The organism is Pseudomonas sp. (assembly GCF_028293835.1).
GTDB lineage: Bacteria > Pseudomonadota > Gammaproteobacteria > Pseudomonadales > Pseudomonadaceae > Aquipseudomonas.
This window is the reverse complement of record NZ_JAQGNX010000146.1, coordinates 1-50618: the sequence shown is the minus strand read 5'-3', so window position 1 is coordinate 50618 and position 50618 is coordinate 1. Positions and strand designations below refer to the sequence as shown.

General features: G+C 56.7%; 48 protein-coding genes. 23 read left to right on the top strand and 25 right to left on the bottom strand.

Features of this window, described 5'->3' with window-relative positions; translation table 11 throughout:
* Nucleotides 1–177: 177 nt before the first annotated feature.
* On the bottom strand, nt 178–1377 hold the full coding sequence (gene tyrS / locus JWR17_RS20265; protein ID WP_299834159.1) for a tyrosine--tRNA ligase: 1200 nt from the start codon (nt 1375–1377) through the stop codon (nt 178–180).
* A 211-nt stretch (nt 1378–1588) separates the two neighbouring features.
* Between tyrS and JWR17_RS20260 the strand changes: the two genes are divergently transcribed.
* On the top strand, nt 1589–3019 hold the full coding sequence (locus JWR17_RS20260; protein WP_299834157.1) for a peptidoglycan DD-metalloendopeptidase family protein: 1431 nt from the start codon (nt 1589–1591) through the stop codon (nt 3017–3019).
* Between the two features lie 3 nt (nt 3020–3022).
* On the top strand, nt 3023–4126 hold the full coding sequence (locus JWR17_RS20255; RefSeq protein WP_299834155.1) for an anhydro-N-acetylmuramic acid kinase: 1104 nt from the start codon (nt 3023–3025) through the stop codon (nt 4124–4126).
* Between the two features lie 74 nt (nt 4127–4200).
* On the opposite strand, the gene erpA is transcribed toward JWR17_RS20255, so the two are convergent.
* Entirely contained in the window at nt 4201–4551 is a 351-nt protein-coding gene (gene erpA / locus JWR17_RS20250; RefSeq protein ID WP_297844729.1) for an iron-sulfur cluster insertion protein ErpA, read from the bottom strand.
* Between the two features lie 167 nt (nt 4552–4718).
* Nucleotides 4719–5753, bottom strand: a complete 1035-nt coding sequence (gene argC / locus JWR17_RS20245) for an N-acetyl-gamma-glutamyl-phosphate reductase (protein WP_299834153.1) — start codon at nt 5751–5753, stop codon at nt 4719–4721.
* Nucleotides 5754–5891: 138 nt separating this feature from the next.
* Between argC and hemJ the strand changes: the two genes are divergently transcribed.
* From hemJ to coq7, 5 genes are all read left to right on the top strand, one after another.
* A complete protein-coding gene (gene hemJ / locus JWR17_RS20240; protein WP_299834151.1) occupies nt 5892–6320 on the top strand; it encodes a protoporphyrinogen oxidase HemJ in 429 nt (142 codons plus the stop codon).
* 38 nt (nt 6321–6358) lie between these two features.
* Nucleotides 6359–7258, top strand: a complete 900-nt coding sequence (locus tag JWR17_RS20235) for a DUF805 domain-containing protein (RefSeq protein ID WP_299834150.1) — start codon at nt 6359–6361, stop codon at nt 7256–7258.
* 64 nt (nt 7259–7322) lie between these two features.
* The gene (locus JWR17_RS20230) at nt 7323–8111 is read left to right on the top strand and encodes an SDR family oxidoreductase (RefSeq protein WP_299834148.1); all 789 of its coding nucleotides are present in this window, start codon (nt 7323–7325) and stop codon (nt 8109–8111) included.
* Between the two features lie 64 nt (nt 8112–8175).
* Nucleotides 8176–8514, top strand: coding sequence for a histidine triad nucleotide-binding protein (locus JWR17_RS20225; RefSeq protein ID WP_299834147.1), 339 nt, complete (start codon nt 8176–8178; stop codon nt 8512–8514).
* A 124-nt stretch (nt 8515–8638) separates the two neighbouring features.
* Nucleotides 8639–9286: a 2-polyprenyl-3-methyl-6-methoxy-1,4-benzoquinone monooxygenase gene (coq7, locus tag JWR17_RS20220; RefSeq protein ID WP_299834145.1), complete on the top strand. Its 648-nt coding sequence runs from the start codon at nt 8639–8641 to the stop codon at nt 9284–9286.
* A gap of 70 nt (nt 9287–9356) precedes the next feature.
* Here the strand turns inward: coq7 and speD are convergent, their stop codons facing one another.
* Together speD and JWR17_RS20210 are read right to left on the bottom strand one after the other, a co-directional pair.
* On the bottom strand, nt 9357–10154 hold the full coding sequence (gene speD / locus JWR17_RS20215) for an adenosylmethionine decarboxylase (protein WP_299834143.1): 798 nt from the start codon (nt 10152–10154) through the stop codon (nt 9357–9359).
* A 240-nt stretch (nt 10155–10394) separates the two neighbouring features.
* Nucleotides 10395–10817, bottom strand: a complete 423-nt coding sequence (locus JWR17_RS20210; RefSeq protein WP_299834142.1) for an OsmC family protein — start codon at nt 10815–10817, stop codon at nt 10395–10397.
* Nucleotides 10818–11025: 208 nt separating this feature from the next.
* On the opposite strand from JWR17_RS20210, the gene crp reads away from it, so the two are divergent.
* Complete coding sequence (gene crp, locus JWR17_RS20205) at nt 11026–11670, top strand: cAMP-activated global transcriptional regulator CRP (RefSeq protein ID WP_299834140.1); 645 nt, start codon at nt 11026–11028, stop codon at nt 11668–11670.
* A gap of 17 nt (nt 11671–11687) precedes the next feature.
* On the opposite strand, the gene JWR17_RS20200 is transcribed toward crp, so the two are convergent.
* From JWR17_RS20200 to JWR17_RS20185, 4 genes are all read right to left on the bottom strand, one after another.
* On the bottom strand, nt 11688–12383 hold the full coding sequence (locus JWR17_RS20200) for a lipoate--protein ligase family protein (protein WP_299834138.1): 696 nt from the start codon (nt 12381–12383) through the stop codon (nt 11688–11690).
* Between the two features lie 92 nt (nt 12384–12475).
* Nucleotides 12476–13300 (bottom strand): indole-3-glycerol phosphate synthase TrpC, encoded by an 825-nt coding sequence (trpC, locus tag JWR17_RS20195; protein ID WP_299834136.1) that lies wholly within the window; start codon nt 13298–13300, stop codon nt 12476–12478.
* A complete protein-coding gene (gene trpD / locus JWR17_RS20190; RefSeq protein ID WP_299834167.1) occupies nt 13297–14346 on the bottom strand; it encodes an anthranilate phosphoribosyltransferase in 1050 nt (349 codons plus the stop codon). The genes trpC and trpD overlap by 4 nt, the downstream gene beginning before the upstream one ends.
* Nucleotides 14347–14378: 32 nt before the next feature.
* On the bottom strand, nt 14379–14978 hold the full coding sequence (locus tag JWR17_RS20185; protein WP_299834135.1) for an aminodeoxychorismate/anthranilate synthase component II: 600 nt from the start codon (nt 14976–14978) through the stop codon (nt 14379–14381).
* A 410-nt stretch (nt 14979–15388) separates the two neighbouring features.
* On the opposite strand from JWR17_RS20185, the gene estP reads away from it, so the two are divergent.
* The gene (gene estP, locus JWR17_RS20180; protein WP_299834133.1) at nt 15389–17329 is read left to right on the top strand and encodes an esterase EstP; all 1941 of its coding nucleotides are present in this window, start codon (nt 15389–15391) and stop codon (nt 17327–17329) included.
* Nucleotides 17330–17499: 170 nt separating this feature from the next.
* Here the strand turns inward: estP and trpE are convergent, their stop codons facing one another.
* The 10 genes from trpE to JWR17_RS20130 all read right to left on the bottom strand — a co-directional run bounded on the left by trpE (nt 17500) and on the right by JWR17_RS20130 (nt 29612).
* Nucleotides 17500–18975: an anthranilate synthase component I gene (gene trpE, locus JWR17_RS20175; protein WP_299834131.1), complete on the bottom strand. Its 1476-nt coding sequence runs from the start codon at nt 18973–18975 to the stop codon at nt 17500–17502.
* Nucleotides 18976–19043: 68 nt separating this feature from the next.
* Nucleotides 19044–19862, bottom strand: a complete 819-nt coding sequence (locus tag JWR17_RS20170; protein WP_299834129.1) for a phosphoglycolate phosphatase — start codon at nt 19860–19862, stop codon at nt 19044–19046.
* Nucleotides 19859–20533 (bottom strand): ribulose-phosphate 3-epimerase, encoded by a 675-nt coding sequence (gene rpe / locus JWR17_RS20165; RefSeq protein ID WP_299834128.1) that lies wholly within the window; start codon nt 20531–20533, stop codon nt 19859–19861. The genes JWR17_RS20170 and rpe overlap by 4 nt, the downstream gene beginning before the upstream one ends.
* Nucleotides 20534–20653: 120 nt before the next feature.
* Complete coding sequence (locus JWR17_RS20160; RefSeq protein ID WP_299834126.1) at nt 20654–21802, bottom strand: iron-containing alcohol dehydrogenase; 1149 nt, start codon at nt 21800–21802, stop codon at nt 20654–20656.
* A 121-nt stretch (nt 21803–21923) separates the two neighbouring features.
* Complete coding sequence (locus JWR17_RS20155) at nt 21924–22748, bottom strand: ABC transporter permease (protein WP_299834124.1); 825 nt, start codon at nt 22746–22748, stop codon at nt 21924–21926.
* Nucleotides 22749–22759: 11 nt separating this feature from the next.
* A complete protein-coding gene (locus tag JWR17_RS20150; RefSeq protein WP_299834122.1) occupies nt 22760–24007 on the bottom strand; it encodes an ABC transporter permease in 1248 nt (415 codons plus the stop codon).
* 99 nt (nt 24008–24106) lie between these two features.
* Nucleotides 24107–25144, bottom strand: a complete 1038-nt coding sequence (locus tag JWR17_RS20145) for an ABC transporter substrate-binding protein (protein WP_299834121.1) — start codon at nt 25142–25144, stop codon at nt 24107–24109.
* Between the two features lie 64 nt (nt 25145–25208).
* On the bottom strand, nt 25209–26333 hold the full coding sequence (locus tag JWR17_RS20140; RefSeq protein ID WP_299834119.1) for an ABC transporter ATP-binding protein: 1125 nt from the start codon (nt 26331–26333) through the stop codon (nt 25209–25211).
* 256 nt (nt 26334–26589) lie between these two features.
* Nucleotides 26590–27219, bottom strand: a complete 630-nt coding sequence (locus JWR17_RS20135; protein WP_299834117.1) for a response regulator transcription factor — start codon at nt 27217–27219, stop codon at nt 26590–26592.
* A gap of 32 nt (nt 27220–27251) precedes the next feature.
* A complete protein-coding gene (locus JWR17_RS20130) occupies nt 27252–29612 on the bottom strand; it encodes a PAS domain S-box protein (protein WP_299834165.1) in 2361 nt (786 codons plus the stop codon).
* Between the two features lie 185 nt (nt 29613–29797).
* Here JWR17_RS20130 and JWR17_RS20125 point away from each other — a divergent pair, with 185 nt between their 5' ends.
* A complete protein-coding gene (locus tag JWR17_RS20125) occupies nt 29798–30775 on the top strand; it encodes an alpha/beta hydrolase family protein (protein ID WP_299834115.1) in 978 nt (325 codons plus the stop codon).
* Nucleotides 30776–30841: 66 nt separating this feature from the next.
* Here the strand turns inward: JWR17_RS20125 and JWR17_RS20120 are convergent, their stop codons facing one another.
* Genes JWR17_RS20120 through JWR17_RS20110 form a run of 3 tightly spaced genes read right to left on the bottom strand, consistent with a single transcriptional unit; the run spans nt 30842 to nt 33320 of the window.
* Complete coding sequence (locus tag JWR17_RS20120; RefSeq protein WP_299834113.1) at nt 30842–31609, bottom strand: TerB family tellurite resistance protein; 768 nt, start codon at nt 31607–31609, stop codon at nt 30842–30844.
* Nucleotides 31610–32278 (bottom strand): N-acetylmuramate alpha-1-phosphate uridylyltransferase MurU, encoded by a 669-nt coding sequence (murU, locus tag JWR17_RS20115; RefSeq protein WP_299834111.1) that lies wholly within the window; start codon nt 32276–32278, stop codon nt 31610–31612. It lies immediately after the preceding gene.
* Nucleotides 32279–32315: 37 nt separating this feature from the next.
* Nucleotides 32316–33320, bottom strand: a complete 1005-nt coding sequence (locus JWR17_RS20110) for a phosphotransferase (RefSeq protein ID WP_299834110.1) — start codon at nt 33318–33320, stop codon at nt 32316–32318.
* Nucleotides 33321–33449: 129 nt separating this feature from the next.
* Between JWR17_RS20110 and JWR17_RS20105 the strand changes: the two genes are divergently transcribed.
* The 11 genes from JWR17_RS20105 (at nt 33450) to JWR17_RS20055 (ending at nt 47663) form a co-directional block, all read left to right on the top strand.
* A complete protein-coding gene (locus JWR17_RS20105) occupies nt 33450–36248 on the top strand; it encodes an LPS-assembly protein LptD (RefSeq protein ID WP_299834108.1) in 2799 nt (932 codons plus the stop codon).
* Nucleotides 36249–36264: 16 nt separating this feature from the next.
* Nucleotides 36265–37578: a peptidylprolyl isomerase gene (locus JWR17_RS20100; protein ID WP_299834163.1), complete on the top strand. Its 1314-nt coding sequence runs from the start codon at nt 36265–36267 to the stop codon at nt 37576–37578.
* Nucleotides 37575–38564, top strand: a complete 990-nt coding sequence (gene pdxA / locus JWR17_RS20095; protein WP_299834106.1) for a 4-hydroxythreonine-4-phosphate dehydrogenase PdxA — start codon at nt 37575–37577, stop codon at nt 38562–38564. The genes JWR17_RS20100 and pdxA overlap by 4 nt, the downstream gene beginning before the upstream one ends.
* Nucleotides 38561–39367: a 16S rRNA (adenine(1518)-N(6)/adenine(1519)-N(6))-dimethyltransferase RsmA gene (gene rsmA, locus JWR17_RS20090; protein ID WP_299834104.1), complete on the top strand. Its 807-nt coding sequence runs from the start codon at nt 38561–38563 to the stop codon at nt 39365–39367. Before pdxA ends, rsmA begins: the two co-directional genes overlap by 4 nt.
* Nucleotides 39368–39527: 160 nt before the next feature.
* Nucleotides 39528–39908, top strand: a complete 381-nt coding sequence (gene apaG / locus JWR17_RS20085; RefSeq protein WP_299834102.1) for a Co2+/Mg2+ efflux protein ApaG — start codon at nt 39528–39530, stop codon at nt 39906–39908.
* Nucleotides 39908–40789 carry a symmetrical bis(5'-nucleosyl)-tetraphosphatase gene (locus tag JWR17_RS20080; protein ID WP_299834100.1) on the top strand — a complete coding sequence of 294 codons (882 nt, stop codon included), beginning with the start codon at nt 39908–39910 and terminating at the stop codon, nt 40787–40789. Before apaG ends, JWR17_RS20080 begins: the two co-directional genes overlap by 1 nt.
* A 35-nt stretch (nt 40790–40824) precedes the next feature.
* Entirely contained in the window at nt 40825–41154 is a 330-nt protein-coding gene (glpE, locus tag JWR17_RS20075) for a thiosulfate sulfurtransferase GlpE (RefSeq protein ID WP_299834098.1), read from the top strand.
* Between the two features lie 279 nt (nt 41155–41433).
* Nucleotides 41434–43356 carry a PrkA family serine protein kinase gene (locus JWR17_RS20070; RefSeq protein ID WP_297840089.1) on the top strand — a complete coding sequence of 641 codons (1923 nt, stop codon included), beginning with the start codon at nt 41434–41436 and terminating at the stop codon, nt 43354–43356.
* Between the two features lie 137 nt (nt 43357–43493).
* Nucleotides 43494–44765 carry a YeaH/YhbH family protein gene (locus JWR17_RS20065; RefSeq protein WP_299834096.1) on the top strand — a complete coding sequence of 424 codons (1272 nt, stop codon included), beginning with the start codon at nt 43494–43496 and terminating at the stop codon, nt 44763–44765.
* Nucleotides 44762–46324, top strand: a complete 1563-nt coding sequence (locus tag JWR17_RS20060; RefSeq protein WP_299834094.1) for a SpoVR family protein — start codon at nt 44762–44764, stop codon at nt 46322–46324. Before JWR17_RS20065 ends, JWR17_RS20060 begins: the two co-directional genes overlap by 4 nt.
* A gap of 106 nt (nt 46325–46430) precedes the next feature.
* Nucleotides 46431–47663 carry a multifunctional CCA addition/repair protein gene (locus tag JWR17_RS20055; RefSeq protein ID WP_299834092.1) on the top strand — a complete coding sequence of 411 codons (1233 nt, stop codon included), beginning with the start codon at nt 46431–46433 and terminating at the stop codon, nt 47661–47663.
* 78 nt (nt 47664–47741) lie between these two features.
* Here JWR17_RS20055 and folK read toward each other — a convergent pair whose 3' ends face one another.
* Nucleotides 47742–48248, bottom strand: a complete 507-nt coding sequence (gene folK / locus JWR17_RS20050) for a 2-amino-4-hydroxy-6-hydroxymethyldihydropteridine diphosphokinase (RefSeq protein WP_299834090.1) — start codon at nt 48246–48248, stop codon at nt 47742–47744.
* Nucleotides 48239–48592, bottom strand: a complete 354-nt coding sequence (folB, locus tag JWR17_RS20045; RefSeq protein WP_299834088.1) for a dihydroneopterin aldolase — start codon at nt 48590–48592, stop codon at nt 48239–48241. Before folB ends, folK begins: the two co-directional genes overlap by 10 nt.
* Nucleotides 48593–48657: 65 nt before the next feature.
* Here folB and plsY point away from each other — a divergent pair, with 65 nt between their 5' ends.
* Nucleotides 48658–49248: a glycerol-3-phosphate 1-O-acyltransferase PlsY gene (gene plsY, locus JWR17_RS20040; protein WP_299834085.1), complete on the top strand. Its 591-nt coding sequence runs from the start codon at nt 48658–48660 to the stop codon at nt 49246–49248.
* 33 nt (nt 49249–49281) lie between these two features.
* Here plsY and tsaD read toward each other — a convergent pair whose 3' ends face one another.
* Nucleotides 49282–50307 carry a tRNA (adenosine(37)-N6)-threonylcarbamoyltransferase complex transferase subunit TsaD gene (tsaD, locus tag JWR17_RS20035; RefSeq protein ID WP_299834083.1) on the bottom strand — a complete coding sequence of 342 codons (1026 nt, stop codon included), beginning with the start codon at nt 50305–50307 and terminating at the stop codon, nt 49282–49284.
* A gap of 198 nt (nt 50308–50505) precedes the next feature.
* On the opposite strand from tsaD, the gene rpsU reads away from it, so the two are divergent.
* Nucleotides 50506–50618, top strand: a 113-nt coding sequence (gene rpsU / locus JWR17_RS20030; RefSeq protein ID WP_299834161.1) for a 30S ribosomal protein S21, incomplete at its 3' end; no start/stop codon positions are given.

The window sequence follows — 50618 nt, the reverse complement described above, 5'->3', positions numbered from 1 at the left end:
CGTTTCAACTCGCTGTCAACTGCCTTTTTTCACCGCTTTCGATCACCTCGATCAAAGCCTCTTCCTCGCTAACAAACCGGCTAACTCATTGATTACCAAGGAGTTTCCGTTTCATCTGCTCCGGAAGAGGTGCGAATTATAGGCCCGGAAAAAGTTACGTCAAGGGTTAATCGATACTTATTCCAAATTAAGCGTGATTCGCCCGAAAGCTTTCTTCCCGGCCTGGCAAACATGGGTGGCGCCAAGCTTGAAGACAAACCCGCGATCCACGACCTCACCATCTATACGCACACCGCCTGAAGCCAGAAGGTCGCGGGCAACTGCGGAGTTCTTGACCAGCCCTGCCTTATTAAGGACAGCAGCAATGGGCATGTCTTCGGGTCCAGCAATACTGATCGCTGGCAGATCGTCGGGAAGCTCGCCGTCCTTCATGCGGTTACCCGCTGAACGATGGGCCGATGCAGCCGCCTCCTCACCATGGAAACGCGCCACGATTTCTTCAGCCAGTTTGATTTTGATATCACGCGGATTGGAACCCCCCGCGACATCAACCTTAAAGGCATTGATCTCATCCATGGACAGAAAGCTTAAAAGCTCGAAGTAACGCCACATCAACGCGTCAGGAATCGACACCAGCTTGCTGTACATGATGCCCGGCGCTTCTTGTATCCCTACATAGTTGCCCAGGGATTTGGACATTTTCTTCACGCCATCCAACCCTTCCAACAATGGCATGGTCAGAATGCACTGGGCTTCTTGCCCATACGCACGCTGCAGCTCTCGCCCCATCAGCAGATTGAATTTCTGATCAGTACCGCCCAGCTCGACATCAGCGCGCAGGGCTACAGAGTCATACCCCTGGACCAGCGGATACATGAACTCATGGATAGCGATCGGCTGATTGGTCGAATAGCGCTTATGGAAGTCGTCTCGCTCAAGCATCCGCGCCACGGTGTATTGCGACGACAACCGGATGAAATCAGCAGAACTCATCTGATCCATCCAGGTGGAGTTAAACGCCACCTCGGTTTTGACCGGATCAAGAATTTTAAAAACCTGGGTTTTATAGGTTTCGGCGTTGGACAACACCTGCTCGCGGGTCAACGGAGGGCGCGTGGCACTTTTGCCGCTCGGATCGCCGATCATTCCGGTGAAGTCGCCAATCAGGAAGATGACCTGATGGCCCAGCTCCTGAAATTGACGCAGCTTATTAATGAGCACGGTATGGCCCAAATGCAGATCAGGGGCAGTCGGGTCGAACCCGGCCTTGATTCGCAGTGGCTGCCCACGCTTAAGCTTTTCTACCAGTTCGGACTCGACCAGGAGTTCATCCGCACCGCGCTTGATTAGCGCCAGCTGCTCTTCAACCGATTTCATGTCCGCCCCGTTTTAGCTCATTTCAAATGGGCACCAACCATACAAGATCAGTGTTCAAATACAAGTTTTGCCCAGCCCCCGCTGACGAATAAGGATCTCATCCATTCGCAGGGTTGCTTCGAGCATGATTTGGTTATATTTTATACAGTTATTTCATCTTCATCATGTCATTCATCTTTTCCAATTCATCTCTTCAAAGTCAAAACTACCTATGATCAACACACCGCCTAAAGCGCCCCCGCTTTATCCGAAGAGCCACCTTTTAGCTGCCAGCGGCATCGCCGCACTGCTAAGCCTGGCGCTTCTGGTCTTTCCGTCGAGCGACGTGGAAGCCAAAAAAACCACACTGAACCGCGATCTCGAAACATCTGCTGACCAACTGACTGAACAACAAGACGCTCAAGATCCGCTTCAAGCCACACCTGAAACGACCACTTCACCGTTCGCCCAGATAGAAAACAACACCGACGCCCCTCAGGACACCGCCACCGCAGAACCAGAAACGGCGGAACCTGCCGCTCCAAACGTCGCAAAAAATCCGGATCACAAAGAAGTCGTGGTCTCCAAGGGTGATACGTTATCGACCTTGTTCGAGAAAGTCGGCCTCCCTGCTGGCGCTGTCCATGACGTTCTCGCCAGCGACCAGCAAGCCAGGCAATTCAGCCAGCTGAAGCACGGGCAAGTGCTGCAGTTCGAACTCTCCCCGGACGGACAGCTCAAGCAATTGCACAGCAAGGTCAGCGACCTTGAAACCATAAGCCTGTCCAAGACCGACAAAGGCTACGCATTCAGCCGCGAAATCACCAAGCCAAACGTACGGACTGCGTATGCCCACGGCGTTATCAACAGTTCTCTGTCTCAGTCCGCCCAACGCGCGGGCTTGTCCCATAGCATGACCATGGACATGGCCAGCGTCTTTGGCTACGACATCGACTTCGCCCAGGATATTCGCCAAGGTGATGAGTTCGATGTGATCTACGAACAGAAAGTCATAAATGGCAAGACGGTGGGCACCGGCAATATCGTTTCGGCCCGGTTTACCAACCGCGGCAAAAGCTACTCGGCGATTCGCTATACCAATAAACAAGGCAATACCAATTACTACACCGCCGAAGGCAACAGCATGCGTAAGGCGTTTATCCGCACTCCCGTGGATTTTGCCCGCATCAGCTCGCTGTTCTCCATGGGCCGCAAGCATCCAATTTTGAACAAGATCCGCGCTCACCAAGGCGTTGATTACGCAGCACCGCGCGGGACGCCAATCAAGGCGACCGGCGATGGCAAAGTATTGCTGGCCGGACGCAAGGGCGGTTACGGCAACACGGTAATTTTGCAACACGGTGAGACTTACCGAACGCTCTACGGTCACATGCAAGGATTCGCTAAAGGTATCCAGACGGGCAGTACCGTCAAGCAAGGCCAGATTATTGGCTATATTGGTACTACCGGCCTGTCTACCGGCCCGCACTTGCACTATGAATTCCAGGTCAACGGCGTTCACGTCGACCCTCTGGGTCAGAAGCTGCCGATGGCCGACCCGATTGCCAAAGCTGAAAAACAACGTTTCCTGCAGCAAAGTCAGCCATTGATGGCGCGCATGGACCAGGAAAAGGCCACCATGCTGGCCTCCAGCAAGAGATAAAAAATGGCTCTCTATATAGGTGTGATGTCAGGAACCAGTCTCGATGGACTGGATATCGCTCTCGTCGAGCAAGGTGACAAGCCAACCTTGTTGGCCACCCATTACATTCCTATGCCCGATGACTTGCGCGCGGAGCTTTTAGGCCTGTGTGCCAGCGGCCCCGACGAGCTTGCCCGAGCGGCAGTTGCCGAGCAAAAATGGGTACGCCTGGCGGCCCAGGGCGTATTGGCGCTGCTTGAACAGGAACAACGCTCTCCCGGCGAGATACGCGCTATCGGCAGCCATGGCCAAACCATCCGGCATGAACCCGCGCGTGGTTTCACCATTCAGATTGGTAACCCCGCTTTACTTGCCGAGCTTACTGAGATCACGGTCGTCAGTGACTTCCGTCGCCGAGACGTTGCCGCTGGCGGCCAAGGCGCGCCGTTGGTTCCCGCGTTCCACGAAGCTTTGTTCGATAAGCCGCTCGGCACACCGCAAGATCACCGGGCCGTACTCAACATCGGCGGTTTCAGCAACCTGAGCCTGATCGAACCCGACAGGCCGGTGGCGGGCTTTGATTGTGGTCCAGGCAACGTTCTGATTGATGCGTGGATACAAACTCAGCTAGGCCAAAATTATGATAAGGATGGCGCCTGGGCCGCCAGCGGGCAGGTCGAACCCGCGCTGCTGCACTCCTTGCTCAGCGATCCGTTTTTTCTGACCCAGGGCCCAAAAAGTACCGGCCGCGAGGTTTTCAACCTGAGCTGGCTGCAACACCACCTGTTTCAATTGCCAAGCTTTGCGCCAGAAAACATCCAGGCCACGCTGACAGAACTGACCGCGTTGACGATTACCCAATCGTTGCAGATCGCCCAGAACGTTACGGATGAATTGCTGATCTGCGGCGGCGGTGCGCACAACATCACGTTGATGGCCAGACTTGCTGCTTTATTACCAAACACAAAAGTCTGCAGCACAGCGCTGTACGGTGTCGATCCGGACTGGGTAGAAGCCATGGCTTTCGCCTGGTTAGCGCATTGCTGCCTGGAAGGCGTACCCGCTAACCGACCAACGGTAACGGGCGCTAGAGGCTTGCGCGTACTGGGCGCTATCTACCCAGCCTGACGCACACAGCAAAACGCCGCACGTCAGTGCGGCGTTTCTTGAATACCCTGCATTCAACATCACGATCCGAAAAATCAGACCGAGAATGATGAACCGCAACCACAGGTTGTGGAGGCATTCGGGTTTTTGATCACAAAGCGGGATCCTTCCAAGCCTTCCTGATAATCGACTTCTGCGCCTGCCAAATACTGGAAGCTCATTGGATCGACCACCAGGCTGACACCGTCACGTTCAATAATGGTGTCGTCATCAGCGATGTCTTCATCGAAGGTGAAGCCATACTGGAACCCTGAACAGCCACCACCGGTTACGAATACGCGCAGTTTCAGGCGATCATTGCCCTCTTCATCGACCAGAGTCTTCACCTTGTGCGCAGCACCGTGGGTGAATTCCATCGCCGTTGGAGTAAAGGTTTCGACGCTCATGCTAATTATCTCCCGGCACTAGGCCGCAACAATGCGTAATGACGCGCATTATCCGCTTGCCCTAGTAAATTGGTCAACTATTGTAAAGGCAGCCGCAAGCTTCAAGCGACAAGCCGCAATACAAACCGGATCTCTTGCAGCTTGCAGCTCGTGGCTTGAAGCTGCGTTTAGGGCAACATCGCCGCATGGGAAAGACCCAGCCGTTCGTCCAGGCCGAACATGATGTTCATGTTCTGCACGGCCTGGCCGGAAGCACCCTTCACCAAATTGTCGATTACTGACAATACCACCACCAAATCGCCGCCTTGTGGACGGTGCACCGCAATGCGGCAGACGTTGGCGCCCCGCACACTGCGGGTTTCTGGATGGCTACCGGCTGGCATCACATCAACAAACGGCTCGTCGGCATAACGTTTTTCGAACAGCGCCTGCAGGTCAACCGACTTGTCCACTACGGTGGCGTAAAGCGTCGAGTGAATACCTCGAATCATCGGGGTCAGGTGTGGCACAAAGGTCAAACCGACTTCACCACCGGCCGCGCGCCGCAACCCCTGGGTAATTTCAGGCAGATGACGGTGCCCTTTGACCGCGTAGGCTTTGAAGCTTTCGCTGGCCTCGGCATACAACGACCCGACGCTGAGCCCGCGACCGGCACCGCTTACCCCGGACTTACAGTCGGCGATCAATCGCGAGTTATCCGCCAGGCCCGCCTCAAGCAATGGCAGGAAGCCCAACTGCGTCGCGGTTGGGTAACAACCCGGCACGGCGATCAAGCGTGCGGTTTTAATGCGCTCGCGATTGACCTCTGGCAGCCCGTACACCGCCTCGTCCAGCAACTCAGGAGCGCCGTGCGGTTGGCCATACCACTTGGCCCACTCGTCAGCGTCCTGCAAACGGAAGTCGGCAGACAGGTCGATGACTTTGGTGCCTGCGTTGAGCAGCTCGCCGGCCAGCGCGTGAGCCACCCCGTGCGGCGTCGAGAAGAACACCACGTCGCAGGCGCCCAGGGTTGCAACATCCGGAACACTAAAGGTCAGGCCGTCGTAATGGCCTCGCAGGTTCGGGTACAGATCGGCTACTGGCAACCCCGCCTCAGAGCGAGAAGTGATAACCACCACCTCAGCTTGTGGATGCTGTGCCAACAGACGCAGCAGCTCGACCCCGGTGTAACCCGTGCCGCCGACGATTCCGACCTTGACCATAAATCTGCCCCTTCAACGAACCTACTGGAAAGCCGTCGATGATATGGGCGTTATGTCCATGCGACAACCGCGAACGTGACGTATGGCCGCACATACCACTACTATTTGTGCCACCGTGAACCCTGGAATAACTAAATTATGCTTTATCTATGGCTAAAAGCCTTTCACATCGTTTCGATCGTTTGCTGGTTTGCCGGACTGTTTTATCTGCCGAGACTGTTCGTTTATCACTCGCTGAGCGAAGACGCGGTCAGCCGTGAGCGCTTCAGCGTCATGGAACGCAAGCTGTACCGAGGTATCATGGGGCCGGCAATGGTCGCGACATTGGTGTTCGGGATCTGGTTGATCAGCCTTAATCCAAGTGGCTATTTCAGCCAGCACTGGATGCATGCAAAGCTGGTACTGGTCATTCTGTTAATCGGCTATCACCACGTGTGTGGCGCTCAGGTTAAACGCTTTGCCCGGGGCGAGAATGGCCGCAGCCACGTGTATTACCGCTGGTTCAACGAAATCCCGGTGCTGGTCTTGCTGGCTATTGTGATTCTGGTGGTGGTCAAGCCGTTCTAACAAATAACCGAATGCATCTCCAGACAAGGAAGCCAAGCATGGCCGAAACCCACTTCAAGATCGTCTTCGAAGGGCATTTGCGCAACGGTGTCGACATCGAAACCGCCAAGCTGAACCTGGCAGGGCTGTTCAAAAGTGATGCGTCCGCTGTAGAGAAGTTGTTCGACGGTCGCCCGGTCGTGCTCAAGCGTGGATTATCCCACGAGCAGGCTCTGCACTATCTGGATGCACTGAACGATGCGGGGGTTGAAGCCGCCCTTGAGATCGAAACACCCATCATTTTAAGTCTGGACGAGATCGACACACCTACGACGTATCGGGCAGAGCCATCGCCCTATGCTCCGCCAAACGCTGCCGTGATTCCCGCAGCGCCAGGATTTTCCGAGCTAAAAGTGTTTACCGTTCAGGGGCGGATCGGCCGGTTACGTTATTTGGCCTGGTCCTTGGTACTGATGGGCGCCGTTAGTATTTTCGCGGGCATCTGTGCGGGGCTGATGACCAGTTCGCTGATAGCGGGAGGTTTGTTTGCCACCATCGCCGTGGTCGGGTTTCTCATTGTCAGCATACAGATTGGCGCACAGCGACTGCATGACGCGGGTTGGTCGGCATGGTTGTTATTGCTCAATCTGGTGCCAGTGGTTGGCTCGTTGTTTCCGATATTGATGGTGGTCGTTCCGGGCAACCCTGGACCGAACCAGTACGGCGCGCCACAACCGCCAAATACCAAGGCAGTCAAGGTCCTCGCCTGCATGTGGGTGCTGATCGTCGCGCTGGGCATGGTCGGCTATTTCGTCGGTGGCCTTGGTTTATTCGAAGACGAAGTTCAAACCACAGCCAATGAATACGAAAATATCCTGCCCTATGACGACGATAATGACAGCGATGCCTCGCAACCCGCGGACAGGGCCTCGCCGCCTGTAGACTATAAAGACCAATAACGCGCCGGCTCATCCGGGACTTACACCGTCCCGAAACGAGAGCCCCCCCCCCTGGAGAAATTGCATGACCCGCTACGCTCTGATTACTGGTGCCTCCAGCGGTATCGGCCTGGCCATGGCCGAGGCTCTGGCGCGCCGTGGTCGCAGCCTGATTTTGGTCGCTCGCCAGCGAGAAGTATTGGAGGGCATCGCCCTTGAGCTGGCGCAACGCTTCGGCGTAGAAGTACTGATCCGCGCTTGCGACCTCGGTGAGCCGCTGCGACTCTCCGGATTTCTGTTAGAACTGGAAGACGGCGAACGGCAGATCGACTTATTAGTGAACTGCGCCGGCATCGGTACGTGTGGCCCGTTCCTCGCTCAAGAATGGGGCGTGGATCAAGATCTGATCGACGTTAACATCCTGGCCCTTACCCGGCTTTGCCATTCCGTGGGCAACGCCATGGCCGTGCAAGGCGGCGGGCAAATACTGAACGTCGCCTCAGTCGCCGCTTTTCGGCCGGGCCCGTGGATGACCAGTTACCACGCAAGTAAAGCGTATGTACTGAGTTTTTCTGAGGGGTTGCGTGAAGAGCTGAAAAAAACCGGCGTGAAAATTTCAGTGCTTTGCCCAGGCCCAACACGTACGGCCTTTTTTCAAACCGCTCAGATTGAACTGGGCAAGCTCGCAAACAGCAGAAACATGATGAGCCCCGAGGAGGTTGCGTTGTATACCGTCCGGGCCCTGGCAAAAAATCGAGCGGTGATTATTCCGGGGGTTCGCAACAAACTGTTGGCCTTCATCCCCCGTCTGACCCCGCGCTGGTTGACGCGCCAACTGGCCGGAGCATTCAATAAGGCGCATTGCCCTCGCTAATAACGCTGTGCGTGATCATGCCACCCATTACACTCAAGCACTTATTACACACGGAGAAATAGCTGTGGAGACTCTGTTCACCAAGATCATCAACAGAGAGATACCAGCGAAGATCATCTACGAAGACGATCAAGTGTTGGCCTTTCATGACATTGCCCCACAAGCGCCAGTGCATTTTCTGGTCATCCCGAAAAAAGCGATTCGCACCCTCAACGACGTGACCGAAGAAGACAAAGGCCTGCTGGGTCATATCTTGTTCACCGCGCAACGTTTGGCCAAAGAGCTGGGCTGTGAAGACGGTTTTCGCGTCACGATGAACTGTAATGAGCTGGGCGGGCAGACCGTTTATCACCTACACATGCATGTATTAGGTCAGCGTCAGATGCATTGGCCGCCGGGCTGATTCATCATTTCAATGACTTACATCCGCCGCGTCCGCATCCGTGGACCCGGCGGACTGATCCAGCTCAAGCCGCGCCCGACCGATTCGGGTAAACTGGCCGCCGTGGATTTATCCGGAGGTGCCCATGGCTACCGAACGTCACTACTCGCCCGTTGACCGTCTTTTGTTGCAAGCCGATGCTGCAATGCGCACGTTGCTGCCGTTCAGCATGCAACCGTATCGCCCTTCTCCCGCCATTGTTCAGCCAGAGGTCAAGATGAGCGACGCCGATACTCGGCACGTCGCGGGCTTGATGCGCATCAACCATACTGGCGAAGTCTGCGCCCAGGCCTTGTACCAAGGCCAGGCCCTGACCGCCAAGTTGCCGAAAGTACGCGCAGCCATGGAACACGCGGCCGAAGAAGAGATTGACCACTTGGTGTGGTGCGAACAGCGCATACGTCAGTTGGGCAGCCATACCAGTGTGCTTAATCCATTGTTCTACGGGATGTCGTTTGGCATCGGCGCGGTGGCGGGTTTAATCAGCGACGAAGTCAGCCTCGGCTTTGTCGCGGCCACCGAAGATCAAGTCTGCAAGCACCTGAACGAACATTTGCAGGAGCTGCCCGTTGAGGACGAAAAATCCCGGGCGATTCTGGAACAAATGCGCTCCGACGAAGAGAACCATGCAGCAAGCGCGCTGGAAGCTGGCGGGTTCCGTTTCCCAAGACCGGTCAAGTTCGGCATGAGCCTGTTGGCCAAGGTCATGACCAAGAGTACTTACCGCATCTAACGGTCCGTTTGGTTATAAGAAAGGCGCCTCAATAGGCGCCTTTCTTGTGTCTACTCCAGAACAATAGCGCTTAAGGCTGCATGTTCCGTGCGTAGAAAATTTCCAGCATTTCATGCTTCACACGTTCGGTAACCTGATCGCGCTGTTCCGTGGACAAATTACTGGTCGCGTCGCCGAACAGGTAGTTATCCAGTTCGAAGTTCTTGAGCAGCATCTTGGTGTGGAACATGTTCTCTTGGTAGACGTTTACGTCTGTCAGCTGATAAGCCGAGCGAGTGTCGTCGGAAAGGTAGTTCTGCACCGAATTGATCTCGTGGTCGATGAAGTGCTTTCTGCCCTCCACGTCACGGGTGAATCCACGTACGCGATAATCCACAGTAACGATGTCTGAATCAAACTGGTGAATCAGATAGTTAAGCGCTTTAAGCGGTGAGATCACCCCGCACGTCGACACGTCGATATCCACACGGAACGTCGCGATGCCGTCCACCGGGTGAATTTCCGGGTAGGTGTGCACCGTGATGTGGCTCTTGTCGAGATGAGCCAAAATAGTTTCTTTTGGCAACGGACCTGGCGACTCTTCAATCTGGCTGTCGGTAGGTGTCACCGGCTGCTCGGAGATTAGAATGGTCACGCTGGCGCCTTGCGGATCGTAATCCTGGCGAGCGATGTTCAGAATGTTCGCGCCAATGATATCGACAACATCAGTCAGAATCTGCGTCAGGCGTTCGGCGTCGTACTCACGATTGATGTACTCGACGTAAGCCTGCTGGTCCTGCGGGGTTTCCGCATAGCAGATGTCATAGATGTTGAAGCTCAAGGTCTTTGTCAGGTTATTGAACCCGTGGAGCTTGAGTTTGCTTTTCACCGATAAAACTCTCTTTATTTATGCGGTCGAGCCGCGTAATCCAGCATGCCCGTCAGATAAGAACGGCTTATCTGCGTAGGACGGTTAACACCTCTTCGCGGTGGCGATTTTGGTTGTCTGTTCGGGCGCCTTTGTAGCCCTGATGAATCGGGGCCTTACCCTGAAAAAGGGGCGCATTATGCAGACGTAACAAGCCGTCTGCCAGAGTCTGCGCCGCTTTTATGAAATTTGGGTGTCCGTTCAGCCTAGTTCGACAATTTCGTAGTCGTGGGTAATCTCGACGCCAGCGTTGCCGAGCATGATCGATGCCGAGCAATATTTCTCAGCCGACAGCTCGATGGCACGCTTGACCTGAGCTTCTTTCAAGCCACGGCCCTTGACCACGAAATGCAGATGAATCTTGGTGAACACCTTTGGATCTTCGCTTGCACGCTCGGCTTCAAGAAAGGCTTCGCAGCTTTCGATTGGCTGACGCGATTTTTTCAGGATGCTGACGACGTCGAAGTTGCTGCAGCCACCGAGGCCGATCAGCACCATTTCCATGGGACGAGCGCCCAGGTTACGACCGCCACTCTCCGGCGCGCCGTCCATCACTACCACATGACCGCTACCCGATTCACCGAGGAACATGGCTTCGCCAGCCCATTGAATGCGTGCCTTCATCGCCAAGTCTCCACTGTTAAAAAAGGGTCGCCAGCTTAGCACAAGGCCACCCGTTCGCTGGACCTGCCGCTAAATGCCAATTCGAAATAAAGACGTAGGAAATTTCCCAATTTTCAGCAGTCTGTCCTGATAAGCTGCGGCAAACCACCGGTGCAGCCGATACCCAATAGGATGCCTCGTGGCGTAGTACTCATTTCGGGATACCTGCATGGTTGCTATCACCCTTACACCCAAGATCAAAAATCTCGACAAGCTTCTCAGCCATTGTCAGCGCCGTCGCTACGCAGCTAAAAGCAGCATCATCTGCGCGGGCGATCGTTCAGACTCCCTATTCTTCATCATCAAGGGCGCCGTGACGGTTCTGATTGAAGATGACGAAGGCCGGGAAATGATCGTGGCGTACCTCAACGCCGGAGACTTCTTCGGTGAGTTGGGCTTGTTCGATCAGATTGGGCAAGCCGTCGAGCGCAATGCCGGCGTGCGTACCAAGACCGAGTGCGAAGTGGCTGAAATCAGCTACTCCAAATTCCGTGAAGTAACCCAGCAAGAGCCCGATATTCTGTACGCCATCGGCGGCCAAATGGCTGAACGCCTGCGAAATACCACCCGCAAAGTCGGAGACCTGGCGTTTCTGGATGTGACGGGACGGGTAGCGCGAAGCCTCTTGGACCTGTGCAAGCAACCAGATGCCATGACCCACCCCGACGGCATGCAGATCAAAATTACTCGTCAGGAAATCGGACGAATTGTCGGCTGCTCAAGAGAGATGGTTGGCCGTGTACTCAAGGCTTTGCAAGAGCAGAACCTGGTCCACGTCAAAGGCAAAACCATGGTGGTCTTTGGCACACGCTAGGGGCGCCAGGCCGCGGATCACAACGCGTCGAGAATCTTCCGATAGCGTCCAGCCAGTTGTTCCAGCACATCAGGCGCCGGGAAGGCTTCGTGCAGGGCGACATGACTGTCGGCGAGCACCCGCTGCGGTTGCTCGCAGATCTGGTTGAACAGATTAACCGCCGCAACCATGTCGACCCGCTCGTTATCCAGCAGCAACGCGCCGTGCGCCAACACCACAGGGCGCTGGCCGCCCTGGCTTTGGCGCCAGCGTTGGGCCGTACCGACCATTTTGCGGCCATCGAGATTAACGTTGAAGCGGCCATCACAGAACGCGCCCTCGACCTCTCCAAGTGAAGCGTCGCCGCCCAATGCCATCAGCACGTCGCAGATCGGCTGGCATAAGCGGTTGTAGGCGTTTTCGATCCGGTCGCGATCATTGTCGCCACGCGGCTGGGCATACACCAGTGCAATGTTCACCGTCGCATGGGATTGCGGAACCGGTTCACCGCCGCTTTCGCGCAGCAGTATCGGCCAACCACTGTTCGCCAGGGCTTCGGTCGCCTGATCGAAACCGGCCAGGCGGCTCATGCGACGCGGCATCACCAGCGCGCGATCAGTTGGCCGCCATAACAGCAAACCGAATTCAGCCTCACCCGCGCAGACCGAGGCGAGCAGGTCTTGTTCGGCTTTAAGGCCTTCGGCGACGGTGGTTGGGATGACGGGGGTTTGCATGGAAGCTCTCTAGTGTTTGTTATATTCCTCGCCAACAAGTTGGCTCCTACAGAGGATCAATGTAGGAGCCAATTTGTTGGCGAGCTTTTAGATCAATTGCTGACCAAAGGCCCACGCTCAGGGAAGAACAAGCGCTGCAGTTCAGCCCCCGGATGTTCCGCACGCATGAAGGTTTCACCGACCAGGAACGAGTAGACCTCGCTGATTTCCATCAGCTCGACATCTGCACGGTTAACAATGCCACTCTCGGTGATCACCAAACGATCACGGGGGATACGCGGCAGCAGGTCCAATGTGTTTTCCAGATTCACTTCGAAGGTGTGCAGATTGCGGTTGTTCACGCCGACCAGCGGGGTGTCCACGATTTTAAGCGCACGTTCCAGTTCGTCAAGGTCATGCACTTCAACCAACACGTCGAGGCCAACGCTTTTGGCAACCGCGGCCAGCTCGGCCAACCTGGCATTTTCTAGCGCAGCGACAATCAGCAATATGCAGTCAGCGCCCAGCGCGCGGGCTTCAATGATTTGATACGGGTCAATCATGAAGTCTTTACGAATCACCGGCAGCTTGCAGGCCGCACGGGCCTGCTGCAGGTATGCATCGGCGCCCTGAAAAAAATCGACGTCAGTCAACACAGACAGGCACGTAGCGCCGCCTTTTTCGTAGCTCTTGGCGATTTCAGCGGGAAAAAACTTCTCGCGGATAACGCCCTTGCTCGGCGAGGCCTTTTTGATTTCAGCAATAACGGCCGGGCTCTTGCTCTTGGCCTGGGCAATCATTGCCTTGGCGAAACCCCGGGGCGCGTCGGCCACCGCCGCCAGGCGTTCCAGCTCGGCAAGACTGACCACGGCGCTACGGGCAGCCACTTCTTCGACCTTGCGCGCAAGGATTTTTTCCAGAACAGTTGGCACACTCATTCCCCATTCTCCTGTCTGAATACGGCGGTAAAGGCACCTAGCTCGTCAAGCTTTTCACGGGCAAGGCCGGTGTGCAACGCATCGTGAGCCAGTGCAACGCCCTCTTTCAGCGTGTAGGCATGATCAGCTGCATAAAGCGCCGCGCCCGCGTTAAGCACTATCATCTCAGCGGCTTTCTGACCGTTCTCGGTTTTGCGACGTCCCAACGCATCGCGGATCAACTCCAGCGACGCCGCAGGGCTTTCGACGGTCAGACCAAACAGGCTCTGGCTTTTTATACCCAAATCCTCTGGCTGCACCCAGTACTCAGTCACTTCGCCGTTTTTCAGCTCTGCGACAAAGGTCGGTGCTGCGAGGCTGAACTCATCCAGACCGTCTTGAGAGTGCACGACCAAGACGTGCTTGCTGCCCATGCGCGCCAGGACCTCGGCCAACGGCCGGCATAGCGCCTGGCTGAATACCCCGACCACCTGATGACGGACGCCAGCCGGGTTCGTCAGGGGGCCAAGCATGTTGAACAGGGTACGCAAGCCAAGGTCGCGGCGGGGACCGGCGGCATATTTCATCGCGCCATGGTGAGACTGGGCGAACATGAAGCCGATACCGACACTGTCGATACAGCGTGCCACTTGCACGGGTGTCAGGTTCAGATAAACCCCAGCGGCCTCAAGCAAATCGGCGCTGCCGCTTTTACCGGAGACTGCGCGGTTACCGTGTTTGGCAACCGTGCAACCTGCGGCCGCAACCACAAACGCCGAGGCGGTGGAGACATTGAAAATATTGGCGCCATCGCCACCGGTGCCGACCACATCGACCACGCCGTCGAGCGTCTTCAGCTCAACCTTGTCAGCCAGCTCGCGCATCACCGACACGGCACCGACGATCTCATCAATGCTCTCGCTTTTCATGCGCATGGCCATCATGAACGCGCCGATCTGCGCGTCGGTGCATTGGCCAGTCATGATTTCGCGCATGACATCGCGCATCTCGTCGGTGCTCAGATCCAACTGATTGACGATACGAGCCAGCGCGCCTTTGATATCCATTGCCATAACCTTACTCATCACTTCAAAGCCTCTTAAACCTGGCGAGTGCCGCCGGTTTGTTTGAGGAAGTTGGCGAACAGCTCATGGCCCTGCTCGGTAAGAATCGATTCCGGGTGGAATTGCACCCCTTCGACGTTCAGTGTCTTGTGGCGCAAGCCCATGACTTCATCCACCGAGCCGTCTTCGAGTTCAGTCCACGCGGTCAGCTCAAGGCAGTCCGGCAATGTTTCACGCTTGACCACTAACGAGTGATAGCGGGTAACCGTCAGCGGATGTTTCAAGCCCTCGAACACGCCGAGGTCTTCGTGTATCACCGGACTGGTCTTGCCGTGCATCACTTGCCGCGCACGCACGACGTCACCGCCGAACGCCTGACCAATGGCTTGATGGCCCAGGCACACACCGAGCAGTGGCAGCTTGCCGGCGAAGTGTTTGATCACTTCCAGGGAAACGCCTGCTTCAGTCGGGGTGCACGGGCCTGGGGAAACCACGATGCGCTCGGGGTTCAAGGCTTCTATTTCGGCAATGGTAAGTTCGTCGTTGCGGATCACTTTGACCTCGGCACCCAACTCACCGAGGTATTGCACGACGTTATAGGTAAACGAATCGTAATTATCGATCATCAGCAGCATGTAATGAACCTCTTGAATTACTGACGTTTAAAGCAGCCCTTGAAACGTTGTCCGCTGGCTTGGCGCTCGCACGCTGGTCATTGAAATCCATCCAGCTCAGGTGCTCTGGCAAGTCAATCGAAGGGCTATCGGTACAAGTCCGGCATGGCCGGGAGGAAAACAGTCAGGCGCGCCAACGCCAACGGGCATGAGCCTTGATAACGCGCATCAAGAATTTGCTGACGATGAACACTGGGGGAGGTCTCATTTTCATACGTCCGGGCACATTAGCTTACCCAGGCACAGGGTGCAATATCACTGTACCTGGTTGCCACCGGGCAGTTTGCGGGGTGAGACGACGCAGGGCGGCCAGAGCTTTGCTACTTTCGTAGTGAGTAAACCCGAAACACACCAAAAAAGGGATCATAACAATGTTTAAACAGGCGCTGTCCCTGCCGTTCGCTGCATGCATTCTTTCCCTGGCCTGCTCCCATGCATTGGCGGCCTCTTCTCCTTACTCAACCATGCTGGTATTCGGCGACAGCCTGAGCGACTCCGGGCAGTACCCCGACCTTACCGGCCCTAACCTTTCGGGCTTGCGCTTCACTAACCGCATCGGCCCGACGTTCCAGGACGGCAGCGGCGAACCATACGGACCGGTGTCGACCACGTTGCTGGGGCTTAAGCTTGGCATTGCTCCCGGCGACCTTTTGCCATCGACGTCCCCGTTGAACGCGCTACTCGGCCTGAAGGACGGGAACAACTATGCCGTAGGCGGTTACCGCACCGATCAGATCTATGACTCGATCACCTCTACATCGGACGTAGCAATTCCGGACGGCGACATCGGCGGTGGCACGTCATTACGCAGCAAAGATGGCTATTTGGTTGCGAACAACTTTCGCGCCGACCCGAAAGCGCTTTATTTCTTGTCGGGGGGCGGTAACGATTTTTTCCAGGGACGCGTGGTTGATCCCGCCACGGCGCAAGTCTCGGCAGATCAACTGGCAAACAGCGCCCAGGCCCTGCAACAAGCCGGTGCGCGCTACATCATGGTCTGGCTGTTGCCTGACCTTGGCTTAACGCCGTCCTCTTTCGGCACTCCGGCGCAAACAGCCATCAGCCAGTTGAGTGGCGCGTTCAATGCTGAACTGGTTAGCCGCCTGGCGCAGATCAAGGCTGAAATTATTCCGCTGAACATCCCGCTGCTGATTCAAGAAACCCTGGCCAACCCGGCGCGTTTCGGGCTGGATGCCAGCCAGAATATAGTCGGCACCTGTTTTAACGGCGACGGCTGTACAGAAAATCTGGCCCACGGTCTGGACAGCGCAACACCTGATCCGACCAAGCTGCTGTTCAACGACAGCGTGCACCCGACGATTGCCGGCCAGCAATTGATCGCCGATTACGCCTATTCGTTGCTGTCGGCACCGTGGGAAATAACCCTGCTGCCGGAAATGGCCCTCGGCACCTTGAACGCCCATCAGGATGAGTTACGCAATCAATGGCTGGCCGATGAGGGCAACTGGCAAGCCATAGGGGATTGGCGAGCCATCGTCGCCGTGGGTGGCTCGCGAATGAACTTCGACGATCAAAGCAGCGCGGCCAGTGCGGACGGTAACGGCTATAACCTGACAATCGGCGGTAGTTATCGTTTCGCCGAGGACTGGCGCGCGGGCGTGGCTGCCGGGTTCTACCGGCAGCGTCTTGAAGCAGGCCCGCGAGACTCCGACTACTCGCTCAATAGCTACTTGGCGACAGCGTTCCTGCAATACCACGCCAACCACCTGTGGGCGGACGCGGCGTTGACCGGCGGCAAACTCAATTATCAAGATGCCAATCGAAAGTTCGCGCTGGGCGTATCTGAAGGCGAAGAAAAAGGTAATACCGATGGCAAGCTCGGGGCATTCAGCGCCCGATTGGGTTATGACATCGCCCAAGCCAGCAGCGCTTGGCATCTGTCGCCGTTCATCAGCGCCGACTATGCCCACGTTGAAGTGGACGGCTATTCAGAAAGCGGCGCGCGCTCGACAGCGCTGACCTTCGATGATCAGCGGCGCAACTCACGGCGTCTGGGTGCAGGTCTGCAGGCAAAAATTCAGGTCACGCCTTCGACCCAGCTGTTCGCCGAGGCAGCCCATGAACATGAATACGCCAACGACCAACAGGACGTGACCATCGCCCTAAACAGCCTGTCGAACCTCGACTTCACGCTGGATGGCTACAAACCCCAGAGCAACCTCAACCGCGCCAATGTTGGCATCAGCCAGAAATTGACTCGGGATGTGTCATTGAGGGCAAATTACAACTGGCGCAAAGACGATGACGTCACCCAGCAAGGTGTCGGACTGGCGGTGAGTATGGATTTTTGAAGGTCAATCAAACGGCACATCCTGTAGAGCCAACTCAGCACCTTGCGGAAGTCTTGGTGGGACCGAACTTGTTCGGCAAGCAGGCGACGCGGTGTATCTGGGTGTACCGCGTCGCTGCCTTCGCGAACAAGTTCGCTCCCACCGAGAATGAGTCGATTTCAGGTTCTCAGTTAAGGCTCTTGCTCAGCCAGCGCCACTGCACGGAACATCGCACGGCGCTTGTTGAGGGTTTCTTCCCATTCCAGGCGTGGCACTGAGTCAGCGACGATGCCGCCACCGGCTTGCACGTGCAGCTCGCCGTTTTTGATCACGGCGGTGCGGATTGCAATAGCAGTGTCCATGTTGCCGTTCCACGCCAGATAACCCACTGCGCCGCCATACACGCCGCGCTTGACGGGTTCCAGCTCATCGATGATTTCCATCGCACGAACCTTCGAAGCGCCAGACAATGTGCCCGCTGGCAGAATCGCACGAAGAGCATCCATCGCCGTCAGGCCGCTTTTCAATTGCCCGGTCACGTTTGACACGATGTGCATCACGTTGGAATAACGCTCGATGACCATCTTCTCGGTCAGCTTCACCGAGCCAATCTCAGAGACCCGACCGGTGTCGTTGCGCCCCAGATCAATCAGCATCAAGTGCTCGGCAATCTCTTTGTGATCCGACAACAGGTCCACTTCCAGCGCCAGGTCTTCTTCTTCATTGGCGCCACGCGGGCGAGTACCGGCGATTGGACGAACCGTGATCAAGTTATCCTCGACCCGCACCAGCACCTCTGGCGAACTGCCCACTACGTGGAAGTCACCGAAGTTGAAGAAGTACATATAAGGCGTCGGGTTAAAGCAACGCAGCGCGCGGTACAAATCGATGGGTGCCGCTTTGAAGTCGATGGACATACGTTGCGACGGGACCACTTGCATCACGTCACCGGCAAGGATGTATTCCTTGATGGTGTCCACCGCCCGCTCGTAATCGTCCTGGGTAAAACTCGAACGAAAGACCGGATCAGGTGCTTGCGGACGGGTCAGGTCCAAGCCACGGCGAGGGGTAATCGGTTGACGGAGTTTCTCCATCAGCGCCTCAAGGCGCGCCTGGCCATTGTCGTACGCGTTGGATTCAGCAGGATCCACCAACACAATGGCGTGCATCTTGCCCGCCAAATTATCGAATACCACCACAGCGTCGGAGACCATCAGCAAGATATCCGGCACGCCTAGCGGGTCAGGGTTCGGGCATTTGCCCAGGCGCTTCTCCACATAACGTACGCAGTCGTAGCCAAAATAACCAACGAGTCCGCCGTTAAAACGCGGCAGCCCGGGAATGGTTGGTACGTTGTAGCGAGCCTTGAATTCTTCGACGAACGCCAGCGGGTCTTCGGATTCCAGGTGTTCAATTTCAACACCGTCCAGGGTCACGCTGATCTGCTCTTCGTGAACACGCATCACGGTGCGGCACGGCAGGCCGATGATTGAATAACGACCCCATTTTTCACCACCCTGAACCGACTCCAGCAAATAGGAGTTCGGCTGGTCGGCCAGTTTCAAGTAGATAGACAGCGGCGTGTCGAAGTCGGCAAGGGTTTCGTAGGCAAGCGGGATACGGTTGTAACCGGCAGCGGCCAAACGCAGGAATTCTTCGCGGATCATGATCAGCCTCGTGGCTTGAGGTAAACGGTCAGGTATGCAAACGTGCCGGGGAGCCGGCCAGAATCAAGTCAGGCGCGCCAACGCCAACGGGCCAGGGCCTTGATGACTTTCATCCAGAGTTTGCGGGTAACCACCACGATGGAATCTCTTTTAGGGGAGCAATTAAGGTCGGTCAACGTTAGCTCAGCCGCAGGATCTAAGCAACCGGGGAGCAGCTTGCGCAAATCGTCTATGACGAGCGCGGGAGACTCTTCTTCAATCGGTCGGCCATGGTTATAGCCGTAGCTCAATGCCACACACGCCACACCTGCCGCTTTGGCTGCCAGCACATCGTTGCGCGAGTCACCGACGAACAATGACTGGGAGGCCGGAATTCCGGCCATTTTCATGACGAAAAACAACGCCGCCGGGTCAGGCTTCTGCTGCGGCATGGTATCGCCGCCAATGATCCAGCGGAAAAACCGGCCCAGCTTCAGCTCATCCAACAACGGCGCAACGAAGCGTTCCGGCTTGTTGGTGATCAGGGCCATTTGCACGCCCTGTTTCTGCATCCATTTCAAGGTTTCGCGAACGCCGGGGTAAACCCGTGTCAGTGCATGACTGCCCGCATAAATCTCCATGAATATCGCCAACGCCTCTTCGGTGTCGGCCTCACTGACAGCTTCATGTTCGAAATCATTGGCCAGCGCACGACGCACCAACACCCGTGCGCCGTTGCCGATCCAGATACGTACCGCTTCGATACCAACGGGGGAGCGCCCCAGCGTGAGCAGCATGCTGTCGACCGCGGCCGCCAAGTCCGGCACGGAGTCAACCAATGTGCCGTCCAGGTCGAACATCACCAGTTTTGGCAAACGGCCGGGGAACAACTGCTCGAAGCCGCTCATGGGCGGGCCAGCGCCAGTTCTGCACGCATCTTCTGAATAACTTCTTTGTAGTCCGGAGCGTTGAAAATCGCCGAACCGGCAACAAAAGTGTCAGCACCGGCAGCGGCGATTTCACGGATGTTATTGACGTTCACGCCACCGTCGATTTCCAGACGAATGTCATAACCCGAGGCCTCGATCAGCGCCCGGGCCTCGCGCAGCTTGTTCAGGGTGCCGGGGATGAACTTCTGCCCGCCAAAACCCGGGTTGACGCTCATCAGCAAGATCATGTCGACCTTGTCCATTACGTATTCAAGCAGGTTCAGCGGCGTGGCAGGGTTGAACACCAGGCCCGCCTTGCATCCGCCTTCGCGAATCAACTGCAACGAGCGGTCGATGTGCAAGGTCGCTTCAGGATGGAAGGTGATGTAGGTGGCGCCGGCTTCGATGAAGTCGCCGATGATGCGATCAACCGGGCTGACCATCAAATGCACATCGATGGGCGCGGTGATACCGTATTTGCGCAGTGCCGTGCAGACCATCGGCCCGATGGTCAGGTTCGGCACATAGTGATTGTCCATCACATCGAAGTGCACAGTGTCGGCACCAGCGGCTAAAACGTTGTCCACTTCCTGGCCCAGACGGGCGAAGTCGGCGGAGAGAATCGACGGAGCAATAACGAAGGGCTGCATGACGCACCTTTTGAGCATAATCACGGTGGCGCGCATTGTACCTCATGACGAATGACTCGCCGCAGTCCATCCGCCAGACCGCGTTAAACCCTCACCAACACCGCGCCCGGATCAGCGCACTCAATAAGCGGCGCGGTAAATCTTTTCGATGTCAGCAGCGGTGAGCTTGCGTGGGTTGTTACGCATCAGCCGGTCAATTTTGCTGGCCTCTTCAGCCATCGCAGGAATGGCATCTTCCGGCACATTGAAGGCACGTATGCCGGAGGGGATATCCACGGCGACGCACAAGTCAGTCATGGCTTGAACGGCTTGATCGGCGGCGTCCTTGTCGCTGAGATGCGCGGTGCGTACGCCCATGGCTTCGGCGATATCACGGAAGCGCTCGACGCAGGCCATCTTGTTCCACGCCATCACATAGGGCAGAAGCAACGCGTTACTTACGCCATGGGCAATGTTGAAACGCCCACCCAACGGATAGGCCAACGCATGCACCGCGCCGACCCCGGCATTACCAAAGGCCATGCCGGCCATCAAACTGGCGGTGGCCATGTCCTCGCGGGCGGCGAGGTTAGCCGGGTTGGCGTAAGCCTTGGGCAACGCCTTGGCGATCAGCTTGATGGCGCCGATGGCTAAAGCGTCGGTGATTGGCGAGCTGTTCACCGACAAATACGATTCGATAGCGTGCACCAAGGCGTCAACACCGCTGGCTGCGGTCACGCTACGCGGGCAACTGAGGGTCATGATCGGGCTGACCAATGCAACATCCGGCAAGAGGTAATCGCTGACGATGCCCTTTTTCAGCTGGGCTTGTTTGTCAGAAAAGATAGCCACGTTAGTCACTTCGGAACCGGTACCCGCCGTGGTCGGAATCGCAATCAGCGGTGGGCCTTTGCGCTTCACTTGATCGACGCCGAACAATCCCGTCAACGGCCCGTCATGGCCGGCAAACGCTGCGACACCTTTGGCAATGTCGATGGCGCTGCCGCCCCCAAGCCCGATCAAACCGTCATGACCCCCTTCGCGATAGACGCGGGTGCAATCCTCAACGATGGAGATTTCCGGCTCGGGTTTGACTTGGTCGAAGATGCCGTAGCGGCGGTCACCCAGGTGCGCGAGTGCCAGGTTAACTGTGCCGGATTTCACCAGCACAGCATCGGTAACGATCAGTGGGTTGTTGACGTTCAGGCGGGTCAATTCAATGGCCAGCTGCTCAATGGCTGCGGGACCAGTAATCAGTTTATTGGCAATTTTGAATGCAGAAATGCTCATCGGGCTGGTCCTCTATTGGTTGTTTTGCGCGACTGTCGCATCGGCCGCCCGATCCCACAGAAGGTCGCAGATTGCCTGTGGAACCGCATTCATTCGGCGAGGATTTGACCCGATGTACCCATCAAACCACCTGGGTCCTCATCTTTTCACTACGCCCGCGCAGCCATTCCAGTACCAATAGTAATACCACGGAGAAGCCAATCAACAGTGTCGCTGCGGCGGCGATGGTCGGGCTGAGGTTTTCGCGGATGCCGCTGAACATCTGCCGGGGCAATGTCGCTTGTTCGGGGCCGGCGAGAAACAGGGTCACCACGACTTCATCGAACGAGGTGGCGAAGGCAAACAGCGCACCGGAAATCACCCCTGGCGCAATTAACGGCAACGTCACGCGACGGAAGGCAGTCAGCGGTGAGGCACCGAGGCTGGCAGCGGCGCGAACCAGATTATAGTTAAAACCCTGCAAGGTCGCCGACACGGTAATGATCACGAACGGCACACCCAACACCGCATGCACCAGAATCAACGAAATGTAACTATTGCCCAACCCCAGCGGCGCGAAAAACAGGTAGCTGGAAACACCGACGATGACCACCGGGACCACCATCGGCGAAATCACCAAGGCCATGATCAGCGCCTTGCCCGGGAAGTTACCGCGGGTCAGACCAATCGCCGCCAGGGTGCCAAAACCCATAGCCAGCACCGTCGCGGCAGGGGCGACGATCATGCTGTTCTTCAGCGAGCGCATCCATTCTGCCGAACCGAAAAAGTCTTGATACCAATGCAGGGAGAACCCTGACAACGGATAAACCAGGAAGCTTCCGGAGTTGAACGACAGTGGGATGATCACCAGTACCGGCAGCACTAGAAATAACAGCACCAGCCCGCAAAGAATGCGTAGGGCGTAAAACCAGACCCGCTCGATGGGCGACGTGTAAGGGCTCAGCATGTTGACTCTCCTCAGCTCAAGCGCATACGGCTGGCGCCGATAAGCCAGCTATAAATCAGATAAAGCACGACGGTTGCCATCAGCAACAAACCGCCCAGCGCCGTGGCCATGCCCCAGTTAATGCTGGTGTTGGTGTAAAAGGCGACGAAGTAACTGACCATCTGGTCGTTGGGGCTGCCGAGCAACGCCGGGGTGATGTAGTAGCCAATCGACAAAATGAACACCAGCAAACAGCCAGCGCCAATACCGGCGTAGGTCTGCGGGAAGTACACCCGCCAGAAACTGAGCATCGGATGGCAACCCAGCGAGATTGCGGCGCGCATATAGGTTGGGGAAATACCCTTCATCACGCTGTAGATCGGCAGGATCATGAACGGCAGCATGATGTGCACCATTGAGACGTACACGCCGACCCGGTTGAACACCAGTTCCAGCGGTTTATCGATGATACCCATGGCCATCAAGGCGCTGTTGATCAAGCCGCTCGACTGCAGCAACACGATCCAGGCCGCTACCCGTACCAGAATCGAGGTCCAGAACGGCAACAGGACCATGATCATCAACAAGTTGCTCTGCCGCGACGGCAGATTCGCCAGCAAGTACGCCAGCGGATAAGCCAACAACAAGCAGATCACAGTGATGACCAGACCCATCCAGAAGGTGCGGGCGAAGATGTCCAGGTAGATCGCTTGATCGGGGGTCGCGGGCGCCACTTCACCCAGGTCATCGATGCGGTGGTCAACGGCGGCCAACAAATAATAGGGGGTGATGCTACTGGTATTGCGGCGGATCGCTTGCCAATAGGCCGGATCGCCCCAGCGCTCATCGAGTGCTTCGAGTGCCGCTTTATAAGAAGGCGGTTCAGTGGTGAACGGTAGTGCGCGAGCGGTTTTCGTCAGCAAGCTGCGGTAACCGGCCAGTTCCATGTTCAGGCGTTTGGACAGATCGCCCAAGGTCTGATTCTTGCGGGCCAGCGCCAGATCGACACTCAACGCTTGATACACCGGCTCGGGCGGCAGGCTTTTCCCGTCCCATTGCGCCACGGCGGCAACCGTGTGCGGCAAGGCACCGACAACTTCCGGGTTGCCAACGCTTTTGAACAACAGCGCGGCGATGGGCACCAGAAACACCAACAGCAAAAACAGCACCAGTGGCGCAATCAATGCCTGAGCCTTCCAGCGATTAACCCGTTCAGCACGAGCCAGACGCTGTTTCAGGGTGGGGCTGGCGCCTTCGGTGAGGGGCACTGCGATGGCCATAACGAACTCCGGAATCTTTGAACAATGGATGCGTCCCTCCCCTGTCCTGTTAGACGAACGAGGAGGGACGGCACCTGGACCTAACTCAACGCAAACTGCTTATTTGGCAGCCCACGCTGTGAAGCGCTGCTCCAGTTGCTCACCGTTGTCAGCCCAGAAGCCTACGTCGATCTGCACCTGATCCTTGATGTTTTCCGGAGTGGTCGGCATGTCCTTCAGGATGCCTTTGTCCAACAGCGGTACGGCTTTAATGTTGGCCGGGCCGTAAGCGATGTTTTCGGAATAGGTCTTCTGCTGTTCCGGGCTAACCGAATAAGCGATGAACTTCTTCGCTTCGGCTGCCGTTTTAGAACCCTTCGGAATCGCCCATGCGTCGAAGTCATAGACGCCGCCGTTCCACACCACTTTCAGGTTGCTTTCTTTTTGCACGGCTGCGATACGGCCGTTGTAAGCCGAACTCATTACCACGTCGCCGGACTTCAGGAACTGTGGCGGTTGAGCGCCTGCTTCCCACCATTGAATGTTTGGCTTGAGCTCATCGAGCTTCTTGAAGGCGCGGTCCTGGCCATCTTTGCCAGCCAGTACTTTGTAGACGTCTTTGGGTGCAACACCGTCAGCCATCAAGGCGAATTCCAAGGTGTACTTGGCACCTTTACGCAGGCCACGCTTGCCTGGGAATTTCTTGGTGTCCCAGAAATCGGCCCAGCCAGTCGGCGCGCTTGCCAGTTTGTCAGCGTTGTAAGCCAGGACGGTGGACCACACGAAGAAGCCTACGCCACAGGTCTGGATGGCGCCCGGAACGTAGTCTGCCTTGCTGCCCGGAAGCGATGCAGGGTCGATTTCTTCGAACATGCCCTCGTCGCAACCGCGCGACAGCTCAGGGGATTCAACCTCTACCAAGTCCCAAGAGACGCTTTTGGTGTCGACCATGGTTTTGATCTTGGCCATTTCGCCGTTGTATTCGCCAGCAATAATCTTACCGTTGCCAGCTTTTTCCCACGGTGCGTAGAAGGCTTTTACCTGAGCGTCCTTGTTGGCACCGCCGAAGGAAATAACGGTCAGATCGCCGGCCGCCATCGCGTTCGCCGCGCACATCATGCCCAGCGTAATAGCGGTGAACTTCAAAGATTTAAGCATTTATTGTTCTCTCCACAGTGTGCAGTGTTGGTTATACGTGGGGCGATTGATTCGCCTCTGACTGTTAAAGCGCTTCCAGCAAGGGATCAAGTGCGCGAACGTGCTCGACCTGCCATCCAATTGGCACCACATCGCCCACGGTCAATCCCGGATCGAGTTCCGCGATTGGCTGCTTGACGAAGAAGTCTGTTTTGCCTGCAACCTCCAGACGCACACGCACGTGGTCGCCCAGGTAAATGAATTCAGCGACGCGGCCAGAGAAACGGTTCACGCAGTTTTCGCTGTTGCCGTTCACTCGTACGCGCTCAGGACGAATCGACAACGTCACCGGCGCGCCGATTTCTCCGACGTTCACCGCCAACGCTTCAACCTTCTCACCACGGGCCAATGCGACGATACAGCGATCACCGGTGCGACTGATCAGGTTGCCGTTAAGCCGATTGTTTTCGCCGATGAAGTTGGCGACAAAGGTATTTTTCGGCTCTTCATACAGCGTGCGCGGTGGAGCGATCTGCTGAATCTCGCCTTGATGAAACACTGCCACCCGGTCCGACATGGTCAGCGCTTCGCCTTGGTCGTGGGTCACGTAGACCACTGTTACGCCCAGGCGTTGGTGCAGGTGCTTGATCTCCATCTGCATGTGTTCACGCAGCTGTTTATCCAACGCCCCCAACGGTTCATCCATCAGCACCAACTGCGGTTCAAACACCAGCGCCCGGGCCAGGGCCACACGTTGTTGTTGACCACCGGAAAGTTGCGCCGGGTAACGATGGGCGAAGGGGTCGAGCTGGACCATGCTCAGTGAACGCTTGACCCGATCAGCAAGGTCCGACTTATTCAGGCCACGAACCGACAGCGGGAACGCCAGATTTTCCGACACGGTCATGTGCGGGAACAGCGCATAGTTTTGAAACACCATGCCGATGTCGCGTTTGTGCGGCGGCACGTTGTTGATTGAGCGCCCGGCCAACTGAATTTCGCCCGCGGTGGGGGTCTCAAAACCGGCCAACATCATCAAACTAGTAGTTTTGCCGGAACCGGAAGGCCCGAGCAACGTAAGGAACTCGCCTTTGCGAATTTCCAGGTTGAGGTCTTTGACGATCAGGTTCTCACCGTCGTAGCTCTTCTGCACGCCACGAAAGCTGACCAGCACATCATTCAACCCAGCGCTTGAATCGACGTCGCTCATTACCCACACCTTTGTTTATCTGCGTGGCTTAAGCCTAGATCAGGCTGAAGCGCAGGCAAATCGGGAGGTAAGAGAGTTTGCTGTAGGGATCGCCCTACAGAGATGGCGTGATTAGATACGTCGACTCGCCTATCCCTGCAGGAGCCAACTTGTTGGCGAGGCGTCGTCCCGGGCACACCGCCTATATCCTCTCGCCGACAAGTTGTCCCCTACAGGTAATGCCATGTGCCTATGTCGCTGACAGGCATGCGCTCACTCACAGCAACTTGTGCTCCATCGCATATTTCACCAAGTCCGCCAGCGAGGTGATGTGCAATTTTTGCATTAACCGCGCTTTGTGGGTGCTGATGGTTTTGCTGCTCAGGGCCAGTTGCTGAGCGATGTCGTTGACGTTAGCACCTTGGGCCAAGCGCTCGAATACCGAAAACTCCCGTTCGGACAATAACGAATGCAGCGGGCGGTTGTCGGTCAAGCCGACCTCGAACACCATGCGGTCCGCCAGGTCCGGGTCGATGTAACGACCACCAGCAGCCACCCGGCGAATGGCCGCCAGCAACAATGCAGGGTCGCTGTCTTTGGTGGCGTATCCTGCCGCGCCGACTTTCAACGCGCGGGCCGCCATCTGCGCTTCATCGTGCATCGACAACACCAGAATCGCCGGTGGGTTGTTCAGCGCACGAATCCGCGGGATCGCCTCAAGGCCGTTGACGCCGGGCATGGAGATGTCCAACAGCACCACTTCGCATTCAACATGGCGCAACGTGTCCAATAACTGCTCGCCATTACTGGCCTCGCCCACCACGACTAAATCCTTCGCCAGCCCGAGCAACTGTTTAAGCCCCTCACGGACAATAGCGTGGTCTTCGGCTACCAATACACGAATCACTGTTGTCGCTCCTGCCTCGATGGCGATGAAAACTAGACGGTTAGCGGAATATAAACGCGCAAGGTTGTCCCCTCACCCGACTCGCTGTCTAGCTGCAATGTGCCACCCAGCATCAACACACGCTCGCGCATGCCCACCAGACCAAACGATGTTGGTCGGCCTTGTTCCGGGATAAATCCGCGCCCATCGTCGGCAACGGTCATGCACAGCAGACCGTCTTCCAGGGTCAGGCTTAGCTCAACGGTGTGCGCCTCAGCGTGGCGCATCACGTTGGTCAGCGCCTCCTGAAGGATCCGGAACAAACCAATGGCCTTGGCATCGCTGAGCATCGGCAGGTTGTCCGGCACTTGCACCAGGCATGGGATCTGGCTGCGCGCTTCGAACCGCCGCGCCTGCCACTCGATGGCCGAAGCGATGCCGGCATCGAGAATCGGCGGGCGCAGTGCGGTGGCAACGTCGCGCACCAATTGAAACAACTGAGCAATCAGGCGCTTCATGCTGTTCAACCGATCGCGCAGACCGGGGTCGAGGTCCGCGTAGGCCAATTCGCACATCGACGTTTCCAGCTTGAGCACGGTCAACATCTGTCCGAGCTCGTCATGCACTTCACGGGCAATCCGCGCCTTTTCCTCTTCGCGCACGCTTTCCAGGTGTGCCGACAATTCTCGCAGTTGCTCGCGAGAGCTTGCCAGCTGCAGTTCGATACGCTTGCTTTCGCTGATGTCCCAGACGATACCGTCCCAGACCACTCGGTCATCGTCCAGGCGGCGGGCAATGGCTTTGATCTCGGCCCAACGCTCGGCGCCGTCACGGGTCAAGATCCGTCCTTGCCACGACCAATCGCTGTCGTTGCTTAGAGAACGGTCCTGCATCACGTGATAGCCAACGCGGTCATCTGGATGCACCAAGTTGCGCAATCCCATGTCAGGGTGACGCAAGGCGGCAGGTGCGTATCCCACCAGGCTTTCACTGCCTTCACTGATGTAGGCAAATTCCGGTTCGTCGCCAACCCGGGCTCGCTCCAGGCGAAACACCAAACCGGGCACGTTGGCGGCGATGCCTTGCAACCGTGCCTCGCTTTCTTGCAATGCAGCCAACGCTTTGCGCCGGTCGGTGACGTCGGTGAGAAACACCACCAGGTATTCCGCATCGCTAAAGCGTAAAAAGCTCAACGATACGTCAGCTGGCATCATGCTGCCGTCGGCACGCACGCATTGGGTTTCGAAACTCTGCGGGCTGTCTTCGCTGGAACGCGCGCGTTTCCACAGGTTCAGCCAGCGGTCCATGTGCAAGCCAGGCTCGAAATCGATTAGCGGCCGGTCAACCACCGCACCGACCGCATAGCCCAACATGGTTTCGGCGGCGCGATTGGCGTAGCGCACGTGGCTGTCCCAATTGACCCAGAGAATGCCCACCGTGCTTTGGTCAATGGAGAATTGGGTTAGACGCAGGGCTTTTTCACTGGCCTGACGTAATTCAATGTCTTCGCGAGCAACCCTCAGGCTGTGCTCTAACGAATGCTGCTGGCGTCGCTGCCACAGCACAATCGCAAAACTGGCGAGGAACATGACCAGCAGCAACAACGTCAGGTTTTGCCAAAAGCCGGGGGACTCGCTCAGTCGGGGGTATTTCGGCTGTAACCAGTTCGAGTGAAGTTGCTCCAGATCTCGGGCGGGGATAGCGTGCAGCGCGGTAGAAATGATGCCAGCCAACTCAGGCCAGTCTTTGCGTGAAGCCACCCGAAGCAGTTGTGGCAGGCCGATATCCCCTACAACCGCGAGGCCGGCAAAGTCCGGCTCGATTGATAATCGACTGAGTTGTGCTTCGTCGACGACGGCGTACCTCGCTTGTTGGCTGAGCAACAACTGCAAGGCTTGGCGCTCCAGGGGAACGCCTTGCAAGTTGAGGTGGGTGTAAGTGCTGCGCAGGTAATCAGCTACCGGGCTGGGCATGCGCACCGCCACCCGGTCGCGGGTATCGACCTTTTCCAGATCAACCGCGCCAGCGCCATTACGCTCACCGACGATCAGGTTGGGCACGCGCATGTACGGATCGGAAAATAACCACAGACGCAAGCTGGCCGGGGTTTGGGTCAAGCCGGGCGCCATGTCCACCACACCTTGCTCCAACGCCGCCTCAAGCGCCGCTTGATCGGGGAAACTACGCCAGATGAGTTCTACCTGCAGGGACTTTTCCAGTGCTTTCATCAAGTCGACGTTGGCGCCGGACAATAATTGCAGACGCTTATCCAATTGCGCATAAGGCGCCTGTAACACCAGACCAATGCGCAACTGCGCATGCTGATCGAGCCAGGTTCGTTGCTCAACGCTCAACACGCCAGGGGCGACAATTGGCTCGGGCGCAGCCTGCACCCACAGCGGCAGCGCCTGCATCACCATCAGCAAAGTCATCAAGTGCCAACGGCGCCAGCCGATAACCCTCAGGCGCATCAATCGGATCATATGTGTGTCATTCCATTGCGTCGTGGATGGCTGCTCGTGCTGCGGTAATGCCAAGCGCCTGACAAATGCTGATCAACCCATTAGGCTGCCGGGATGTTTCTGGCTTGGAATATCCGATGTCCTACACCTATCGTGCAACGCTTCCCGCTCTATGCCTGTCGCTGATTCTACCGTGTGCGCTGCCAGTGATGGCCGCTGATCCGGCACCTGGCAAAAACCCAACGACTGAAGCTGCGCCTGTTGAACGCCAAGTGTTGCTTGAGCGCAGTCAGGAGGACGCCGCAGCGCTGCAACGACAGTTGCCGCCAGATGAGCAACAACCGTTGCTAGCGGGCAACGATAGCTTTCTGGCGTTGTGGAAGCCAGCCAACATTGATCAGCCCAAAGGGGTGGTGATTATCCTCCCTGGCGCGGACGAATCAGCGGATTGGCCCCAAGCAGTTGGGCCGTTGCGGCGCAAATTTCCAGATGAGGGTTGGGGCAGCTTGAGCCTGACACTGCCCGATACACCCAACAGCGGCAGCTTGCCACGTATCGAGGACGCTCCCGCTCCCCCTACGCCAGCCAAGGACGCCAAGGTCGCCGATGCGGCAAAAAGTGCCGAACCAGACAACGCTGCTGAAGATGATGCCGCCGCCAGCGTAGCCCGCGCAGCCGCCGCAGATGAGCTGGCCAAGGCTGAAGCCGAACGTATTTTCGCCAGAATCGACAGTGCCGTCGCGTTTGCGCAGCAGAAAAAAGCCCATAGCATTGTGCTGCTCGGCCATGGCAGCGGGTCCTACTGGGCGGCCCGCTACCTAAGCGAGCGGCCGTCGCCCTTGATTCAGAGGCTGGTGATGATCTCGGCGCAAGAACCGCTCACCGCCAAACCGAACCTGAATGAACTGGCGACGACGCTAAAGGTAAAAACCGCTGATTTCATTTACAAGGACCTGGCGCAAAACCGTGACGCCGCGCTGCAACGCTTGCAAGCCAGCAAGCGCTCAAAAAATGTGACCTATACGCAGGTGGCGCTGACCACACTGCCAGGCGACGGCTCGGCGCAGCAGGAACAATTGTTCCGCCGCGTCCGCGGGTGGTTGGAGCCTAAATAACGTCCGGCAAAAACGGAAAACCTGTAGCAGCCTGTACAGAGAGATAGTTGTCACTCGTGTCAGAACCTACCGAAAATCCCGCCGCTCTTTAATCAATGTGTAGGCCTGATGCAGTTCCTGCGTCTTGTCCGTCGCTTCTCGCACTTGCAGGGTGTTGGCCCCAGCACCGGCGACTTTGTCGGGATGGTGGCGACTGAGTAACCGCCGATACGCGCGTTTGATGTGTGCCGTCTCGGCGTTGGCGTCCACGCCCAACAAGCGCAATGCATCCTGGTACAGGTCAACACTGACCGCAATTGGCTTTTTCTGCGGGTCGTAGTCATTGGACAACGCTTGCACTTTTATCGCCGGCCAGCCCAACCATTTACCCCACAGTACAATCAGCTCGCGCTCTTCCCGCGTAGCCCTGCCATCGGCCCAGGCCATGCGCCAGCAGGCACGCAACAGACCTTCGGCAGCATGGGGCTGGGCTTTCAGGCGACGTAGATAACCGCGTAGTCGATCGCGGCCTTTTTTACCGCGATTGAACGCCAGAACCGCCCGACGCTGAGCCGGCTCACTCAAGTCCATGCGGCGCATTTCTTCCCGCGCTTGCTGGATATGACCATCGACGACCCGGCCGTCGGTCTTGGCCAAGCGCCCGAGCAGGATGAACAGTAACTCGTCATCACGGGGAATCGCCCGCCCGCCCATACGCTCACGTAAATGCGCCCAGCTGTGCAGGCCCAGACGTCGATCCAGCGCCTGACCCAGCAATGCCCCGAGCAACGCGCCCGGGATACTGGCAACAGCAAAGCCGGCGCCGGCACCGATCAACGTACTTGGCCACAGCATTTAGTGATTCACCCCAAGCAATCGCTCGACTTCGGCGAGGCGTTCATGGGTACCGACGTCCACCCAGCGACCCATGAAGTGCTCGCCCGAGACCAAGTCGTGCGCCATGGCTTTACGCAACAGAGGCGCCAATTTGAACGCGCCCGCTTCACTGCCATCGAACAACTGCGGATGCAAAATGGCCATGCCGCTGTACGTCAAACGCGGCGCGTGCTGACTGTGTTCAACCTGACCTTCCACCAAAGCGAAATCCCCCGCCAAGTGGTGCGCGGGGTTATCCACCAGAACCAAGTGCGCCAATCCGGCGATGGGTCGGTGCAAATTCGCAAAATCGTAGTCGGTCCAAATGTCACCATTGACCACCAGAAACGGCTTATCACCCAGCAGTGGCAGGGCGCGGAAAATCCCACCGCCGGTTTCCAGCGGCTCGCTTTCTGCCGAATACCGAATGCTGAGCCCCAACTGCGCTCCGTCGCCCAGGTAGTCCTCGATCTGCTGGCCCAGCCAAGCGTGGTTAATTACGACCTCGGTAAAGCCTGCCGCGCGCAACGCCAGCAGGTGGTACTCAATCAACGGCACTCCCCCGGCACGCACCAGCGGCTTGGGCGTGTGCAAGGTCAGCGGACGCAGGCGCTCGCCCTTGCCAGCAGCGAGAATCATCGCCTTCATGTGTTTACTTCCATCATCTTCTAACCACTCCAACTGATTAACGCAGACTTGCCAACAACTCACCCAGCTCAGACAACTCCGGTCGTCGCGCCATTACCGCTTCTATATAGGCAAAGAAACGGGGCACATCGGCGAGGTAGCGGGGCTTGCCATCACGGTGGCAAATACGCGCAAAAATTCCGATCACTTTCAAATGCCGCTGCACGCCCATTAGATCGCTGGCCCGCAGAAAATCTTCAAATTCACTGTGCACGGGAATCCCTAGCTTCCCGGCGGCCAGCCAATATTGATTCAGCCAGCCGTGTACACGCTCTTCAGGCCAGCTCAGGAACGCGTCCTTGAACAGACACGTCACGTCGTAGGTTACTGGGCCATATACCGCATCCTGAAAATCCAGAACGCCGGGATTCGGCTCACTGAGCATCAGGTTGCGCGGCATGTAATCCCGGTGCACTAGCACCTTGGGCTGCGCCAGTGCGCTGTCGATCAAACGGTCACTGGCTTGTTGCCACAACGCCACCTGCGCCGCGTCCATCTGGATGCCCAAATGACGACTCACATACCATTCTGGAAACAGTTCAAGCTCACGACGCAACAATGCCACGTCATAACTGGGTAACGGCGCATCCATCGGCAACTGCTGATAAGACAGCAGCGCGTCCAATGCGTCAGCGAACAATTGATCAGCGTTTTCCTCGTTGATCACATCAAGAAAGGTCTTGCGACCCAGGTCGTTGAGCAAAAGAAAGCCACGCACAAGGTCTTCGGCATAAATTTTCGGAACATTAATTCCTGATTTACTTAATAAATCTGCGATATCAACGAACGGTTTGCAGTTTTCCTGGGGTGGAGGCGCGTCCATCACAATAAAAGTTCGACCGGCACCCTCCCAACGGAAATACCGTCGAAAACTCGCGTCACTACTGGCCGCGGTCAACGTGGCCGGGGGTACGGCGCCCAAGCCTTGGGCTGTAAACAGCGCTGGCAATTGCTCATCGAGCCAAAGTTTCAGGTGTTGCAAGCGTACATCTTGGTCTGGCATTACAAGGGTCTCCGACGGCGCTAGCCGTCAAGCGGGTCATGCTTTATTATCCGACATCTTTTTCAGCCCATCGAGAGGCGTGCGGCCCCCCCGCGGGCAGATGGCGCGCAGGAAGCCCGGATTAATAAGATGGCATTGAAATCCCACGCATTTCGTAAAAAATTTCCGTTGCTCGTGACCGGCAGTCTGCTGGCGATGCAACCTTTAGCCACTCAATTCGCGGTAGCCGCAGAACAGTATGACTGCTCAGTCTCTGCTGCGGGTGCTTGGGATTGCGCGCCGAAAGTGAACACTGTTCAGCTGCCACCGCGCCCCGTGCATAGCGTGGACGGTATCAGTACGAACGGTCAAAGCACTCCGGAGAGCGGCACGACGGTGGCCGAGAAAGCCCCTGTCACGCTCGTCACCCAGGCCAAAGGCTTTGGGCTGAAGTCGCGCAGTGCTGACTACAGCCACCTCGACTGGGTTCCTCGGGATAAACTCACCCCTGCGCAATTGGCTGAAACCGGCCCTTATTGCTCGGGTGCGTATGTCGAGCCAATCCGTCCTGGCATGAACGACAAGACGAAGATGAACGAAGCGCCGATGTTTGTCGGTGCCAAGGCGTCTCGTTACGAGCAGGAAGCTCAAGTCGCGACGTTGGCCGGCGACGTTGTATTGCGTCAGGGCAGCATGCAAGTGCAAGCCCAGGAGGCCAGCCTGCATCAGGCAGAAAACCGTGGCGAGCTGAACGGCGATGTCCGTCTGCGTCAAAACGGTGCCCTGATCGTCGGCGACCACGCTGAAATTCAGCTCGACACGGGTGAAGCCCAGGTCGACAACGCTGAATACGTGATGCACAAGTCCAACGTGCGCGGTAGCGCTCTGTACGCCAAGCGTGCCGAGAACGCGATTATCCGCCTCAAGGACGGTACGTACACCACGTGCGAACCCAACAGCAACTCTTGGGAAATCAAGGGTAATAACATCACGCTGAACCCGGCCACCGGCTTCGGTACTGCGACCAACGCCACGCTTCGGGTTAAAGACATACCGGTGTTCTACACCCCGTATATCTATTTCCCGATCGATGACCGTCGCCAGTCAGGTTTCCTGCCTCCTACCGTTTCCAGCGGCGGCGAATCCGGCGCGATGTTGGTTACACCGTATTACTTCAACCTGGCACCGAACTACGATGCCACGTTGTACCCGCGCTTCATGACCAAACGCGGCACCATGATCGAAGGCGAATTCCGCTACATGACCAAGTCGAGCGAAGGCACGATTGGCGGCGCGTTCCTCAACGACCAGGACAATGATCGTAAGCTGCAAACTGACGCCAAAGACACTCGCTACATGATCAACGTACAAGAGAAAAGCGGCCTTGATTCGCGCCTTTCTACCCAGATCGATTACACCGACATCAGCGACCCGTACTACTTCCAGGACTTGGAAAGTGACGTGCTGGGCGTCGAGAAACGTGACTACCTCAACCAGCAGGGTTCTGTGAACTGGCGCGGCGATAACTATACCGCTCGCTTGAACCTGCAGGGTTATGAGCTGGCGTCTGTTTCGGACATCACCCCTTACAACCGTCTGCCGCAGATCACTTTCAACGGTGCGCTGCCGTATCACCCAGGCGGTTTAAGTTTCGCCTACGAAACTGAAGCTGTCCGATTCCAGCGAGACCTGCAAAACGGCGACTATGCCGACAAAGACGGGAATGTCACTCCGCGGCTCGACAACAACGTTCAGGGTCTTGCTCGCGCAGAAGGCGACCGTCTGAATCTGGCACCGTCCATGAGCCTGCCGCTGACGTGGACCTACGGCTTTGTTACGCCGAAGCTCAAGTACGTTTACACCAAATATGATCTGGACCTCGACAGCACCGGCAAAGATCAGATCGCAGCTCAAGACCCGACAACGAGAGCGCTCAACGGAACCTTCAACAGTTCTGAAGACCGCAGCATTCCGGTATTCAGCGTCGACAGCGGCTTGTATTTCGACCGCAGCACCCAATGGTTTGGCAAGAACTACCGCCAGACACTGGAACCGCGCCTGTACTACCTGAACGTACCGTACAAGGATCAGAGCGACATTCCGATCTTCGACTCGGGTGAAACAACGTTCAACTACGCATCGCTGTTCCGTGACAACCGCTTCGTCGGCACCGACCGTATCGGTGACGAGAACAAACTGTCGCTGGGTATCACCAACCGCTGGATTGAAGACAATGGCTTTGAACGCCAGACCTTCAGCATCGGTGAAGCGGTGTACTTCAAGGACCGCAAAGTACAACTGCCGGGCATTGATTACGCGACTCGCCAAGACGCTACAGCCGGCCGTTCGCCTTATGCCCTTGAATACGCTTATCGCTTCAACAGAGACTGGCGCGCAACCTCCGATTTCAACTGGGATCCGGACAGCAAGAAAACCCGTTCTGGCAGCGCGATGATGCACTACCAGCCTGAGGACAACCCGAACAAGGTCGTCAACGCTGGTTTCCGCTATCGCAACGACCAGGTTCGCTACGACCAGAACACTGGTAAGTGGGTAGTAGGCGGCGGTGACCTCGGAACCCCAGGGCAACCGGGCTACGTCAAGGATTACTACAAAATCCAGCAGCATGACTTCTCGGTCATCTGGCCGGTCGTTCCTCAGTGGAACGTGATCAGCCGCTGGCAGTACGACTACAACCGCAACCGTACTCTCGAGGCCTTCGGTGGTTTCGAATACGACAACTGCTGCTGGAAGCTGCGTTTGATTGACCGCTACTTCGTTGACTATGACGAGTTCAGCCAAGACGTCAGTCAGAACGAAAAAGGCGACCACGGCATATTCTTACAAGTCGTGTTGAAGGGACTTGGCGGCGTTGTTGGCCAAAAAGTTGAAAGCTTCCTCACTAAAGGCATCCAAGGTTATCAAGAACGTGAAGACCAAGCTTTCTAACTGTCTGCGCCCATTGATGTTGGGCGCGTTACTTCTGGGCACCGCAGCGCATGCTGAGGTGCAGTCCCTCGACAAGGTTGTGGCCATCGTCGACAACGACGTGATCATGCAAAGCCAACTGGACCAACGTGTTCAAGAAGTTCAGCAAACCATCGCCAAACGTGGCGGCGGCGTGCCTCCAGCGAATGTGCTGGACCAGCAAGTGCTCGAACGTCTGATCGTTGAGAACCTTCAGCTGCAAATCGGTGATCGCTCCGGTATACGGATCACTGACGAAGAGCTGAACCAGGCGGTCGGTACTATCGCCCAGCGCAACAACATGTCGGTGGACCAGTTCCGCGCGGCCCTGACTCACGACGGCTTGTCTTATGAAGACGCTCGCGACCAGATCCGCCGGGAAATGATCATCAGCCGTGTACGCCAGCGTCGGGTTGCTGAACGCATCCAGATTTCCGAGCAAGAAGTGAAGAACTTCCTGGCCTCCGACATGGGCAAGATGCAAATGTCCGAGGAATATCACCTGGCCAACATTCTGATCGCTACCCCGGACAGCGCGTCTTCAGACGCAATCCAGGCGGCGAACAAACAAGCTCAGGATATTTACCAGTCGCTCAAGAAAGGCGCTGACTTCAGTCAGTTGGCCGTTGCCAAGTCCAAAAGCGATAACGCGCTGGACGGCGGCGACATGGGCTGGCGCAAAGGTGCCCAACTGCCGCCGCCGTTCGACAGCATGCTGAGCAACATGGCGATCGGCGACATTACCCCGCCTACCCGTACTCCCGGCGGCTTCATTATCTTGAAGCTGATGGAAAAACGCGGTGGTCAGGGCCAGGCGCAGATGAAGGACGAAGTTCATGTGCGTCACATCCTGATCAAACCAAGCGAAATTCGTAGCGAAGACGAGACGCATCGCCTGGCCGAACGCCTGTACGAGCGCATCAAAAATGGCGAAGACTTTGGTGAACTGGCGAAAAGCTTCTCCGAAGATCCGGGTTCGGCGCTCAACGGTGGCGACCTGAACTGGGTCGACCCGAACCAACTGGTACCGGAGTTCCGCGCGGTCATGGCTGATAGCCCGGTAGGCGTATTGTCCAAACCGTTCAAGACTTCGTACGGTTGGCACATCCTGGAAGTACTGGGTCGTCGCGCCACCGACAGCAGCACCGAGGCCCGCGAAGAGCAGGCCAAGACTGCGCTGCGTAACCGCAAGTACGATGAAGAGCTGCAAACCTGGCTGCGTCAGATCCGTGACGAAGCCTATGTTGAAATCAAGCTCCCCGCTGCTGATCAACCTGACCAGCCCGATCAGGCTGACCAGGCGCCAAAGTGAAAGCAAAGCGCTTCGCTCTGACACCCGGCGAGCCGGCCGGTATAGGTCCTGACCTGTGCCTGCTGCTCGCCTCGCATTCTCAGCCGCATCCCCTGATTGCTATTACCAGTCACGACCTGCTCCTGGAGCGGGCCGTGCAACTGGGGGTGGTTGTCAGTTTGTTGCGCGTAACGCCTGACGCATGGCCAGACCTGCCCGCCCCGGCTGGCAGTCTGTATGTGTGGGACACAACGCTGAACGCACCGGTTGTGACTGGCGAGCTGAACACGGCCAATGCGGCGTTCGTACTGCAGACATTGACCCGTGCCGGCCAGGGCTGTATCGACGGCGACTTTGCCGGGATGATCACCGCCCCGGTACACAAGGGCGTAATCAACGACTCCGGCATTGCTTTTTCCGGTCACACCGAATTTCTGGCCGAGCTGACCCACACCGATCAGGTGGTGATGATGCTCGCCACAGGCGACTTGCGCGTAGCTCTGGTGACCACCCACCTGCCCCTGCGCGACGTCGCCGATGCAATAACGCCTGAGCGCCTTGAGCGGGTCACGCGGATCTTGCACGCCGATCTGGTCAACAAATTCGGCATCGCCCAACCGCGCATTCTGGTCTGTGGGCTTAATCCCCACGCTGGAGAAGGCGGACATTTGGGCCATGAAGAAATCGACATCATCGAACCTACTTTGGAGCGTCTGCGCAGCGAGGGCCTGGATTTACGCGGCCCGCTGCCTGCCGACACTCTGTTTACCCCCAAATATCTGGAGCACTGCGATGCAGTGCTGGCGATGTACCACGACCAGGGTTTGCCTGTCCTGAAGTACAAAGGTTTCGGCGCCGCCGTCAACGTCACCCTCGGCCTGCCGATCATCCGTACGTCGGTAGATCATGGCACCGCGCTGGATCTGGCTGGCAGTGGCAGGATCGACACCGGCAGCTTGAAGGTCGCCCTGGAAACCGCCTATCAGATGGCCGAGACCCATTCATGACCGAGTTATTCCAACACAAGGCGCGTAAGCGTTTTGGACAAAATTTCCTCCACGACGCTGGCGTGATCGACAAGATCCTGCGAGCCATTCGCCCGCGCCCGGAAGATCGCCTGCTGGAAATCGGGCCGGGCCAAGGCGCCCTGACTGAAGGTTTGCTCAGCAGCGACGCCCAGTTGGACGTGGTTGAATTGGACAAGGACCTGATCCCGATCCTGATCCACCAGTTCGGCAGCAAGCCCAACTTTCACCTGCATCAAGGCGACGCCTTGAAGTTTGACTTCACCAGCCTGGACGCTGCGCCGAGCAGCCTGCGCGTGGTGGGCAACTTGCCGTACAACATCTCTACGCCACTGATTTTCCTGTTGCTGCGAAACGCGGGCTTGATTCGCGACATGCACTTCATGCTGCAAAAGGAAGTGGTACAGCGCATGGCCGCAGGCCCAGGCGGCGGTGATTACGGTCGCCTGTCGATCATGGTCCAATACCATTGTCGCGTCGAACACCTGTTCAATGTCGGGCCCGGTGCGTTCAATCCGCCGCCGAAAGTGGACTCAGCCATTGTTCGTCTGGTGCCCCACGAGGTTTTGCCGCATCCCGCCAAGGATCACCGCGCCCTTGAGCGCGTGGTTCGTGAAGCGTTTAACCAGCGCCGGAAAACCCTGCGTAATACGCTTAAAGCCTTGCTGAGCAATGACGAGATTATTGCAGCTGGCGTCGATGGCAGCCTGCGCCCGGAACAACTGGACCTTGCAGCCTTTGTCCGTTTGGCGGACAAACTGAGCGATCAGCCTGTTGCTGAGTAACCTCTTTGGGGCACTTTGCGGCAAATGAATGTCCAACGCAGGCACTCAGCTAGCAACGGTTGTTTTTTTATCCCGCAAATGCCCTAGACTGACCCAGTGTTATTTATTGCTGCACCGGTATTGTCCGGCTTTTTCCGCTTTTGCTTTTAAGGCCCATTGCATGTCCGATCCTCGCTATCAAGTCGACGTCAGCGTCGTTACACGCTTTCTCGTAGAACAATCGCAACCCGAGCAGAATCGTTTCGCTTTCGCGTATACCGTTACTGTGCATAACAGCGGAGAACTCCCCGCCAAGTTGCTTTCCAGGCACTGGGTGATCACCGACGGCGACGGCCATGTTGAAGAAGTGCGTGGCGACGGCGTGGTCGGTCAGCAGCCGCTGATCAAATCCGGACACAGTCATACCTACAGCAGCGGCACGGTGATGACGACGAAAGTCGGCAACATGCAGGGCAGCTATCAAATGCTCGCCGAAGATGGCAAACGCTTCGACGCGGTGATCGCGCCCTTTCGTCTCGCGATGCCAGGCGCCCTTCACTGATGGCGGTGTATGCCGTCGGCGACCTGCAAGGTTGCCTGGAACCACTGCAATGTTTGCTCGAGCATGTTGCTTTCGACCCGAGCAAAGATCGTCTCTGGTTGGTAGGCGATCTGGTCAACCGCGGCCCCGCGTCGCTGGAGACATTGCGCTTCCTGTACGGCATGCGCGACTCGCTGGTCTGTGTATTGGGCAACCATGACCTGCACCTGTTAGCCGCGGCTCACAACATCGAGCGACTGAAAAAGAACGATACGTTGCGCGAAATTCTCGAAGCGCCTGACCGCGGTCAGTTGCTCGAATGGTTACGTCATCAGAAACTGATGCACTACGATGCGGAGCGCAAGGTAGCGATGGTTCATGCCGGCATACCGCCGCAATGGACATTGAACAAAGCGCTTGCGCACGCCAGGGAAGTTGAAACCGCCCTGGGCGACGACAACCTGTTTGAACCATTTCTCGACGGAATGTATGGCAACGAACCGGTTAAGTGGCAGCCCTATCTGCAAGGTGTAACGCGCCTGCGAATGATCACCAACTATTTTACCCGCATGCGTTTTTGTACCAGCGACGGCAAACTTGATTTGAAAAGCAAAGAAGGCGTCGGTACCGCCCTACCCGGCTATGCGCCGTGGTTCAGCCATAAAGAGCGCAAGACCAAGGGCCAGAAAATTATCTTCGGTCACTGGGCGGCGCTTGGGGGCAATTGCACCGAACCTGGCGTTTTCGCTCTGGACACCGGATGTGTCTGGGGTGGCGCCATGACTTTGCTCAACGTCGATACGCTGGAACGCCATAGCTGCGAATGCGACGTCAAAGGTCTAGCCGACGCCAGTCCAGTTTCATCGGTGCGTGTTGGCCTACACATCATCAGCAAGGGTTAGAATTCAATCTTTCCCCGCCATCAGGAGACCCCACCATGACTGAGTTCAAACGCATTCCTCCTACGCAGGCTCACTCGCTTCTCGAAGAGGGTGCGGTATTGGTCGACGTCCGTGATCAACAGACATTCGCCGCCAACCACATCCCTGGCGCACAGCATTTGGACAATCTCTCGATCGCCGACTTCATTGCCAAGGCCGATCTGGACAAACCATTGGTGGTGGTCTGCTACCACGGCAACTCCAGCCAGAGTGCCGCCGCTTATTTGGTCGGCCAAGGTTTCTCCGATGTTTACAGCATGGACGGCGGTTTTGAGTTATGGCGTAACACCTATCCTGACGAAACCGCTCAAAGCACTGTGGAATAAATTTTTTTACTCCCGCCGATCCCGCGTCCTGTGCGGGTTCGCGAGCAAACTGACGAACGGCTAGCCCGACTATTCAATCAATACTCGTTGATAACTGTGATTCCGAACTATCCTTAGCCTAGGCCATCCGAATCAGGGGAGAGCCGGTACACCGGCGCGCGGGTCATCGGTAGTAATTTTATGGTGTTCTGGGGGGTAAACAGCAGCTGGAATTTTCAGCTGTTGCCAGCATCGACTGACGATCCGCCGCCGGCTCAACGTATCGAGCGAGGTGACGTCATGAGTATTTTTAGCCACTTCCAACAACGCTTCGAATCAACACGCCAAGAAGAGCTCTCGCTACAGGAATATCTTGAGCTCTGCAAAGCCGACCGCAGCGCTTACGCCTCTGCAGCAGAACGTCTTCTGCTCGCCATTGGCGAGCCTGAGTTGCTCGACACGTCGGCCAACTCAAGGCTGTCTCGTATCTTTTCCAACAAAGTGATTCGTCGCTACCCAGCGTTCGAAGATTTTCATGGCATGGAAGAGTGCATCGACCAAATCGTTTCTTACTTCCGTCATGCCGCTCAGGGCCTGGAGGAAAAGAAACAGATTCTCTATCTACTAGGCCCTGTCGGCGGCGGTAAATCTTCGCTGGCCGAAAAACTCAAACAGCTGATTGAGAAGGTGCCTTTTTACGCCATCAAGGGTTCACCGGTCTTCGAGTCGCCCCTAGGCTTGTTCAATGCCACGGAAGACGGCGAGATTCTCGAAGAAGACTTCGGTATTCCCCGGCGCTACCTGAACACGATTATGTCGCCTTGGGCAACCAAGCGGCTGGCTGAGTTCGGGGGCGACATCAGTCAGTTCAAAGTGGTCAAGCTTTATCCATCGATCCTCAATCAGATCGCTGTGGCGAAAACTGAGCCGGGTGATGAAAACAACCAGGACATTTCTGCGTTGGTCGGTAAAGTGGATATCCGCAAGCTGGAAGAATTTCCACAAAACGACGCCGATGCATACAGCTATTCAGGCGCACTCTGCCGAGCCAACCAAGGCTTGATGGAATTCGTCGAAATGTTCAAGGCGCCCATCAAGGTCTTGCACCCACTGCTCACCGCCACCCAGGAAGGTAATTACAACAGTACGGAAGGGCTTGGGTCGATTCCATTCACCGGCATTCTGTTGGCCCACTCCAACGAATCGGAATGGCACAGTTTCCGTAACAACAAGAACAACGAAGCTTTTATCGACCGGATCTACATCGTCAAAGTGCCGTATTGCGTGCGGGTCAGTGACGAAATCAAGATCTACGATAAGCTGCTGTTCAACAGCTCGCTGGCCAAAGCGCATTGCGCGCCAGACACCCTAAAAATGCTGGCGCAGTTCACAACACTGTCGCGCCTCAAAGAGCCGGAAAACTCGAACATCTATTCCAAGATGCGCGTGTACGACGGCGAAAACCTCAAAGACACCGATCCAAAAGCCAAATCGATTCAAGAATACCGGGACAACGCCGGTGTAGACGAAGGCATGAACGGCCTGTCGACTCGGTTCGCGTTCAAGATTCTGTCAAAGGTCTTTAACTTTGACCCCCATGAAATCGCTGCCAATCCCGTGCATCTGCTTTACGTCCTGGAACAGCAAATCGAACAGGAACAGTTCCAGGCTGAAACCCGCGAGCGGTATCTGCGCTTTATCAAAGAGTACCTGGCGCCGCGCTACATTGAGTTCATTGGCAAGGAAATCCAGACTGCGTATCTAGAGTCCTACAGCGAATACGGGCAAAACATTTTTGACCGCTATGTGCTTTATGCAGACTTCTGGATTCAGGATCAGGAATATCGCGATCCGGAAACCGGTGAAATTCTTAACCGAGTGGCACTGAACGAGGAGCTGGAAAAAATCGAAAAACCCGCTGGCATCAGCAATCCGAAGGATTTCCGTAATGAAATCGTTAACTTCGTGCTGCGTGCTCGCGCCAATAACAACGGCAAAAATCCAACCTGGCTCAGCTACGAAAAGCTGCGGGTTGTGATCGAGAAGAAAATGTTCTCGAACACCGAGGATCTGCTGCCGGTCATCAGCTTCAATGCCAAAGCCAGTAAAGAGGACCAGCAAAAGCACAACGATTTTGTAACGCGGATGGTCGAACGTGGTTATACCGACAAACAGGTACGGCTGCTGTCCGAGTGGTATCTGCGGGTCAGAAAATCGCAGTAAGGCAGCGGCAAGCGTCAAGTTGCAAGCCACAAGCGCGCTGGCTGGCGTGTTTGTGGTCGTGGCAGTTGACCGCTTGTCTTTAAGCTTCCAGCTTGGCACGTGAAGCTTGTAACTTGAAGCTGCCCGGAGGGCTCCCTATGAGCTATGTGATTGACCGACGTCTCAATGGCAAGAATAAGAGCACGGTGAACCGCCAGCGTTTTTTGCGGCGATACCGTGATCACATCAAAAAAGCAGTTGAAGAAGCCGTCAGCCGCCGCTCCATCACCGACATGGAACACGGCGAACAGATCAGTATTCCCGGTCGCGATATCGACGAGCCGGTTCTGCACCACGGCCGCGGCGGTAAACAAACCGTCGTCCATCCCGGCAACAAAGAATTTACCACCGGCGAGCACATTGCGCGTCCCCAGGGGGGCGGAGGCGGCAAAGGACCCGGCAAGGCGAGCAATTCCGGCGAAGGCACCGACGAGTTTGTGTTTCAGATCAGTCAGGAAGAATTCCTCGAATTCATGTTCGAAGACCTCGAGCTTCCGAACCTGGTGAAGCGTAACCTGACCGGTACCGATACCTTCAAAACGGTTCGTGCCGGCATCAGTAACGAGGGTAACCCGTCACGCATCAACATCATCCGCACCCTTCGCTCAGCCCACGCTCGGCGCATCGCTCTTTCCGGCAGCAGTCGAGCCAAACTCCGCGATTCGATTGCCGAACTGGAGCGCATGAAACGCGAGGAACCCGACAATTTCGGCGACATTCGCGACTTGGAAGCCGAAATAGAGCGGCTTAAAACGCGCATCCATCGTGTGCCTTATCTGGACACTTTCGACCTTAAGTACAACTTGCTGGTCAAGCAACCCAGCCCCAGCTCCAAGGCAGTCATGTTTTGCTTGATGGACGTTTCCGGGTCTATGACCCAGGCGACCAAAGACATCGCCAAACGTTTTTTCATCCTGCTTTACCTGTTTCTCAAGCGTAACTACGACAAGATCGAAGTCGTGTTCATTCGTCACCACACCAGCGCCCGGGAAGTAGACGAGGAAGAATTCTTTTACTCGCGGGAAACCGGCGGCACCATCGTTTCGAGCGCATTGAAACTGATGCAGGAGATCATGGCCGAGCGCTATCCGACCAACGAATGGAACATTTACGCCGCGCAAGCTTCCGACGGAGACAACTGGAACGATGACTCGCCGATCTGCCGCGACATTTTGGTGAAGCAGATCATGCCCTTCGTGCAGTACTACACTTACGTGGAAATTACCCCACGCGAACATCAGGCGCTGTGGTTCGAATATGAACGCATCGGCGACTCGTTTCCCGACACGTTTGCCCAGCAGCAGCTGGTATCTGCCGGTGACATCTATCCGGTATTCCGAGAACTCTTCCAGCGCAGGTTAGTGACATGACCGCTAGAGAGCAGAAGCGCCAACCAATATCCACGGGTTCAGAGTGGACGTTCGAGCTGATCCAGGCGTACGACCGGGAGATCAGTCGCATTGCCGATCGTTATGCGCTGGACACTTACCCCAACCAGATCGAAGTGATTACTGCCGAGCAGATGATGGACGCCTATGCGTCCGTCGGCATGCCGCTGGGCTATCACCATTGGTCCTACGGCAAACACTTCCTCAGTACGGAGAAGTCCTACAGCCGGGGCCAAATGGGTCTGGCGTACGAAATCGTGATCAATTCCGACCCGTGCATCGCTTACCTGATGGAAGAAAACACCATCTGTATGCAAGCGTTGGTAGTGGCCCATGCCTGTTACGGGCACAACAGCTTTTTCAAGGGTAATTACCTGTTTCGTACCTGGACTGACGCCAGTTCGATCATCGATTACCTGGTGTTTGCCAAGCAGTACATCATGCAATGCGAGGAGCGCCATGGCATTGATGCCGTGGAAGATCTGCTGGACTCCTGCCATGCCCTGATGAATTACGGGGTAGACCGGTACAAGCGTCCGTATCCGATCTCTGCCGAAGAAGAGCGCCGCAGGCAGAAGGACCGTGAAGAACATTTGCAAAAGCAGATCAATGATCTGTGGCGCACCATTCCGAAAAGCGCAGATAAAAACAGCGAGAAGGACAATGCTCGCTTCCCCGCCGAACCTCAGGAAAACATCCTGTACTTCATCGAAAAACACGCGCCGCTGCTGGAGCCATGGCAACGGGAAGTGGTGCGAATAGTGCGTAAGATTGCGCAGTATTTTTACCCGCAACGGCAAACTCAGGTCATGAACGAAGGCTGGGCTACGTTCTGGCATTACACGCTCATGAATGACCTCTACGATGAAGGTCTGGTCACTGAAGGCTTCATGATGGAATTCCTGACTTCACACACCAGTGTCGTCTACCAACCGGGTTTCGACAGTCCGTATTACAGCGGTATCAATCCCTACACTCTGGGTTTCGCCATGTACCGGGATATCCGACGCATTTGCGAGCACCCCACCGACGAAGACCGGCACTGGTTTCCGGACATTGCGGGCAGCGATTGGCTAACCACTATCAAGTTCGCCATGAGCAGCTTCAAGGATGAGAGCTTCATTTTGCAGTACCTGTCACCCAAGGTGATTCGTGACCTCAAGCTGTTTAGCATCATGGACGACGATCAGAAGGACGATTTGCTGGTTCCGGCGATTCATGACGAACCCGGTTACAAGATCATCCGTGAGACGTTAGCCGCCCAGTACAACCTGGGCAATCGAGAGCCCAACATTCAGATTTACAGCATTGATCGACGCGGTGACCGCTCGCTGACCTTGCGTCATCAACAGCACGACCGTAAACCGCTGGGCGAGTCCACAGATGAAGTGCTTAAACACCTGCACCGCTTATGGGGCTTCGATATCCATCTGGAGACGCTACAAGGCGACCAGATCATGAAAACCCACCACGTCCCACCGAGAGGCGATCACGCCGATAGTGAATATCCCCGGCTCGATTTGGCGGTCATACACTTATAAGCCGTAAGCAGCATGCTTGTAGCTTGAAGCTTAACCAACTGTTTCGCTTTTGCCTCTGTAGGTAACGACTCAAAGGTTTATCCTGTCGCGCTTACGGAGGTTTTTTATGCAGATTTATAAAGTGGGCGGCGCGGTACGTGATCGTCTTCTCGGCAAAGCAGTCACCGACATTGACCGAGTGGTGGTGGGCGCTACGGCAGAGGAAATGCTCAGCCACGGATTTCGCCCGGTCGGCGCGGATTTTCCAGTGTTTCTGCACCCGAAAACCGGCGAGGAATACGCCCTCGCCCGCACTGAACGCAAGAGCGGCACAGGGTACGGCGGCTTTACTTTTCATGCGAGTCCCGAAGTCACCTTAGAAGAGGATCTGATTCGCCGGGACCTGACAATCAACGCCATCGCCGAGGATGACCACGGCAACCTGACCGATCCTTATCATGGCCAACAAGACCTAAAAGCGCGTATTTTGCGCCATGTTTCCCCGGCGTTCGCCGAAGACCCTCTGCGCGTGCTACGGGTGGCGCGCTTCGCCGCACGGTATGCCCCGGACGGCTTTTCGATTGCGCCAGAAACCCTGGCGCTGATGCAGCAACTAAGCGAATCGGGCGAACTTCAAGCGCTGACAGCAGAGCGCAGCTGGAAAGAAATCTCCCGCGCGCTGATGGAAAATCAGCCACAAATCTTCATTCGCGTATTGCGTGAGTGCGGCGCGCTGAAGGAGCTTTTTCCAGAAGTCGACGCACTGTTCGGCGTGCCGCAACCGGCCTTGCACCATCCGGAAGTCGATACCGGTGAGCACGTCCTCCGCGTGCTGGAGCAAGCCGCGATTCATCAACAGCCGTTGAGCGTGCGCTGGGCATGCCTGCTGCATGATCTGGGCAAAGGTTTGACGCCCGAGCGTGAGTGGCCCCGGCACATCGCCCATGAGCACACCGGGCTGAGGCTAATCAAAGCGGTGAATGCACGCTTCAAGGTACCGCGCGATTGCCAGGAACTGGCGATGTTGGTAGGCCAATACCACACCCATGGTCACCGGGCGCTTGAACTGAAAGCCTCAACACTGTTCGAGCTGTTGCAAAGCTTCGATATCTACCGTCGACCACAGCGTTTCGAGGAATTCATTACGGCCTGCGAGATGGACGCTCGAGGCCGTTTGGGCTTCGAACAGCGCAGTTATCCACAAGCTGGTTATTTGCGGGGCGCAGCGGAGGCCGCACGCACAGTGGCCGTGCAGCCATTGCGGGATCAGGGATTTGAAGGGCCTGCGCTGGGCGAGGCGCTAAAGCGCGAAAGGCTAAAGGCAATACAAGCTTACAAAAATCACATCAAACCCCTGTAGGAGCCAACTTGTTGGCAGGGCATCTGACGCAATGTGTCCGACAAACAGCCTCGCCAACAAGTTGGCTCCTACAAACGCTCAGGGCGTCAGCTGCCGCCCACGCCACTCAAACGACACCGGTGCCAACACTTGATCAATCTGCGCCTCGCGCCACAGCGCCTCAAACGTCTTGCTGACCCCCGGATGCACTCGCTGCGGCGCTATCAATGACAGCGGCCACAGCACAAACGCATTCTTGAGAATCTCCGCACGGGGCAGAATCAAGCCGTCAAAATTGCCCACTTGCTCGCCAAACAACAGCACGTCGATATCCAGGGGCAAACCCTTGCGCTCTGGGGCATAGCGACCATTGTCGGCTTCGATGAATTTCAGGCGACGGTCCAGCTCCATCAGCGGAAGATCGGTATACGCCGTCACCACTAAATTGAAAAACGGACCACTTTTGATCCCCACTGGCTGACTTTCGAACACCGGCGAACAGGTCATTTCGTGCAAAAAACTGTCCAGCGCTTCCAGCCCGGCATGCAGGTGCTTTTCGCGCTCGATGTTGCTACCGAGGCCGAGGAATATCTGAGTTAGCGGCATCCGCGCTCGATCTCCACGCCCACGCCGGAAGCCGCCGCAACGGCGCCTGGCTTGGTCAGCTTGAGGCGCATCCAGGGAATCTGGAATTCACTCATCAGCACTTCAGCAAGACGCTCGGCAAAGGTCTCTACCAATTGAAATTGCGCCTGCTCGGCGAACGCCTGGATTCGAGTCGAGACGCTGGCGTAGTCGAGCGCTTTAGTCAGGTCATCACCCGCTGCGGCAGGTCGATTGTCCCAGGCAAAGCTCAGGTCCAGGCGCAGGCATTGGCGAATGCCACGCTCCCAATCGTAGGCGCCGATGACCGTATCGACCTCTAGACCCTCGATAAAAACTCTGTCCAAGCACTGTTCTCCGCTGCACGACAAGGGCGCGAGGCGCCGTTAGAATCAGGGCGTCTTCGCCCGGAATGGTTAGCATGTTTTGGTGCTTTTTTTGGTTATTGGCGATCCTCGCCTACCTGCTCGGCTCCCTGTCCTTCGCCATCTGGCTCAGCCGTCGCAGCGGCAGCCCGGACCCGCGCGCCAGTGGCTCAGGCAATGCCGGCGCGACCAATATGCTGCGCCTGGCCGGGAAAAAACTCGCCGTTCTGACCCTGATCGGCGATCTGTGCAAAGGCCTGCTGCCGGTCCTGATCGCCAAACTGCTTGATCTGGACTCGCAAGAGCAAGCCTGGATAGGGCTGTTCGCGGTACTGGGTCATCTGTTTCCCCTGTACTTCCGCTTTCGCGGCGGCAAGGGCGTGGCGACCACCGCTGGCATGCTGCTGGGCCTGTATCCACCCGCTGCAACGCTGGCGGTCTGCGCCTGGCTGTTGGTGTTCTACATGACCCGCACCAGCTCACTTGCGGCCCTGATCGCGACCCCACTGGTCCTGCCGTTACTGGCATGGCAGGAACCGGAAACACTGCTGCCAATGAGCCTGATTACCTTGCTCATCGTCTGGCGACATCGCGGCAATTTACGCGACCTGCTTGCCGGGCGCGAACGGCATTTTTGAATCTCCGCAATGAACCCGGCTCAGGTTGACGCCCTACAGCCCCGTCAACTGCTCCATCGGCCAACGCGCCTGTACGCTGATGCTCAAATCTTCTTTTTGTCCGGCCTGCAGCCGCTGGCAACCGGCAAACGCGATCATCGCGCCGTTGTCGGTGCAAAACTCAGGACGCGCATAAAACACGTTGCCATGCAGCTCGCCGAGCATTTTTTCCAGCGACAGACGCAACGCCTTGTTGGCGCTGACGCCGCCAGCGATGACCAGACGCTTGAGACCGGTCTGCTTGAGGGCGCGCTTGCACTTGATGGTCAAAGTCTCCACCACCGCATGCTGGAAGGCCAGAGCGATGTCGCAACGGGTTTGCTCGCTGTCGTCCCCAGCACTCTGGCACTGCTGCCAGGTGTTGAGGGCGAAGGTCTTCAAGCCACTGAAGCTGAAATCCAGACCCGGCCGATCGGTCATCGGCTTCGGGAACACGAAACGCCCCGCCACACCCTGATTCGCCAGCAAGGCGATCTCCGGACCGCCGGGATAACGCAGGCCCATCATCTTCGCGGTCTTGTCGAAGGCTTCACCGGCTGCATCGTCCAGCGTCTCGCCCAACAACTGATAAAGACCGATGCCATCGACCCGAACCAGCTGCGTATGGCCACCGGACACCAACAAAGCGACGAACGGGAATTCGGGTGGTTGTTCCTCCAGCATCGGCGCCAGAAGATGACCTTCCATGTGGTGCACGCCCAAGGCCGGAATGCCCCAGGCGAACGCCAGCGCCTGAGCGCAGGAAGCACCCACCAACAGCGCACCGACCAGGCCAGGACCCGCGGTGTAGGCGATGGCGTCAATGTCGGTCGCAGCGCACTGCGCCTCGGCCAGCACCTGACGAATCAGCGGCAGCATGCGCTTGACGTGATCACGGGAAGCCAGTTCAGGCACCACGCCACCGTACGCACGGTGCAGGTCGATCTGGCTGAACAGCGCGTCGGCCAGCAGGCCGCGCTCACTGTCGTAAAGTGCGACACCGGTTTCGTCGCAGGATGTCTCTAATCCCAGTACTAGCATGGGTTTGCGCCTTGTAGAGGCTGACTTCGAAGGCGCGCATGATAGTCGTCACTCCAGGCCCCGGCCAGCGCTTTTCGATCAGAGGCTTTGCATTCCTTGCGATGAGGGGTTAACATCCGCAACCCTTAAAAACCGACGTACTTAAGTGCAGTTTTTGCACGAGTCGTTGACCCCGGTAATGAATGAAGGTAGCTCTGGATGCCAGCCGTCAAAGTTAAAGAGAACGAACCCTTCGACGTAGCTCTGCGTCGTTTCAAGCGCTCCTGCGAAAAAGCCGGTGTTCTGGCTGAAGTTCGTAGCCGCGAATTTTA

Coding starts and splice junctions, on each gene's coding strand:
- tyrS (WP_299834159.1), bottom strand. CDS start 1,377: ATGAAATCGGTTGAAGAGCAGCTGGCGCTAATCAAGCGCGGTGCGGAT.
- JWR17_RS20260 (WP_299834157.1), top strand. CDS start 1,589: ATGATCAACACACCGCCTAAAGCGCCCCCGCTTTATCCGAAGAGCCAC.
- JWR17_RS20255 (WP_299834155.1), top strand. CDS start 3,023: ATGGCTCTCTATATAGGTGTGATGTCAGGAACCAGTCTCGATGGACTG.
- erpA (WP_297844729.1), bottom strand. CDS start 4,551: ATGAGCGTCGAAACCTTTACTCCAACGGCGATGGAATTCACCCACGGT.
- argC (WP_299834153.1), bottom strand. CDS start 5,753: ATGGTCAAGGTCGGAATCGTCGGCGGCACGGGTTACACCGGGGTCGAG.
- hemJ (WP_299834151.1), top strand. CDS start 5,892: ATGCTTTATCTATGGCTAAAAGCCTTTCACATCGTTTCGATCGTTTGC.
- JWR17_RS20235 (WP_299834150.1), top strand. CDS start 6,359: ATGGCCGAAACCCACTTCAAGATCGTCTTCGAAGGGCATTTGCGCAAC.
- JWR17_RS20230 (WP_299834148.1), top strand. CDS start 7,323: ATGACCCGCTACGCTCTGATTACTGGTGCCTCCAGCGGTATCGGCCTG.
- coq7 (WP_299834145.1), top strand. CDS start 8,639: ATGGCTACCGAACGTCACTACTCGCCCGTTGACCGTCTTTTGTTGCAA.
- JWR17_RS20210 (WP_299834142.1), bottom strand. CDS start 10,817: ATGAAGGCACGCATTCAATGGGCTGGCGAAGCCATGTTCCTCGGTGAA.
- crp (WP_299834140.1), top strand. CDS start 11,026: ATGGTTGCTATCACCCTTACACCCAAGATCAAAAATCTCGACAAGCTT.
- JWR17_RS20200 (WP_299834138.1), bottom strand. CDS start 12,383: ATGCAAACCCCCGTCATCCCAACCACCGTCGCCGAAGGCCTTAAAGCC.
- trpC (WP_299834136.1), bottom strand. CDS start 13,300: ATGAGTGTGCCAACTGTTCTGGAAAAAATCCTTGCGCGCAAGGTCGAA.
- trpD (WP_299834167.1), bottom strand. CDS start 14,346: ATGGATATCAAAGGCGCGCTGGCTCGTATCGTCAATCAGTTGGATCTG.
- JWR17_RS20185 (WP_299834135.1), bottom strand. CDS start 14,978: ATGCTGCTGATGATCGATAATTACGATTCGTTTACCTATAACGTCGTG.
- estP (WP_299834133.1), top strand. CDS start 15,389: ATGTTTAAACAGGCGCTGTCCCTGCCGTTCGCTGCATGCATTCTTTCC.
- trpE (WP_299834131.1), bottom strand. CDS start 18,975: ATGATCCGCGAAGAATTCCTGCGTTTGGCCGCTGCCGGTTACAACCGT.
- JWR17_RS20170 (WP_299834129.1), bottom strand. CDS start 19,862: ATGAGCGGCTTCGAGCAGTTGTTCCCCGGCCGTTTGCCAAAACTGGTG.
- rpe (WP_299834128.1), bottom strand. CDS start 20,533: ATGCAGCCCTTCGTTATTGCTCCGTCGATTCTCTCCGCCGACTTCGCC.
- JWR17_RS20160 (WP_299834126.1), bottom strand. CDS start 21,802: ATGAGCATTTCTGCATTCAAAATTGCCAATAAACTGATTACTGGTCCC.
- JWR17_RS20155 (WP_299834124.1), bottom strand. CDS start 22,748: ATGCTGAGCCCTTACACGTCGCCCATCGAGCGGGTCTGGTTTTACGCC.
- JWR17_RS20150 (WP_299834122.1), bottom strand. CDS start 24,007: ATGGCCATCGCAGTGCCCCTCACCGAAGGCGCCAGCCCCACCCTGAAA.
- JWR17_RS20145 (WP_299834121.1), bottom strand. CDS start 25,144: ATGCTTAAATCTTTGAAGTTCACCGCTATTACGCTGGGCATGATGTGC.
- JWR17_RS20140 (WP_299834119.1), bottom strand. CDS start 26,333: ATGAGCGACGTCGATTCAAGCGCTGGGTTGAATGATGTGCTGGTCAGC.
- JWR17_RS20130 (WP_299834165.1), bottom strand. CDS start 29,612: ATGCAGGCGCTGCCGCTGTGGGTGCAGGCTGCGCCCGAGCCAATTGTC.
- JWR17_RS20125 (WP_299834115.1), top strand. CDS start 29,798: ATGTCCTACACCTATCGTGCAACGCTTCCCGCTCTATGCCTGTCGCTG.
- JWR17_RS20120 (WP_299834113.1), bottom strand. CDS start 31,609: ATGCTGTGGCCAAGTACGTTGATCGGTGCCGGCGCCGGCTTTGCTGTT.
- murU (WP_299834111.1), bottom strand. CDS start 32,278: ATGAAGGCGATGATTCTCGCTGCTGGCAAGGGCGAGCGCCTGCGTCCG.
- JWR17_RS20110 (WP_299834110.1), bottom strand. CDS start 33,320: ATGCCAGACCAAGATGTACGCTTGCAACACCTGAAACTTTGGCTCGAT.
- JWR17_RS20105 (WP_299834108.1), top strand. CDS start 33,450: ATGGCATTGAAATCCCACGCATTTCGTAAAAAATTTCCGTTGCTCGTG.
- JWR17_RS20100 (WP_299834163.1), top strand. CDS start 36,265: ATGTTGGGCGCGTTACTTCTGGGCACCGCAGCGCATGCTGAGGTGCAG.
- rsmA (WP_299834104.1), top strand. CDS start 38,561: ATGACCGAGTTATTCCAACACAAGGCGCGTAAGCGTTTTGGACAAAAT.
- apaG (WP_299834102.1), top strand. CDS start 39,528: ATGTCCGATCCTCGCTATCAAGTCGACGTCAGCGTCGTTACACGCTTT.
- JWR17_RS20080 (WP_299834100.1), top strand. CDS start 39,908: ATGGCGGTGTATGCCGTCGGCGACCTGCAAGGTTGCCTGGAACCACTG.
- glpE (WP_299834098.1), top strand. CDS start 40,825: ATGACTGAGTTCAAACGCATTCCTCCTACGCAGGCTCACTCGCTTCTC.
- JWR17_RS20070 (WP_297840089.1), top strand. CDS start 41,434: ATGAGTATTTTTAGCCACTTCCAACAACGCTTCGAATCAACACGCCAA.
- JWR17_RS20065 (WP_299834096.1), top strand. CDS start 43,494: ATGAGCTATGTGATTGACCGACGTCTCAATGGCAAGAATAAGAGCACG.
- JWR17_RS20060 (WP_299834094.1), top strand. CDS start 44,762: ATGACCGCTAGAGAGCAGAAGCGCCAACCAATATCCACGGGTTCAGAG.
- JWR17_RS20055 (WP_299834092.1), top strand. CDS start 46,431: ATGCAGATTTATAAAGTGGGCGGCGCGGTACGTGATCGTCTTCTCGGC.
- folK (WP_299834090.1), bottom strand. CDS start 48,248: ATGCCGCTAACTCAGATATTCCTCGGCCTCGGTAGCAACATCGAGCGC.
- plsY (WP_299834085.1), top strand. CDS start 48,658: ATGGTTAGCATGTTTTGGTGCTTTTTTTGGTTATTGGCGATCCTCGCC.
- tsaD (WP_299834083.1), bottom strand. CDS start 50,307: ATGCTAGTACTGGGATTAGAGACATCCTGCGACGAAACCGGTGTCGCA.